At 26.9% G+C, this 57,671-nt stretch carries 50 protein-coding genes, 3 tRNA genes and 1 pseudogene (2 of these 54 cut by a window edge); 24 read left to right on the top strand and 30 right to left on the bottom strand.

Features of this window, described 5'->3' with window-relative positions:
• The 8 genes from miaA to h2es_RS02610 form a co-directional block, all read left to right on the top strand.
• Positions 1–827, top strand: the 3' portion of a protein-coding gene (gene miaA, locus h2es_RS02645; protein ID WP_154511162.1) for a tRNA (adenosine(37)-N6)-dimethylallyltransferase MiaA. It extends 61 nt beyond the left edge of the window; the window shows 827 of its 888 coding nt (coding positions 62–888); its start codon lies beyond the left edge, outside the window; the stop codon is at positions 825–827.
• Positions 828–924: 97 nt separating this feature from the next.
• A complete protein-coding gene (locus tag h2es_RS02640) occupies positions 925–1,719 on the top strand; it encodes an ABC transporter substrate-binding protein (protein WP_154511160.1) in 795 nt (264 codons plus the stop codon).
• A gap of 11 nt (positions 1,720–1,730) precedes the next feature.
• On the top strand, positions 1,731–2,843 hold the full coding sequence (gene ychF, locus h2es_RS02635; RefSeq protein ID WP_154511157.1) for a redox-regulated ATPase YchF: 1,113 nt from the start codon (positions 1,731–1,733) through the stop codon (positions 2,841–2,843).
• Between the two features lie 14 nt (positions 2,844–2,857).
• Positions 2,858–4,189 (top strand): phosphoglucosamine mutase, encoded by a 1,332-nt coding sequence (gene glmM / locus h2es_RS02630; protein WP_154511155.1) that lies wholly within the window; start codon positions 2,858–2,860, stop codon positions 4,187–4,189.
• Between the two features lie 3 nt (positions 4,190–4,192).
• On the top strand, positions 4,193–5,695 hold the full coding sequence (murJ, locus tag h2es_RS02625; RefSeq protein WP_154511153.1) for a murein biosynthesis integral membrane protein MurJ: 1,503 nt from the start codon (positions 4,193–4,195) through the stop codon (positions 5,693–5,695).
• Positions 5,696–5,826: 131 nt separating this feature from the next.
• Positions 5,827–5,902: transfer RNA gene (locus tag h2es_RS02620), tRNA-Glu, on the top strand.
• Positions 5,903–5,925: 23 nt separating this feature from the next.
• Positions 5,926–6,001 (top strand) — tRNA-Phe (locus h2es_RS02615).
• A 672-nt stretch (positions 6,002–6,673) separates the two neighbouring features.
• Entirely contained in the window at positions 6,674–7,324 is a 651-nt protein-coding gene (locus h2es_RS02610; RefSeq protein WP_126045133.1) for a queuosine precursor transporter, read from the top strand.
• 24 nt (positions 7,325–7,348) lie between these two features.
• Here the strand turns inward: h2es_RS02610 and h2es_RS02605 are convergent, their stop codons facing one another.
• Entirely contained in the window at positions 7,349–7,681 is a 333-nt protein-coding gene (locus h2es_RS02605; RefSeq protein WP_154511151.1) for a 4a-hydroxytetrahydrobiopterin dehydratase, read from the bottom strand.
• A 407-nt stretch (positions 7,682–8,088) separates the two neighbouring features.
• A complete protein-coding gene (locus tag h2es_RS02600; RefSeq protein WP_154511149.1) occupies positions 8,089–9,540 on the bottom strand; it encodes a protein adenylyltransferase SelO in 1,452 nt (483 codons plus the stop codon).
• 384 nt (positions 9,541–9,924) lie between these two features.
• Between h2es_RS02600 and h2es_RS02595 the strand changes: the two genes are divergently transcribed.
• The 4 genes from h2es_RS02595 to h2es_RS02580 all read left to right on the top strand — a co-directional run bounded on the left by h2es_RS02595 (position 9,925) and on the right by h2es_RS02580 (position 15,408).
• Positions 9,925–10,227, top strand: coding sequence for a hypothetical protein (locus h2es_RS02595; RefSeq protein ID WP_154511147.1), 303 nt, complete (start codon positions 9,925–9,927; stop codon positions 10,225–10,227).
• 41 nt (positions 10,228–10,268) lie between these two features.
• A complete protein-coding gene (gene grxC / locus h2es_RS02590; protein WP_154511145.1) occupies positions 10,269–10,511 on the top strand; it encodes a glutaredoxin 3 in 243 nt (80 codons plus the stop codon).
• A 317-nt stretch (positions 10,512–10,828) separates the two neighbouring features.
• Positions 10,829–13,978, top strand: coding sequence for an isoleucine--tRNA ligase (gene ileS / locus h2es_RS02585; RefSeq protein WP_154511143.1), 3,150 nt, complete (start codon positions 10,829–10,831; stop codon positions 13,976–13,978).
• A 26-nt stretch (positions 13,979–14,004) separates the two neighbouring features.
• A complete protein-coding gene (locus h2es_RS02580; protein ID WP_154511141.1) occupies positions 14,005–15,408 on the top strand; it encodes a DASS family sodium-coupled anion symporter in 1,404 nt (467 codons plus the stop codon).
• A 307-nt stretch (positions 15,409–15,715) separates the two neighbouring features.
• On the opposite strand, the gene h2es_RS02575 is transcribed toward h2es_RS02580, so the two are convergent.
• The 6 genes from h2es_RS02575 to h2es_RS02550 form a co-directional block, all read right to left on the bottom strand.
• Entirely contained in the window at positions 15,716–18,736 is a 3,021-nt protein-coding gene (locus h2es_RS02575) for a hypothetical protein (RefSeq protein WP_154511139.1), read from the bottom strand.
• Positions 18,729–19,997: a pentapeptide repeat-containing protein gene (locus h2es_RS02570; RefSeq protein ID WP_154511137.1), complete on the bottom strand. Its 1,269-nt coding sequence runs from the start codon at positions 19,995–19,997 to the stop codon at positions 18,729–18,731. Before h2es_RS02570 ends, h2es_RS02575 begins: the two co-directional genes overlap by 8 nt.
• Positions 19,954–20,958 carry an aspartate-semialdehyde dehydrogenase gene (locus h2es_RS02565; RefSeq protein WP_154511135.1) on the bottom strand — a complete coding sequence of 335 codons (1,005 nt, stop codon included), beginning with the start codon at positions 20,956–20,958 and terminating at the stop codon, positions 19,954–19,956. The genes h2es_RS02570 and h2es_RS02565 overlap by 44 nt, the downstream gene beginning before the upstream one ends.
• Positions 20,959–21,021: 63 nt before the next feature.
• Positions 21,022–22,746 carry a hypothetical protein gene (locus tag h2es_RS02560; protein WP_154511133.1) on the bottom strand — a complete coding sequence of 575 codons (1,725 nt, stop codon included), beginning with the start codon at positions 22,744–22,746 and terminating at the stop codon, positions 21,022–21,024.
• 263 nt (positions 22,747–23,009) lie between these two features.
• Entirely contained in the window at positions 23,010–24,404 is a 1,395-nt protein-coding gene (gltX, locus tag h2es_RS02555; RefSeq protein WP_154511131.1) for a glutamate--tRNA ligase, read from the bottom strand.
• The gene (locus h2es_RS02550) at positions 24,388–25,002 is read right to left on the bottom strand and encodes a LolA family protein (protein ID WP_126044562.1); all 615 of its coding nucleotides are present in this window, start codon (positions 25,000–25,002) and stop codon (positions 24,388–24,390) included. The genes gltX and h2es_RS02550 overlap by 17 nt, the downstream gene beginning before the upstream one ends.
• Positions 25,003–25,111: 109 nt before the next feature.
• Between h2es_RS02550 and h2es_RS02545 the strand changes: the two genes are divergently transcribed.
• Together h2es_RS02545 and lptC are read left to right on the top strand one after the other, a co-directional pair.
• Positions 25,112–26,071, top strand: a complete 960-nt coding sequence (locus h2es_RS02545) for a KpsF/GutQ family sugar-phosphate isomerase (protein ID WP_126044561.1) — start codon at positions 25,112–25,114, stop codon at positions 26,069–26,071.
• A 41-nt stretch (positions 26,072–26,112) separates the two neighbouring features.
• Complete coding sequence (gene lptC, locus h2es_RS02540) at positions 26,113–26,634, top strand: LPS export ABC transporter periplasmic protein LptC (RefSeq protein WP_154511129.1); 522 nt, start codon at positions 26,113–26,115, stop codon at positions 26,632–26,634.
• Between the two features lie 23 nt (positions 26,635–26,657).
• Here lptC and h2es_RS02535 read toward each other — a convergent pair whose 3' ends face one another.
• A complete protein-coding gene (locus h2es_RS02535; protein WP_154511127.1) occupies positions 26,658–27,770 on the bottom strand; it encodes a mechanosensitive ion channel family protein in 1,113 nt (370 codons plus the stop codon).
• Positions 27,771–27,924: 154 nt separating this feature from the next.
• Between h2es_RS02535 and glmS the strand changes: the two genes are divergently transcribed.
• Positions 27,925–29,733: a glutamine--fructose-6-phosphate transaminase (isomerizing) gene (gene glmS, locus h2es_RS02530; protein WP_154511125.1), complete on the top strand. Its 1,809-nt coding sequence runs from the start codon at positions 27,925–27,927 to the stop codon at positions 29,731–29,733.
• A gap of 372 nt (positions 29,734–30,105) precedes the next feature.
• Here glmS and h2es_RS02525 read toward each other — a convergent pair whose 3' ends face one another.
• Entirely contained in the window at positions 30,106–31,338 is a 1,233-nt protein-coding gene (locus tag h2es_RS02525) for a flagellin N-terminal helical domain-containing protein (RefSeq protein WP_154511123.1), read from the bottom strand.
• A 479-nt stretch (positions 31,339–31,817) separates the two neighbouring features.
• Here h2es_RS02525 and mutS point away from each other — a divergent pair, with 479 nt between their 5' ends.
• Positions 31,818–34,418, top strand: coding sequence for a DNA mismatch repair protein MutS (gene mutS, locus h2es_RS02520; protein WP_154511121.1), 2,601 nt, complete (start codon positions 31,818–31,820; stop codon positions 34,416–34,418).
• A gap of 346 nt (positions 34,419–34,764) precedes the next feature.
• On the opposite strand, the gene h2es_RS02515 is transcribed toward mutS, so the two are convergent.
• The 5 genes from h2es_RS02515 to topA form a co-directional block, all read right to left on the bottom strand.
• Positions 34,765–35,418, bottom strand: a complete 654-nt coding sequence (locus tag h2es_RS02515) for an MJ0042-type zinc finger domain-containing protein (RefSeq protein ID WP_154511119.1) — start codon at positions 35,416–35,418, stop codon at positions 34,765–34,767.
• A 2-nt stretch (positions 35,419–35,420) separates the two neighbouring features.
• Positions 35,421–36,875, bottom strand: coding sequence for an Asp-tRNA(Asn)/Glu-tRNA(Gln) amidotransferase subunit GatB (gatB, locus tag h2es_RS02510; protein ID WP_154511117.1), 1,455 nt, complete (start codon positions 36,873–36,875; stop codon positions 35,421–35,423).
• 269 nt (positions 36,876–37,144) lie between these two features.
• Positions 37,145–38,275 (bottom strand): patatin-like phospholipase family protein, encoded by a 1,131-nt coding sequence (locus h2es_RS02505; RefSeq protein ID WP_154511115.1) that lies wholly within the window; start codon positions 38,273–38,275, stop codon positions 37,145–37,147.
• Positions 38,276–38,329: 54 nt separating this feature from the next.
• Positions 38,330–38,842: a gamma carbonic anhydrase family protein gene (locus tag h2es_RS02500; protein ID WP_154511113.1), complete on the bottom strand. Its 513-nt coding sequence runs from the start codon at positions 38,840–38,842 to the stop codon at positions 38,330–38,332.
• Positions 38,842–41,163 carry a type I DNA topoisomerase gene (gene topA, locus h2es_RS02495; RefSeq protein WP_154511111.1) on the bottom strand — a complete coding sequence of 774 codons (2,322 nt, stop codon included), beginning with the start codon at positions 41,161–41,163 and terminating at the stop codon, positions 38,842–38,844. Before topA ends, h2es_RS02500 begins: the two co-directional genes overlap by 1 nt.
• 193 nt (positions 41,164–41,356) lie before the next feature.
• Here topA and h2es_RS02490 point away from each other — a divergent pair, with 193 nt between their 5' ends.
• Positions 41,357–42,316, top strand: coding sequence for a tyrosine recombinase (locus h2es_RS02490; RefSeq protein ID WP_154511109.1), 960 nt, complete (start codon positions 41,357–41,359; stop codon positions 42,314–42,316).
• A 29-nt stretch (positions 42,317–42,345) separates the two neighbouring features.
• Here h2es_RS02490 and h2es_RS02485 read toward each other — a convergent pair whose 3' ends face one another.
• The 5 genes and pseudogenes from h2es_RS02485 to h2es_RS02470 all read right to left on the bottom strand — a co-directional run bounded on the left by h2es_RS02485 (position 42,346) and on the right by h2es_RS02470 (position 46,840).
• Positions 42,346–43,791 (bottom strand): NAD(P)H-hydrate epimerase, encoded by a 1,446-nt coding sequence (locus tag h2es_RS02485; RefSeq protein ID WP_154511107.1) that lies wholly within the window; start codon positions 43,789–43,791, stop codon positions 42,346–42,348.
• Between the two features lie 19 nt (positions 43,792–43,810).
• Positions 43,811–44,398: a phosphatidylglycerophosphatase A family protein gene (locus tag h2es_RS02480; protein ID WP_126044523.1), complete on the bottom strand. Its 588-nt coding sequence runs from the start codon at positions 44,396–44,398 to the stop codon at positions 43,811–43,813.
• A gap of 12 nt (positions 44,399–44,410) precedes the next feature.
• Positions 44,411–44,911: a 2-C-methyl-D-erythritol 2,4-cyclodiphosphate synthase gene (gene ispF, locus h2es_RS07675; protein WP_230204249.1), complete on the bottom strand. Its 501-nt coding sequence runs from the start codon at positions 44,909–44,911 to the stop codon at positions 44,411–44,413.
• 6 nt (positions 44,912–44,917) lie between these two features.
• A pseudogene (ispD, locus tag h2es_RS07670) lies at positions 44,918–45,562 on the bottom strand (2-C-methyl-D-erythritol 4-phosphate cytidylyltransferase); the annotation flags it as partial.
• Complete coding sequence (locus h2es_RS02470) at positions 45,563–46,840, bottom strand: MFS transporter (RefSeq protein WP_154511103.1); 1,278 nt, start codon at positions 46,838–46,840, stop codon at positions 45,563–45,565.
• A 121-nt stretch (positions 46,841–46,961) separates the two neighbouring features.
• Here h2es_RS02470 and h2es_RS02465 point away from each other — a divergent pair, with 121 nt between their 5' ends.
• Complete coding sequence (locus h2es_RS02465) at positions 46,962–48,083, top strand: hypothetical protein (protein ID WP_154511101.1); 1,122 nt, start codon at positions 46,962–46,964, stop codon at positions 48,081–48,083.
• A 36-nt stretch (positions 48,084–48,119) separates the two neighbouring features.
• On the opposite strand, the gene h2es_RS02460 is transcribed toward h2es_RS02465, so the two are convergent.
• From h2es_RS02460 to h2es_RS02445, 4 genes are all read right to left on the bottom strand, one after another.
• The gene (locus tag h2es_RS02460) at positions 48,120–48,881 is read right to left on the bottom strand and encodes an amidohydrolase family protein (RefSeq protein ID WP_154511099.1); all 762 of its coding nucleotides are present in this window, start codon (positions 48,879–48,881) and stop codon (positions 48,120–48,122) included.
• A 17-nt stretch (positions 48,882–48,898) separates the two neighbouring features.
• Positions 48,899–49,453, bottom strand: a complete 555-nt coding sequence (locus h2es_RS02455; protein ID WP_326845001.1) for an ATP-binding cassette domain-containing protein — start codon at positions 49,451–49,453, stop codon at positions 48,899–48,901.
• Positions 49,454–49,615: 162 nt separating this feature from the next.
• Positions 49,616–50,329 (bottom strand): ATP-binding cassette domain-containing protein, encoded by a 714-nt coding sequence (locus h2es_RS02450; RefSeq protein WP_154511095.1) that lies wholly within the window; start codon positions 50,327–50,329, stop codon positions 49,616–49,618.
• A gap of 297 nt (positions 50,330–50,626) precedes the next feature.
• Positions 50,627–50,716: transfer RNA gene (locus h2es_RS02445), tRNA-Ser, on the bottom strand.
• 116 nt (positions 50,717–50,832) lie between these two features.
• Between h2es_RS02445 and h2es_RS02440 the strand changes: the two genes are divergently transcribed.
• The 5 genes from h2es_RS02440 (at position 50,833) to h2es_RS02420 (ending at position 53,427) form a co-directional block, all read left to right on the top strand.
• Positions 50,833–51,771, top strand: a complete 939-nt coding sequence (locus h2es_RS02440; RefSeq protein ID WP_154511093.1) for a tyrosine-type recombinase/integrase — start codon at positions 50,833–50,835, stop codon at positions 51,769–51,771.
• 81 nt (positions 51,772–51,852) lie between these two features.
• A complete protein-coding gene (gene yajC, locus h2es_RS02435; protein WP_154511091.1) occupies positions 51,853–52,182 on the top strand; it encodes a preprotein translocase subunit YajC in 330 nt (109 codons plus the stop codon).
• 15 nt (positions 52,183–52,197) lie between these two features.
• Positions 52,198–52,524 (top strand): 2Fe-2S iron-sulfur cluster-binding protein, encoded by a 327-nt coding sequence (locus h2es_RS02430; protein ID WP_126045189.1) that lies wholly within the window; start codon positions 52,198–52,200, stop codon positions 52,522–52,524.
• 4 nt (positions 52,525–52,528) lie between these two features.
• Positions 52,529–52,900, top strand: coding sequence for an NADH-quinone oxidoreductase subunit A (gene ndhC, locus h2es_RS02425; RefSeq protein ID WP_154511089.1), 372 nt, complete (start codon positions 52,529–52,531; stop codon positions 52,898–52,900).
• Positions 52,897–53,427 (top strand): NuoB/complex I 20 kDa subunit family protein, encoded by a 531-nt coding sequence (locus h2es_RS02420; protein WP_154511508.1) that lies wholly within the window; start codon positions 52,897–52,899, stop codon positions 53,425–53,427. Before ndhC ends, h2es_RS02420 begins: the two co-directional genes overlap by 4 nt.
• A gap of 109 nt (positions 53,428–53,536) precedes the next feature.
• Here the strand turns inward: h2es_RS02420 and h2es_RS02415 are convergent, their stop codons facing one another.
• Both h2es_RS02415 and h2es_RS02410 read right to left on the bottom strand, forming a co-directional pair.
• Complete coding sequence (locus h2es_RS02415) at positions 53,537–53,926, bottom strand: hypothetical protein (protein WP_154511087.1); 390 nt, start codon at positions 53,924–53,926, stop codon at positions 53,537–53,539.
• A gap of 288 nt (positions 53,927–54,214) precedes the next feature.
• A complete protein-coding gene (locus tag h2es_RS02410) occupies positions 54,215–54,442 on the bottom strand; it encodes a hypothetical protein (protein WP_154511085.1) in 228 nt (75 codons plus the stop codon).
• Between the two features lie 522 nt (positions 54,443–54,964).
• Here h2es_RS02410 and h2es_RS02405 point away from each other — a divergent pair.
• Positions 54,965–55,234 (top strand): hypothetical protein, encoded by a 270-nt coding sequence (locus tag h2es_RS02405; protein ID WP_154511083.1) that lies wholly within the window; start codon positions 54,965–54,967, stop codon positions 55,232–55,234.
• A gap of 184 nt (positions 55,235–55,418) precedes the next feature.
• Here h2es_RS02405 and h2es_RS02400 read toward each other — a convergent pair whose 3' ends face one another.
• The 4 genes from h2es_RS02400 to rplM all read right to left on the bottom strand — a co-directional run.
• A complete protein-coding gene (locus h2es_RS02400) occupies positions 55,419–55,649 on the bottom strand; it encodes a hypothetical protein (protein ID WP_154511061.1) in 231 nt (76 codons plus the stop codon).
• Between the two features lie 34 nt (positions 55,650–55,683).
• The gene (locus tag h2es_RS02395) at positions 55,684–56,862 is read right to left on the bottom strand and encodes an MFS transporter (RefSeq protein ID WP_154511059.1); all 1,179 of its coding nucleotides are present in this window, start codon (positions 56,860–56,862) and stop codon (positions 55,684–55,686) included.
• A 112-nt stretch (positions 56,863–56,974) separates the two neighbouring features.
• Positions 56,975–57,514, bottom strand: coding sequence for a 30S ribosomal protein S9 (gene rpsI, locus h2es_RS02390; protein ID WP_126044820.1), 540 nt, complete (start codon positions 57,512–57,514; stop codon positions 56,975–56,977).
• 5 nt (positions 57,515–57,519) lie between these two features.
• On the bottom strand, positions 57,520–57,671 hold the 3' end of the coding sequence (rplM, locus tag h2es_RS02385) for a 50S ribosomal protein L13 (RefSeq protein WP_154511057.1). The gene runs 304 nt beyond the window's last position; the window shows 152 of its 456 coding nt (coding positions 305–456); its start codon lies beyond the right edge, outside the window; the stop codon is at positions 57,520–57,522.

Genomic DNA, 57,671 nt, shown 5'->3' with positions numbered 1-57,671 from the left:
AAAGTAAATTTGCAATTTCCTTAGCTAAAGATATAGGCGGAATAATTATAAATGCAGATTCACAGCAAATATATAATCAAATACCTATTTTAACATCGCAACCAAGTGAAGAAGAATTAAATTTAGCTAAACATAAGTTTTATGGAATTATAAATCCAAATAGAAAATTTTCTGTATTCGAATGGCTTGAAATTGTTGTTAAAGAGATTAATAGTTCTTTAGCTCAAGGATTAAATCCTATATTAGTAGGAGGAACAGGTTTGTACTTTTCTTGTTTAATTAATGGGATAGCAGATATACCTGAAGTAACTAAAAAAACAAAGACAGAAGTACTGTCATTAACTGAAGCAATGTCAAATTTTGAGTTGCATGAGCTGCTAAGTAATTATGATAAAAAATTGTCTGAAAGACTAAGTATTAATGATAGAGTAAGAATTTTAAGAGGGTTAGAAGTGTTTTTTGAAACAGGTATTTCTATTTTAGAGTGGCAAAAATCTAATAAATTATTTTTTGAAAAAGATAATTTTACTAATATATATATATGTCCAAATAGAGAAATATTATATAAAAATATCAATACTAGATTTTTAAGAATGCTTGATTGTGGTGTAGTAAATGAAGTTAAAACGCTAATAAAAACATATAAAATTGATGAATTACCAAAAATTATTGGCCTCTCAACTATACATCAATATAATTTGAATCAAATTTCTTATGATGAAATGATATTGAAAGTTCAAAGATTAACTAGGAATTATGCTAAAAGACAATATACTTGGTTTAATAATAAGTTTAAGCATAATAGTATTATAAAAGAGTATAATTAAATAATGATAGTTAATAAGAAAATTTTATAAGTTGTATTAAAAAAATTTTATAATATAATATAGGGGTAAAAGAATCAAAAAATGTTGAGTTATAAATATGTCTAATTCTTTTAAAACGACTCTTCTTAGTGTTTTAGCAGTTATAATAGTGCTTGCATTATTTTTTTTATTTAAAGCGAATGATGATGATATTAGTATCAATAATAACAATTTAGTCGTTGGTGTCAGTCCTGATTATCCACCATTTGAGTTTACTAAAGATGGTAAGATTGTAGGTTTTGATATAGATTTGATAAATGAGATTGCTAAAACAATGCATAAGGAGGTAAAAATTAGGGAAATGGAATTTTCCTCTTTAATTCCGTCATTGAATTCTGGAGAGGTTGATTTGATCATGTCTAGTATTTCAAGAAATTCTGATAGATCTGAGAATATTGATTTTTCAGAGCCATATTATGCAAGTGCTTTTGCTATAATTGCTAAAAATGACCAGGATTTTAGTTCTTTGGAAGATTTACCAAATGATGCTAAAGTAGGCGTTCAAACAGGTACTACTATGGAGAATTTTGTTAATAACTATAATGACTCAGTTGATAAATCTTTAAAAATTATATCATTGGGTTCTAATTTTATTTTAATAGAAAAACTTAAACTTGGTGAAATTGATGCTTTAATTGTGGAGGATGCTCAAGCTTCTAGTTTTGTGAAAAATATAGTAGGTTTAAAATCTAATGCTATTGAAGACAACGTATATATTGATGAAGAAGAATCTAGTTATGTCATTGGTTTAAAGAAAGGCTCTAGTCTTACTGAAAAGGTTAATCAAGCAATTGAAAATCTTAATAATAATGGGCAAATTGATTTGCTTTTAAAAAAGTGGCATTTAAGATAAGGATCTTGTAAATGGGATTTAAATGTGGAATTGTTGGTTTGCCTAATATTGGTAAATCAACTTTATTTAACGCTTTAACTAGTACTCAGAAGGCAAGTGCAGAGAATTATCCATTTTGTACTATTGAGCCAAATAATGGTATTGTTTCTGTTCCAGATAATAGGTTAGTAAATTTATCTAATATTGCTAATTCAAAAAAAATTATACCTACCCAAATAGAATTTGTTGATATAGCTGGTATTGTCAAAGGTGCAAGCAAAGGTGAAGGATTAGGAAATAAATTTTTATCTCATATTAGAAATGTAGATGCAATTGTTTATATGGTAAGATGTTTTGATAATAATGATATTACTCATGTTGAAGGTAATACAGATCCAATTAGAGATACTGAAATTATAGAAACGGAATTAATTTTAGCAGATATAGAAAGTTTAAATAAGCAATTCATCACTATAGAAAAAAAAGCTAAACAGGATAAAAATTTAGCTAAAAAAGTACTTTTAATAAATCAAATTCTTAAAGTACTTAATGTTGGAAAACCTGCTAAAAGCATTGTTAATGATTCTAATGAAGAGCTTATTAAGGAATTAAATTTATTAACTTCTAAGCCATTCTTTTATATATGTAATGTTGATGAAGAATCTGTACTCAAGGGAAATAAATTTTCTAAATTAATTGATGAAAAAGCTTTAAACCAGAATTCTGCAAGTATTAATATATCAGCAAAAATAGAAGAGGAAATTTCTAATCTTGATAATAAGCTTGAGCAAAAAGAATTTTTAAAGGAATTAGGGTTAGAGGAAAGTGGTTTAGATAAAGTTATTAAAACAGGATATGAGGTTCTTGGTCTTCAAACATATTTTACTGCTGGCCCTCAAGAAACAAGAGCATGGACTTTTAAAAAAGGTATATTAGCTCAAAAAGCTGCTGGAATAATTCATACAGATTTTGAAGTAGGTTTTATTTGTGCTGAAACAGTATCATATAATGATTATATTAAATATAGTGGAGAACAGGGAGCAAAGGAGTCTGGGAAATTAAGACAAGAAGGCAAAGACTATATTGTTAATGATGGTGATATAATTTTATTCAGATTTAATGTTTCAAGATCTAAAAATAAATAAATTAATATCTAAATATGAAATCAATCTTTGGAACAGATGGTATAAGAGGGACAGTAAATAGCTTTCCAGTAACTGCTGATATGGCATTGAAAATTGGTACAGCAATAGGTATCTCTATTGATGCAAAAAATGTAAGTAGAAGGGTTGTTATTGCGAAGGATACTAGGTTATCAGGATATATGATTGAGCCTGCTATTACTTCAGGCTTGATATCAACTGGAGCTGATGTCATCTTAGTTGGACCTATGCCTACTCCATCAGTCCCAATTTTAATAAAATCCCTTAGAGCTGATTTTGGAATAATGATAACAGCATCACATAATCCATATCATGACAATGGATTTAAGTTATTTAATAAAGATGGATATAAATTAGATTTGTTATCTAGAGAAAAAATTGAAAAAATAGTATTTAGTGAGAAATTAGTAGATGGACTAGCGGAACCTTCTAAATTGGGAAGAGCAAAGCGGTTGGATGATGCACCAGGTAGATATATAGAATTTGTTAAGAAAGCATTTCCTAAAAATTCTACACTATCAGGTATTAAGATTGTTTTAGATTGTGCTAATGGTAGTGCATATAATTTAGCTCCAACTATATTATGGGAGCTAGGTGCTGAAGTGATAAAATTATCCTGTGATCCTAATGGATTTAATATTAATGATAATTGTGGATCAATGCATCCTGAAAATTTATGTAAAAAAGTTGTAGAGACTAAATCAGATATTGGAATAGCGCTTGATGGTGATTCAGATAGAATTGTGATATGTGATGAAAATGGAAATATTATTCCTGGAGAGTATATAATTGCAATGATAGCCCAGTATTTAAAGATCAGTAATAAATTAAAGGGAGATGCTGTAGTTGTTACTAAAGTAACTAATTTAGCTTTAGAAGAATATTTGCAGAGTATTAAAGTAAAAACAATTTATTCAGAGGTCGGGGATATTAAGGTTCATGAATTAATGGTTAAGAATGGATTAAATTTTGGTGGAGAAGAATCCGGTCATATTATTTTTTCTGATTATTCTAATACTGGAGATGGTATTATATCAGCACTTCAAATATTAGCAATTATGATAAAGAATGGTAAAAAATTGAGTGATATAGCAAATATTTTTAAACTTAATCCCCAAATAAAATCTAATATTAAATTTAAAAATCAGAATCCGCTTAATAAGGAAGAGGTAAATAAAAGTATAAATAATATAATTAAGTATAATGCGAATTTAAAAATTGTTGTTAGAAAATCTGGTACTGAAAAATTAATTAGGATTCTTGTTGAAGGAAAAGATAAGTCAAAAATTAATAAGGTACATGATGAAATTATAAAATCCATCATTTAAAATATGATGAAATTTATTAAATCTACTTTAGTTGTTAGTGTTTGTACGTTCATTTCCAGAATATTTGGATATATCAGAGATATGGTCATTGCTGCAAAACTTGGCACTAGTTTATTAAATGACGCATTTGTTGCAGCCTTTAGATTGGCAAATATGTTTAGAAATATTTTTGCAGAAGGGGCTCTTAATTTAGTTTTTGTACCAGCATTTTCTAAAGAATTAAAAGATAAAGGAAGGATTAAGGCATTGGAATTTGCCTCAAAAGTTCATTCATTATTAATACTTATTTTGTTATCGTTTTGTGTGCTAGTTATAATATTTATGCCGGAAATAATTTGGTATTCAACACCAGGCTTTAGAGATAATTTTGAAATATTTAATATAACAGTATTATTTGGACGAGTAACTTTTCCGTATTTATTTTGCATTTCAATGGCAGCTTTTTACGGTGGAATTTTAAATAGTTTTGAAAAATTTTTTCCATTTGCTTTTGCTCCAACGATATTAAATATTGTTATTATCTTTATACTCATTTTTTTAGATAATTTAGAAACAACGGCGCATAGTTTATCAATAGCTACGTTATTTGGTGGAGTGTTAGAATTACTTTGGATGGTATATTTTATTTTTAAAAATGGATATAAGTTAAGATTTTTTAAAATTGAATTTGATAATAAAATTATAAAGATTTTAAAAAATATTGTACCTGTTATTATTTCATCAGGAGTGACTCATGTAAATACATGGGTTAGTATGATTATACTTTCTTTCTTCCCAGGTGGTTTATCATATATATATTTTGCTGATAGAGTAGTGCAACTTCCACTTGCTTTAATTGGTACTGCGATTGGCACTGTTTTACTTCCAATGCTATCAAAAAAAATAAAATTAACTGATTTAGATGCAACTAATAATCTCCAAAATAATGCAATAAACTTAGTGATGATGTTTACAATACCTTCTGTATTTGGATTATTTTTTTTATCAGAAGAAATAATTGCAACATTGTTTGAAAGAGGTGAATTTTCAAATATAAGTACGATTAATACAGCGGGCACATTAAAAATTTTAATTTTAGGTTTGCCTGCATTTATCTTAATAAAGCTATTTCAAACAAAATTTTATGCTAAATTAAATACAAAAATACCAGTGATTATAGCTATCATTAGCATATTGAGTAATATTTTAATTAGTATTGCTTTGATGGATCATTTTCAGTATCTAGGTGTTGCTATAGCAAATGTTATAGCAGGATGGATACATATATTAATGCTAATGATTTTATCATATAAAATATTAAATTTTAGATTACAAAAATATATCTATAAAGAAGCTATTAAGTATTTATTGGCAGCTATTATTATGATTTTTGTAATTTGCATTTTTACAAATATTTTAGATTTGCATAATAAATTTTTATTATTATTTTTTGAAGTTATCATAGGTATAATAAGTTATTTTTCTTTTTGTTATTTTTTAAAAGTGCAGATAATTAGGAGAATTTAAGTAAAAATTTGGTGAGAGAATTAAATAAATTTATGCTTATATATATATATATGCATTAATAAATTATTTAGTAAATTTTAAAAAAACTATTTGAATTTATGAAGAATTATATATAATCTTCCGTACTTAGAGACCCCTTCGTCTAATGGTTTAGGACTCCACCCTTTCACGGTGGCAATACGGGTTCGAATCCCGTAGGGGTCGCCATTAAATCAAAGCTATCCTCATTAGCCCAGATAGCTCAGTCGGTAGAGCAAAGGACTGAAAATCCTTGTGTCGGTGGTTCGATTCCGCCTCTGGGCACCATCCTAAACAGTGCTGTAAATAGAAAGCAGGAATAGAAATATATTAGTAGCAAAGTAAATTTTAGATAATATAAATATTGCATGTTTTATATTTTACTTGTAATTGTGACCAAAATAAGTCAAATTTTTGTAATTTAACCCGAACTGCAGATAAGAACTGCTCTATAAAGAGCTAAAAAATGACCATACAGCAATGTTTAGTACAATTAGGAACAACGATATAGTCATTGCGAACGAACGAAGTGAGTGTGGCAATCCAGGAAAATTATCAATAAATGCAAAAACAACCCTGGATCACTACAGTCGAGACTTCGTCTCTCCCTCGTGATGACAAGATTTGGTATAAATTTCTTACTTCTTATCTGCAGTTCGGGTTAATTTAAATGCTTGATAAGCATAGTATATTTGGGGAGTATTTTGCTTTATTTATATTTATAATAACTTAGCAATTTACTTTCCGCATCTTCTCTGATATTTCTCACATCCTGCATGGGTTTGTAGTCATTCGTTGCCTCATATTACTTTTCTTATGATAACGAATCAAGCTTGTGGAGTTAAACAATTAAAAGATTAAAAATTCAAATGCTTTTTTGAGTTTGCAACAGTGCTATATTATGGCTACTATACTATAATATTATGAGTTTAAGTATTCAAAATATTAAGTTAATATTAAATGACTAAATCAGATAAACTCTACTTTGCATTAGGATGTATATTTTGTACTACCGTTGTTACTGGTAATTTAATATTTCAAAAATTTATTTCTATAAACATTCCATTTATTATCACTTTAGATATATCTGTAGGTGTACTACTTTACCCTGTAACTTTCCTAATTTCCGATCTCTTAACTGAATTTTATGGTAAACAAAAAGCTAAATTCGTCATTCAAATTACTGTTTTAACTAGTCTTATTGTTATGCTGCTTCTGTTTATTAGTATAAAACTACCAGCTGTTAGTTGGTCACCTTTATCCGACCCAGAGTTTAAAAAAACTTTTAATGTTTATGGTTTGGGTTCTTTAGCTTCTATTATTGCAATTTATATTGGTCAATTAACTGACATTATTATTTTTTCTTGGTTAAAATCTCTCACACATAGTAAACATCTATGGTTAAGAAATAATGTTAGTACTATTATTGCACAATTTATTGATACCTCTACTGTCTTAATCATTTTGTGTTTTTTTAATATTATAGACTGGCAATATTTCTATAGTGTTTTTATTAGTAGCTTAATTTTTAAGATTATTGCAGCACTACTCGATACTCCTTTTTGTTACCTCGGTCACTATTTAATCCATAAGCTTATAAATAAGAAATAATTATTAAAAATTTAACTTTTAACTTTATACCTTTGATATTGCCTCTATCTTTGCTGCAAGATAAAAATCACTTTTAGCTAAACCATTGATTTTATGTGTCCATATCTCAATTTTACAACTACCCCAAGATATATGTAAATCTGGATGATGACCTTCTTTTTCTGAAATTTCAGCAATTTTATTAGCAAACTCCATGGATTCTATAAAATTTTGAAACTTATATACCTTATTTAGGTGCTCTTCTGCATTTACCTTCCAACCATTGCCTAGACTATTTAAATACTTATCTACTTCTTTTTTTTCCATTGGCGGTATACCTCCTGAACATGGTATGCACTTTTTTGAAGCTAATGTCATTTGCTTATTACTAATACTATTATTTCTTCATTTTATTCCTTAGCATATTAAAATTCTACCTTTATCTAGTAGGTAGTTTAATATTCCTCATCAATTTCTTTAGCCAATAATTTAAAAAATCAAGTCTTTTTCATCAATAAATCTTTTAATCTTTACTCACTAGATTCTTCTATCTAAAACTTACTCACTCCTCAGTATATTTTTATCTTTCCATTATTACACTGAGTAGATTGCATTGAATACAAAATATTTATTAAAAACAAGTAAGATATTATTTTTATAATGTTTTCTATACTTATTTCTATGAAGCTGTATAAAAACTTCGTTTATTATTATAATTTTGAGATTAAGAAATGCATCTTACAGCCCGCAAAATTTACTCAGTTTTTTTAGTTGCTGTGATTCCTTTATGTTCCACAAAATGTGTTAACTATTCTCTCGTCACCTTTCACAGGGGTATAGTATTTCTCATATTCTTTTTTTTCAATAACAGGACTTCTTATAGCTTCTAGAAATTCTTTCAATATTCTATAATCTTGGTTATGCACCGATTCTTTAATGATATTTGCAACAATATGGTTTCTAGGAATTAAAATTGGATTAACTTTATTCATGTTACTTGTAATCTTCTTAAAATCTATTTTTTGTTCTAATAATCTTTGCATCCATTTTTTATGCCAATAATACTCGGTATTATTTTTCCCCTTGTCACCAGTCCATTGAAATAATTTTTTACTTAGATTTCTAAATCCATTGGTAAAATCAACTTTATCTTTTTCTAAGATTTTCAAATAATCAATTACTAGCGTCCTATCTCTTTCTTTACTTGCAACACATGAAATACCTAATTTGTTTGCCATTTTTGTGTAATATACATCATCAAATATACTCAAAAATTGACTTAGCTCTTCCTCTACTATTTTAATAGCTTTTTTGATATCACTATTAATGAAATGTAAAATAGTTTCAGCAAATTTTGTGATATTCCATAAAAGAATGTTCCTTTGATTGCCAAAGCTATATCTACCATTTTTATCTATAAAACTAAAAACTTTATTGCTTTCGTATTCATCCATAAAAGCACAGGGGCCATAGTCTAGAGTTTGACCACAAATAGATGTATTGTCTGTATTCATCACTCCGTGAATAAAGCCAATAGACATCCATGATGTAACTAATTCTATCTGTACTTTTATTACTGATCTTAATAAATGAAGATATCTATTACATTGATGATGATATTTAGGAAAATGTCTCTTTATTGTGTAGTCTGCTAAAATTTTCAGATTTTTTATATCACCTCGTGATGCAAAATATTCAAAAGTTCCAACTCTAATGTGACTTTTGGCAACTCTAGTTATAACACTTGCTGGCGTTAAATTATCTCTTTGAATCAACTCACTTGATTTAACTATTGCTAATGATCTTGTAGTAGGAATTTGTAAAAAATACATTGCTTCACTAACAATATATTCTCTAATAGCTGCATCTAACGGACATTTGCCATCTCCATTTCTAGAAAAGAAAGTTCTTCCTGAGCCTTTTAATTGTATATCAAATAAGTCATTATTTTTATCTTTGATTTCTCCTAGCAAAATTGCTCTACCATCCCCAAGTCTTGGTATAAAATAACCAAATTGATGCCCTGCATAAGCAAGAGAGATAGGCTTACTGTTATATAATAATTTATTGCCAGCAAAAATATTGCTGAGGTCTGGTGAATTATAATCTATTCCTAAATTTAGTTCTCTTGCTAATTCTTGATTGAATATTAACAGTTCAGGATTTTTAATCTTATCAGGAATTTGTTTTTTATAAAATGCCTCGCCTAAGTTATAATATGAGTTAATAATTTTCATTAAATAAAATTTCTAGCTTTATATAATTTTATAAATACTCATGCATTGATAAAAAGAAAGTAAAAGACAATAATCATAGAGGGTTTTTTAGCAAAAACTGAAAAAGAGTTCAATTTTAATGATTAAAAACACAATTATCATTGCATCAGTCTAATTTATATATCTTGCATTATTTGATTTTATTATAACAGTATTTACAACTGCTTTATATAATAATTTCGACTTTTTCAACAGCATCAACCCTTTTTCTAGGCTATTATCTGAGTAACATAGGTGTCCCTAAAAAACTGTGCATTGATTAAGGATAAAATCTGATATTTTTTAATGCACTAGTAGTTAAACAATGTTAAATTATTAATAATAAATTGATAATTTGGGTAAATTATGAACGAATGCAAAACTAATACTTCTTACAACACTAATGAGCAAGCATCTCACAGTAAAAAAAGTAGTGCTTGTGATATGATTAGAAATATGGAAAAACTTGCAAATCATGCTTGGGAAGAATTATTTAAGGAAAAAGTAAAAAAATATTATGAAGAAATGATAGGGACTCAAATGGATGAAAATGCTAAAATAGTTGCTGAACAAGCGATATCTATCTGGAATAATAAAATGGCTGCTAGAGAGTCAAAAAGAGAATATGAGTATAAGTTGTTTGCTGCTATGAAAAAAAGTTCATCTTGATTATAAAAAATAAATTAAAAATAAATAAGAACCAAATTATTATGATTACAATTTATACTAAAAATAACTGCCCATATTGCATACGGGCTAAAGATTTGCTAAACAAAAGAAAGCTAGAATATAAAGAGATTAATATTAGTGAAAATCCTGAGTTATTGGAAGAGATGCTTGAGAAATCACAAGGAATGAAAACAATGCCACAGATATTTATTGATGAAAAGCATATAGGCGGTTGTGATGATTTATATAAGTATGATGAAGATGTTGGATTTGATATGAAGTAAGCGTCGCAAATTGAGAAGGGGGGTAATGATACAAAAGCAAAATTAAAGCTCACCATAACTTAAAACTCAGCATAGTTTATAATCGTAATTTAATTTTTCTTAATTTGCCTCAATAATATTATTAATAAATTTAACTCTAGAATTCTCAGTTTGATCATCTGTAATTCGTTCTCTTTTTAGTGCGTTAACTGATATGAGATATTTGAAATGTTTTTTCTTGAAATCGGTTTCTGTGATTTAAAATTTATAACTAGTAATTGCTTATTGGTGGATTTTTAGATATAACATCTTCAAATCATTATATTAAAAAGCTTAGTATGTCAGCAAATTTAACGAAAACTATCAAATTGGATAGTGATGATTTTAGTAAGATAGAGATAAGTGTTTTAAAGAAGTGGAAAGAGGAAAACACTTTCCAAAATAGTTTAAAGGGTGATCGAGAATTCATTTTTTATGATGGTCCTCCTTTTGCTAATGGATTGCCACATTATGGTCATTTGCTTACAGGTTTTATCAAAGATTTATTTGCTAGATATCAAACTATGCGAGGGAAAAAAGTTGATAGACGCTTTGGTTGGGATTGTCACGGTCTTCCTGCAGAGATGTATACAGAAAAAAAACTAAAGATATCTGGAAAAGTAGCAATAGAAGAATATGGAATTGAAAAATTTAATAATTACTGCAAGGAATCAGTTTTAAAATATACTAATGACTGGCAAGAATATGTTACTAGACAAGCTCGCTGGGTTGATTTTGAAAATGATTATAAAACTATGGATATAAATTACATGGAAAGTGTAATTTGGGCATTTAAAGAGTTGCATAGTAAGGATTTGATATATCAATCTATGAGAGTGATGCCATATTCATGGGCATGTGAAACGCCTGTTTCAGATTTTGAAACAAGGATAGATAATTCTTATAGAGAGAAACATAGTAAAGCTGTAACTCTTGGTTTTAAGCTTTCAGAAGAAAATGAAATTATTGAAGGCTATAAAGAAATCCATCTTGCTATTTGGACTACAACTCCTTGGACTTTGCCATCTAATTTAGCAGTTGCTGTAGGTGAAAATATTGATTATGTAGCAGTTGAAAAAGATGGAGTTGCAATTATTATTGCTAAAAAATTATTATCTAAATATGAAAGAGAGCTAGGGAATTATATAGTAAAAAAAATAAAAGGTAAGGATTTAATAGGGCTGAAATATAAACCACCGTTTGATTATTTTAAAAAACATGAAAATGCTTTTAAGATACTTCATGCAGATTTTGTAACAACTGATGATGGTACTGGAATAGTGCATATTGCACCTGGTTTTGGTGAAGATGATCAGGTATTATGTGAGAAAAATAATATAGAATTGGTATGCCCAGTTGATAGTGCAGGGAAATTTACGCATCCAGTTAAAGAGTATATTGGCACCCAAGTTTTTAAAACAAATGAAGATATTATAATTAGGCTGAAAAAGCAAAACTTATGGATTAAAACTGAACAATATATTCATAATTATCCACATTGTTGGAGAACTGATACTCCTTTGATTTATAAAGCAGTACCTTCTTGGTATGTAAAAGTTACTGCTATTAAAGAAAAAATGATAAAAAATAATGAGCAAATCAATTGGATACCTGGTCATATTAAATCTGGGTTGTTTGGTAAATGGTTAGAAAATGCAAGAGATTGGTCTATTTCTAGAAATAGGTTTTGGGGCTGCCCTATTCCGGTTTGGCAAAGTGATGATCCAAAATACCCACATGTTGAAGTATATGGTTCTATAAAAGAAATTGAAGAAGCATTTGGCACTAAAGTAAAAGATTTGCATAGGCCATATATTGATTCTCTTACTAAACCAAATCCAAAAGATCCAACAGGAAAATCAAAGTTAAGGCGTGTGCCGGAGATTTTAGATTGCTGGTTTGAAAGTGGTTCAATGCCATATGCTCAAGTTCATTATCCGTTTGAAAATAAAGACTGGTTTGAAAATCATTTTCCAGCTGATTTTATAGTAGAATATTTAGCACAGACAAGAGGATGGTTTTATACGCTAATTGTACTTTCTACAGCACTATTTGATAAGCCACCTTTTTTAAATTGTATTTGTCATGGAGTTATTCTTGGTGATGGAGGTCAAAAATTGTCTAAGCGTCTCAGAAATTATCCTGATCCTAAGGAAGTATTTAAACAATATGGTGCAGATGCTATGCGCTGGTTTATGATGTCTTCACCTGTAATGAGAGGGCAGGAATTAGTGATTAATAAGGATGCTGATGGTATTAAAGAAGCTGTAAAATCTGCTTTAAAACCACTATGGAATGCTTTCAACTTTTTTTCTATTTATGCTAAAGCTGATAAAATAAAAGCAGAGTTAAATTTTGATTCAGCAAATATTTTAGATAAATATATTATTTCTAAACTAGTAGATATAACAGAGATAATAAAATCATCTTTAGATAAATATGATACTGTTTCTGCTACTAAATCTGCTGAAGAATTTTTAGAAGTTTTGAATAATTGGTATATTAGACGTTCTAGGGAAAGATTTTGGCGTCACCAAAAAGATCAAGATAAGACACAGGCATATAATACATTATTTTCAGTTTTACATATTTTTACTAGAGCTATTGCTCCAATGTTACCAATGCTTACTGAGGCAATTTTTTCAAACTTGTATCAATCATCATCTAGTATTCATTTGGAAAAATTCCCAAATTTAGATACTTGTCCATATAATAAGACACTTATTCATAACATGGAAAAAATACGTGATGCATGTACTACAGCTTTAAGAATCAGAAATGATCAAAAAATTAGAATTAGGCAGCCTCTTGAAAAAGTAACTTTTATTGGGGTAGCAGATGATAATTTTTCTGAAGATTTAAAGCAACTTGTTTTAAATGAGATAAATGTTAAAAATTGGGTTAATTTAGGGAAGGAAGAAATATTTAAATATGCTGATTACAAAATAAAAATTAATTTTCCAGTGCTTGCTAAAAGGCTACCAGAAAAAATTAAAGATATAGTTAATGCGAATAAATTAGGGAAGTGGAAGATTATTAATGATAAGGTTGAGATTGTAGATGAGATATTAAATAGAGATGAATTTGATATAAAATTAGAAGCAAAAACTCAATATAAAAATAACATCAGCTCACTTTCAACCAATGATTCATTAGTATTGTTAGATTTAGATGTTAACAAGGAATTAGAGCTTGAAGGTATAGCTAGAGATATTGTTAGAGTGATTCAACAAACAAGAAAAGATATAGATTTAAAAATTACAGATAAGATTAATTTAGAGATTTCAACTGATGAAGAAATTATTAATAGAAGTATTGAGAAGTGGTCTAAATATATAAAAGAACAAACTTTGGCAGATGAAATTAGATATAAAATTACTACACCTAATGCTCAAAAAAGTTATTTTATTGAGTCTGGGAAGTTTAATCTAAATATTATAAAAAATTGATGCTTTTATTTTAATACTTAAGAAATATGATTTATATTTTTAAAAAAATTCCAAAAGTTATTTTATTGCTTATTTTTCTTTCGGCAATTTTATGGAATTTTCAACCGATTGGTTTATCTAAAGAAGGCTGGCATTTGTTAGTTATATTTATATCTACTATAATAAGTATTATTGCTGCTCCATTACCTTTAGGGGCACTTGCAATTTTAAGTCTAGCAGCGACAGTTATAACTGGTACGTTAAGTACTAAAGAAGCATTGAGTGGATTTAATTCAAATATCTCTTGGTTAGTATTATTAGCATTATTTGTATCTGAAAGTATATCTAAATCAGGATTAGGCAAAAGAATAGCATATTTTTTAATTTGTAAATCTAAAAATAGCCTAATAGGTTTATCTTATACATTAATTATTTGTGAATTGATATTATCTCCAGCAATTCCAAGTATAGTTGCTAGGGGAGGTGGTATAATTTATCCAATACTTACGTCTGTAATTGAAGTTCTTAATAAGAATGGAAAAAAAGAAAATATAAATTTATACCTTATCCAAGCTTGTTTTCATTCTACAGTAATTACAAGTGCAATAACACTAACTGCTATGGCTGCAAATCCATTAATTGTAAGTATTGCTGGTACATTTGGTATTAATATAACATGGAGCACATGGTTTATAGCTGCTATAATTCCTGGTTTACTAAATTTAACAATTATGCCGGTATTTTTATACTATATATTAAAACCAGAAAATATAGATGTGAATGAAGTTAAAGCATTTGCTAAAAAACAACTAAAATTACTTAAAAATTTTACAAAAGAGGAATTGTTAATTACTTTTACTCTAATAGGTCTAATTACTTTTTGGATACTAGGTGATTTTTTAAATATAAGTGCTACTAAGACAATATTAATTGGGTTCTCTGTATTATTATTAACACGTGTTATTCCATGGGATGATGTTATAACAAATAAAAAAGCATGGGGTGTTTTTATATGGTTTAGTACCCTATTAATGCTTTCAGATTTTTTAGTAAAGTTTGATACTGTTTATTGGATTAATGAAGAAATAAAATATCTTATTCATGATATAGATAAAACTCTAATTATACCATTGTCACTTTTGTTATTTTTTTATTTACATTACTTTTTTGTAAGCACAACTGCTTATGTTTCAACATTATTTGCGCCGTTTTTAATTATTTTGTTGAATTTTGATTTACCAGCAAATATGTCAGTAATGGTTTTATCAACACTTGCAATAATATCTGGTGGCTTAACTCACTATACAATTGGTACAGCACCGGGTTATTTTTCGATAAGTGGAATTAAAGTAAGTAAATGGTGTAAACTTGGTCTTTATGTAGCTACAGTGAATCTATTAATTTGGTTCATAGGTTATTTAATTTGGTGGAAAGTAATTGGCTGGTATTAACCCGAGCTGCAGATAAGAATTGCTCTATAAAGAGCTAGAATGTTACTATACAACAATATTTAGCACAGTTAGAAACAACGATATAGTCATTGCGAGGATGCTATAAGCATCCGTGGCAATCCAGTAAAGCATCAACAAATATAAATGCAATAATAGTTATGGATCACCACAGTCGAGCTAAAGCTCTCCTTCGTGATGACTGTTGAGAGATACACCTCTTCATGATTATAAGATTTGCTATAAATTTCTTATTTCTTATCTGCAGTTCGGGTTGGTATTAGGTTTTTTACAAAAATATTGCTGTTTTTTAATTTACTTTATGCTTTGGTTTAGATATAGGTCGTTTAAAGATATTTCTTAAAAATCCAGGAGTAAGTGTAGAGAGATAATTAGCTTTAACTTTTATATCTTTATCTATATATCCATTCATATCAAACAATGTGCTTAAAATTGCACCTTCATTTTTAGGTCCAGAAAAAAGATTTAAAAAAGGTATTTTATTAAATATAGTATTAAAAATATTTTGAGGGACAATTATACCTTTTGAATTTAAGTACTTAGTTTTTAAATCAATATTACCACTTAATTTTAGTGCTAGTAGCTTTGATTCAGCTATGCAATCATTAAATTCTAAATATTTATCATTGTATTCTATAGGACATTTTAAATTATAAAATTTTATTCCTTTATTTTTTATAATACTTTGTAATGTTGAAAATGGAGTTGTTAAAGTAAGTAAATTCAATAATGCAGGTATTTTAGTAACATAAAATTGATTTAATGCTATAAAACCTTTGAAATCTTTGTGTGTCTCAAAAATTCCTTTAATTTCTAAGTCACCATCAGTTATATTGTTTGTTATATCAAGGGCTTTAAAAATTGTGCCTGCATCAGAAGTAATAACTGATAACACTGGGAAATTATAATATATTCTTATAATATGATTTTGATCAGTCAATGCTGATAGATTTATGCTTTTGCTTCTTTGATTATTAATTGAAACAGTAACATTATGGAGATTAATATTATTTCTTAATAATATATTATCTAACTTAGCATTAAAAGTAAAAAAGCCACTTGTGCTTAAACTATTAGTGCTTAATTGTTCTATTAAAACCTTGGGATTAAAATCACTAAAATCTGCTTGAATTCCATTTAACTCTATTTTGTTTATATTCTCTACCTTATCATAATTTAAAGTTATACCTTGAACTTTATTTTGTAATACGTTGCATTGAAATTTTACTAATTCATTAATTTTATTATTGATAATTCCAGAGCCTGAAAAATGCTTATTAGGAATTTTAAATTCAAATTTTGAAATTTTTGTTTCATCATCCCAGTGATTAATAAATTTAATATTTAATTTTCCAGGTAATTTTTGTTTTTTTACTATACTTAATTGGCTAATATTTACTGAAGTATTGAATAAATTAGCCCAAAATTCAGAAACAATATTTTTATTATTAGCTTTTATTATGCCTTTTACATTGATTCTATCAGAAAAAAATTCAGAAAATGGGAATTTAATTTTATGAAAATATTGTAACTTATCATTTATATCTATTTCAATTTTATATTGTCGCTTATTTGTAATAGAAAGATTTGCGTTGATAAATAGATTAAGCAATTCATTGATTTTAGCCTTTCCTTTTATTAGTAAATTATCATTTAACAATTCAGCTTCTAATTCACCATTAGTAAGCTTATAATTATGATAAATATTATCTATAACAACATTAGATAATTTAGACTTGAGGTTAAATTTTAAATCCTCAAAATCAGGTGTTTTATAAAGAGGTACTATGAAATTGATTATAGTATCTGCCTGTCCATTTATATCTCGTAATTTTTGGAATTTATAATGTGCGTATCCTAAATTTAACTGATCTTTGATAGTGCTGTTGATATTAGCATCAAATTTCATTTCTAAATTTTCTTGATTAAGATCTTCAAGTTTAGCTGTGATTTTTTTTATATAGTTATTTAAAATTTTACCATTTTCACCTGTAATTACTAAATTGGTTGGTGAAAATTTAACTTCTAAATTCTTAATGTGTAAATTAGGTGTATTCTTTAGATATTTTATATTTACATTATTTAGAAATATTGAAGTAACTATTGGTTTCTTATCTACCTTATTAAGATCACTAGATAGTTGTATTTTAGTTATTTTACCACCTTTTAAGTGTTCTGAGAGCCATAGATGTACTTCAGGTAATAAATTATTTGACCATGTATCTAGAACTTTACTTGCTAGCAAGTTTGGAATATCTACATTCGTAAATAATTTTTGATTTTTATAGTTAATAGTACCTTTTGTAAATTTTATATCATTCACATTAGCGTTTAAATCAGAAATATTAATTTGATTGAAGTTATTTAAAATTTCTCCTTTGAATCTTAAATTCTTAATATTGAGATCTTTTGTAAAAAATTCATCATTTTTTACATGACAAATTTTATTTTGTTGAAAATTGAAATTTATTTTTTCTATAAAATTTAAATATGAGAGATTCATACTGAAATGCAACTGGAATCTAGGGTTAATTTTTGTTTTTCCAATATTTATTAATGTAGTATTTTCTATTGTATCATTAGAAAAAATAGAGCCACTAATATCTAAAGTCTTATTAGAAATAATTTTAATAATAATATTTAAATTTAATTTTAATTCATCTGTTTCTATTGAAGAGGTGATTAAAATGTTATCAATATTGTTGGATGTAGTAAATTTTAAATCTAAGATTTTTAAATTTATTTGATAATCATTTCCATTATAGTCATTTAAATCTAATACAAAATTTTCATTAATAAAATTTGATGTATGTTCAATATTTTTATATTTTTTAATTAAATTGATAAAATTTACTAAAGGAATTTTATCTTGGTTATTTGGTATATTTTTTTTGGAAGAATTATATTTAAATCCAGAGTTTTTATTATCTATAATAATGCCTTTAAAAATGTAATTTGATTTATTCAGTAATAAATTCAAAATATCTAACTTTAATTTTAATATAGGTGCTGTGAAAAAACCTTTGTTTTGATAATTTAATTCTAGATTATTAAGATTAAGCGTAATTGAAAAATCTTTCCAATTAAGGTAAACACCAGTATCAATTTTACTGATCTTTATTCCAGGAAATTTTAACTCAATTCTATTTTTTACTAAATGATCTACATAGCTAAAATGTTTGGGTCCTGAAAAACTAATGTATGCTATAAAGATTGTGGATGTTATTAATAAGGCAATTAAAAAGTACTTTAAAAAATATAGCAATTTTATAGTATAGTATTTGGCTATTAATTTTTTAGAATCATTCATTAACTAAAATATCTTTTATAAGATTATTCTTTAGAGTAAAATTACCTGCTTTTGCCATTCTAAAATTACTTTTTGATAAATTACTATCATTTATCGTTAAATTTGTTAATTTACTTTTAGAAAAATTAACTTTATACAAATAAGAATTGTGGATTGCTGAGTTATTTATAATTGCTTGATATAATGTGGAGTTTTTTAAGTTACTAGATAGTATATAGCTGTTTGATATTTCCGCTCTTCTGAAATTAGAACTGTCTAAATTGCATAACCTTACTATAAATTCCGAAGCATTACAGTCTTGAAATAAAGCATAATCCATTTTGCTTTTATTAATAATAATTTTTGATAAATTTGCTTCACTAAAATTTGCTGCCTTTGCAGTCATTTTATTAAAGTTTGCATTAGATATAATGCAATTTTGAAAATTTGCTGCAAATATATGGCTATTTTCGAAAGTAACTTTATCAAAATTACTATTGCTCCAATCTATTGCAGCAAGACTACTGTTTTCTATAGTAAGATTGTTGAAACGACTGTAACAGAAAAAATTTAAATTCCAAAATAGATTAAGCGCATGTACATTGCTAAATAATGTATAGTTAAATTTAGTTTTGACTATTTTGGTATTGTTGAAGTTACAGTTATCAAAATGAGAATTAGAAAAATTTGATGAAAATATTTTAGTATTTAATAATTTTGTTGATAAAAATTTTGCATTTTTTGCATATATATTACTTAATTTACTATTTGATAAATCAGAATTAGAAAAATTTGACCTGCTTAAGTCAGAATCAATAAATATTGTATTATTTAATAATGCATTATTGAAGTTAGCTTCTTCTAAAAATGTATTTACAAATGTGCAATCTGTTAAATTTGAATCTGAAAAATCTGCTTTATATAGAATAGTATTAGAAAAATCTAGCCCAGATAAATCTAATCCACTAAAATTATTTCCAAAATGTTCAACTAAATTAATAGGTTGGCCTGAATTTTGAGATAATTTTAAAAAACTTTCAATTTGTGGTTTAGAAAGATTAGATTTATTAGATTTTATTGCTTGCGTTAAATTCTGTTTAGAAGTGTTTTGCATAAGTTTAAACTTTCTTAAGACTGATTCAACTGTATCAGGGTCTTTAGCTTTTTCATCAGCAAAAGATAAGTTAATAAATAAAAATAAAATTAAGCTCAAAAAATTCTTATTTAAAAAATTCATATTAAATATAATTTTCAATATATTTTTCAGCAATTTGCACTGCATTGAGTGCAGCTCCTTTCTTTAAATTATCAGATACTATCCACAAATTTAAAATGTTATTTGTAGTATCTTGTCTAATTCTTGATACTAAAACTTCATTTTTTCCCATGCAATCTATAGGCGTAAAGAAATCGTATTTACTTGTTTTATTTGTAATCACTCCTTTTGACTTATTTAATAAACTATATGCTTGAGATACTGAAAGGTTTTTGGAAAACTCAACGTTAGCTGATATACTATGTCCAACAAAAACAGGCACTCTGACGCATGTAGCAGTTACATCTATGTCGTTAGATAATATTTTTTTAGTTTCATTTATTACCTTTATCTCTTCTTTAGAATATCCGTTTTCTGTAATATCATCAATTTTAGGAATTAGATTAAATGCTATTTTTTCTCTTTGATTGCTTTCTGAAAAAGCATTAACTAATTTATTTTTTGTTTGTGAATATAAACCATCCATTGCTTTTTTTCCAGCACCAGAAACAGATTGATATGTTGATATTACTATTCTTTGGACGTTTGCGAAATCATGTAGATTTTTTAATGTAACTACAAGAGGAATAGCAACACAGTTTGGATTTGCTACAATTTTTGTTTTTGTAGCTAATTTTAGAGAATCTAAATTTACTTCTGGTACTATTAATGGTACTTCTTTATTCATTCTAAAATGTGATGATAAATCTACAACCAATTTTACCTTAGTACTTACTTTTTGAATATATTCTTTTGATACATCTACATTAGTTGCAAAAAAAGCAAAATCAATATATTTAAAATCAAAACCTGATAATGGTTTGGTTTTTAATTTTTTATTTCCAAAACTAACCTCTTTTCCAATAGATTTTTCAGAAGCAATGGCATGTATCTCTTTAATATTTATTATTTGAGATTTTGTTAAAATATTTAGAATTTCTCTGCCAACATTGCCTGTAGCACCAATAACAGCTATATTATATTTCATATGTCGAAAAACAAATAGGTTTTAAAGTCATATTATAATAACTCAAATTGAAAGCAAAGAAATTTAAATTTTGTTAAATAAAAGTTTTATTAGAACTTTATTATTTGTCTTTTTAACTTTAAGAATTCCATTATGGATTTTTATTATAAATTTTGCAAACAATAATCCTTTACTAGAAAGCAGAATATCATTTATTATTGTTGTTTTTGGAAAATCAATTCTCAATACAGCCTTATCAAGTTCATCTAGGTTTAAATTTCCTTCTAATGTAATAGCTACTTTTTTTAATTTTAAATCATCTTGTGTATTTATAGTAACAAAATTAACATCACAAGTTTCATAAAATTTACTAATCAATTCAATCAACATTGTTTTGATTAAGTTAGAATTTCCTAAAATTTTGAGATCAGATATAAAACAGTTTTTTAAGAATTTACAATGAATTTTATGATTTTTTAAATCTTTGTTAAAATCTTGAAATAATGATTTTATAGGTAATTGAGATGATTTTTGATAGATATTAACATTATTATAGTTCTTATATAGTGATTTTTTATATTCGATTTTTATAACTTGATGATACAAATTTTTTAAATCTTTTACTTCTACAACATTTGGTTTGCAATATTCTAGTAATTTTTTAGATGTATTAACTATATTATATATATTGCTGCTAATATTTTGAGATAGTACAGGTATTAAGTTAGATATTATTTTTAACTCATTAGTTAACTCTTTATCAGATTCTATAAGGTAATTCAGATCTTTAATTTTTTCTAAAAACTCATTAATATTTAAGTTATGATCACTAGTATAATAATCAAATAGCTTTTCTTGTTTTCTAATTTTTAAATGTAATGCATATAATATTATAGAAGTAAATAACGTGATAACTAATACTAATATAATAACTAAAAATAAATATAAGTTATTTTTTACGATTGAGAAAAAGCTATAAAATATAAATTTACTAGGTTCAAAAAGAAATATTAAATCTTTATAATTAACGTTATATGAATTAGTTGAGTTATTATTTATAATTTTATTTATTTGGTTAGATTCTTTATTATAATTATTATTGTGGCAGTCAATTTGATGTTGTTGATTAGTTAATTCTATTGCATTGTTTACAAATAGTAGATTACATTTTTCATCAAATACAAAAATATTTCCTGGATAATTAATGAAATTATTAAGATGATCCTTATTTAAATGAACTAAGAACATGCCAGGAAAATCTTTGTTTTTATTTTTTATGCCAAATGCAATAGAGAAAATATAGTCATTTTTTAATAAAAATTTATTTGTATTATCAAAAATTATTTTCCAGCTATTGTTTTTTGCATTTTTCATTAAATCATCGTAATTATTAGAGTTTTGATTGTATTTTTCAATACCACTAAATCTATCTATTTTTATATTTGAATTATTATATAGGTATTGTATTAAAAGAGGATTATCGTTTTTAGTAGCAATATCTAAATGATTTGCATAATAATCAATATATTTAGAAAATACTGAATTAATTTTTTGTGGGCTTTTATAATTATTTTCAACAATAACCCTACCTAATATATTTAACAGAATTTCAATATTTTTTATTTTTTCTTGAAATTTTTTATTTGTTTTATAAATCTCTGAAATCTCTATTTTACTTGTATAATCATTTTTTTCGTTAAGATAAAAATTCATTAAAAATAAAATTAATATCAATAATATAACACTTAATATTAGTAAAATAATTTTTGTAATATTGCTTAATCTTAAAGAATTAAACTCACTTATCATGATTTATTTTATCAATAATTTTATAGTCACCTAAAAAGTGCTAAAGATCGTTCTCTTCAATACTTTTTACATTTTTTATACTTTTCTTATGGTGATCTTTTTTAACACTAAAAGGATAAAGAATCAATCTAAAAGCCAAAAATATCAATAATGAGAATACTGCAATAATAAAAATTATTATTAATAAAAGTACTTTAAACAACTTGAGTTTACTAAATTTAAATCACTATAAATTTAATTATTAACTTAAACCTAAAAGAATTTCAATTATGATTTAAAGTATTAATAGTTTTAGTCATTCTATTGACAACTTCTTCTTTTGATAAAATTTCTAACGTTTGATATATAGGTGGTGAATTAAAAGTTCCTAATGCACCTGCTCTCAATGTTTTCATAATAATTGGTGATTTTATTTTTAATATTTTTGCTAAAGCTTGACATTCATTTTTAAGTGTTTCGGAACCCCAATTTTCAATTTTTTCAATAATCATCAATAATTTTTCTAAAATTTCTTTAGATTCTTTTAATGCTAATATTTTTTGAGATTGTTCATCTATAGGAGATGAATAAGAGATGAAAATATTTGCTAAATCTACTAAATTATTAATAGTTTGCCCTCTTGATTTAATTAGAGGAATTGATTTTTTTATTTTTTCTAAGGTATTGTTATTTAGTAATGTAGGATCAATTTTTTTAATTAATTTTTCATAAATAACGGTATCATTTAATGATTTGATGTAATGTTGATTTATAAAATTTAACTTATCAATATCAAATCTAGCAGGAGATCTGTTAATTTGATTTAAATCAAAATTTTCTAAAGCTTTTTGGATACTGATTATTTCTTCATCTCCTAAACTCCAACCTAATTTTAGTAGGTAATTGAAAATTGCTTCTGGTAAATAACCTAATTTATTATATTCATTAACATCTATTGCACCATCTCTTTTAGACATTTTATTACCATCGCTTCCATGAATCAAAGGAATATGAGCATAAATTGGTTTTTCCCAATTTAATGCATTTAGAATTTGTATTTGCCTAAAGGTATTAGTTAAATGATCATTTCCTCTTATTACATGTGATATTTGCATGTCATGGTCATCAATAACACATGATATATTATACGTGGGAGTGTTATCTGAGCGCATAATTACCATGTCATCAATTTCACAATTATTTACTTCTATTTTTCCTAACACTTTATCATTTAAAATTATAGCGCCTGTTAAAGGTGTTTTCAACCTTATAACCGGCTTTAAATTATTATTAATTCTATTAGAAGTGTTATCTCTCCATTTGCTTATAAATTTTTTTCCTGGGTTGTTTTGTTTGAAATTTTGAATTTCTTCTTGTGTAGCGTAACAATAATAGGCTTTCTGTTGTTTTAATAAATGATTAATAATTTCGATATGTTTATTTTTGTTTTCTGATTGAAACACTATTTCATCATCCCAATTTAAACCTAACCATTGCAAACCTGATTTTATTGAATCAACATATTCTACTTTTGAACGTTCTTTATCTGTATCTTCAATTCTTAGATAAAATTTTCCTTTATTTTTTCTTGCGAAAAGCCAGTTAAAGATTGCTGTCCTGATTCCACCTATATGGAGTTTTCCTGTAGGGCTTGGAGCAAATCTAGTTCTTATGTTCATGTGTATATGGTGCTGAGTAAAATTTAGGATGTTGAAAAGAGAAAAATCTACTATCAAACTTTTGATTATACTTTATATTTTTAAATTGCAAAGTATAATCTTCTGTATCATTATTTTTTATACGCACTTCCTTTAACTGTATGGGATCTTGCAAAAAAATCATGTTAATTTTTGTTATTTTGTCATCTATCTTTTTTTCAATATACATGTGAATGTTATTATTATTTAGACTAATAGTATTAACTCTATTATTTAGTTTAATATTCTTTTCAGAAAGTATCTTAAAAAAATAATTATCTTGTTTTATATAGGAAATTTCATCAAGTTCATGATTATGATACATTATGTTGCCTCCTCTTAAAATTATAGTTAATCTTTTTGGAGTAAGATAGTCAAATTTTAGCATACCTGGTTTAGATATGTATAATTTTCCAGTTGAAAACTTTTGATCTTTTGATAATGAATACTGATTAAATTCTGCAGATAAAGTTTCTATATTATTAAAATATTGTTCAACTTTATTTATCAAATTTAAGTTATTGGAATATGATAAGAAAGTTGACGTAAAATATATTATTAAAAATAAAGTTTTTTTCATTAAGTTTTTAAATTTACTTTGTTTATTAATTAGTACAAGTTAATTACAATATGCACAACTTATGTTAATATTGTTTTGAGTTTATTTAAATATCTTAAAAAATAATAGTATGCAAAAGGAATCTGAATTAATTTTTATTGGTAAGCAGATAATTGAAGATGAGATTAATGGGTTAATGGACTTAAAACAGTCAATTAATTCAGATTTTTATAATGTAATAAAAAAAATTATTAATAATAAAGGAAGATTGATTTTAAGTGGAATGGGTAAGAGTGGATATGTTGCTAGAAAAATTTCTTCCACTTTATCATCAACAGGGACGCCTTCATTTTTTATACATCCTGCGGAAGCTGGTCATGGTGATCTTGGGATGATTACTAAGCAAGATATTGTGGTTTTACTTTCAAATTCGGGTGATACTTATGAGTTAAATACGATTATTGATTATTGTAAAAGGTTTAATATTTTTATAGTTGGGGTAACTAGAAAGCATAATTCTGTTCTTAGTAAAATATCTGATTTGCCTATTATTTTACCTAATAGTAAAGAGGCATCTGATATAGATGCTCCATCAACTTCTGTAATAATGATGATTTCTTATTGGGATGCCATTGCAATTTCTTTGCAAAAAATTAGAAACTTTTCTAAAGAAGATTTTAAGATTTTACATCCTGGTGGTAAAATTGGTGCTAGATTATTAAAAGTATCAAAATTAATGCATAAAAATGAATCTATTCCAACAGTGGATATCAATAACTCTGGAATTGAGGTGATAATTGAGATGACAAAAAAAGGCTTTGGTTGTACTGGGGTATTAAATGAAAATAAAGAGTTAATCGGCATTGTTACAGATGGTGATTTGAGGAGGCATATTGATATGGATTTTAAAAATGTTTGTGCAAAAGATATTATGAGTGATAAGCCTTTTGTTGTTGAAAAAGATATTTTTGCATCACATGCACTATATGTTATGAACGAACGTAGTATTACTCAGATTTTTATTATAAAAGATAAAAAGCCAATTGGTATAATTCATATGCATGATTTAATAAGGGCAGGAATAGTATAGTGAAGCATAAAAAATTTGTAAAATTATGCCTTATAATTATCATGATAAGTATGATAGTATCTGTTATTGTCAATTATTATAATAATATATTGGAATCTGAAAATATATTTATTAATGAAGGTAAATCTACAAAGTTATTTAAATCAAAATATGAGACTTCAATCACAAATCCTGAATTTTTTTTTAGAGATAAGAATAATAGAGAAATAACTTTTAAGGCTAAAAGTGCCAATAAAGTAAATTATCTTATAAATTTGACATCAATATTAGGACATATTAAATTAAATCAAAATACAAATTTTGATTTTTTGGCTGATAATGCAGTTTTAAAAATGGATACAAAAAAAGTATTTTTAAATGGTAATATCAAAGCTAATAATAATGATAAATTTAAAATATTATCCAATAAAATATTAATTGATTATGATAATTATATAATTTCTTCTGATCAAGCAATAACTATAAATTATCATAATATGGAATTAAAAGCTTTTGGATTTAATTTTAATAATAATAATCGAATATTAAAATTTACTGAGGGGGTAAAGGTTAAGATAAAGTAGAAACAAGAATCTTTTAATTTGTTTTAAGGTTTATCGAGCAGTTTATTATCTTTTGCATTTACAGCTATTTCATTATTGTCAAGGTATACAGTTCGAGTAGGGAATGCCATTTCAGCCTTATTATTTTCAATTATTTCACTAATTTTTAGTAACACATCTTGTTTTACACCTTGATATTTAATCCAGTTGGTGGTTTTTGTAAATGTATATACCATAAAATCAATTGAAGACTGGTTAAATTGTGTAAGATTTACTATTATAGTTTGATCAGATGCAATTTCATCATGATTCATTAGCATATCTTTTACATTTTTTATTATTTGTTTTACTGAATGAATATCACAATATCTAATTCCAATAACTTCTTTAATTCTCCTATGTGACATTCTTGAAGCATTTTCAATTACTATAGAATTGAAAATAGAATTTGGTACATATAGTGGACGTTTATCAAAAGTTCTTATTTTTGTTAATCTCCAACTAATAGCTTCAACTGTTCCTTCAATATTTTTATCAGGAGATCGAACCCAATCACCAATTTCAAAAGGTTTATCTAAATAAACCAAAGTAGCTCCAAAAAAATTTGCAAGCAAATCTTTAGATGCAAAACCTAATATTATTCCACTAACACTACCAAGGGCTAGTAACCCGCTAATATTGATTCCAGAAGTTTCAACTGTGGTGAGTAATACAAAAATAACAACTAATATTTTTAATATTCTGCATAAGGTGCCAATTGGAATATTAGTTCTGTTTGCAAGGTCATTTGCTTTTTTTGAGTATAGTTCATATTCATGAACTATTTTAAATAAAAATACACCTAACAAAGCAATAAAAGCTATTTTTCTAGCTAATAAAACTGAATTTAAAATATCGAAATTTAAAAACTTATTAGTTAACACTACTATATAAGAGGCCGCTAATATCCAAATGAAAATTTTTAAAGGAGTTTTTATTGAATTAATAAGTGAACTATATAAGCTTTTAGTATGTTTACTTTTACTAAATTTACGATAAAATTTATTTATTAATTTACTTAGGATAAAAGCTACAACTAAAATTACTGCGATTTCTCCCAATATATACATGGTAGAATTGTTTTTTAGTAATAAATCAAATAACAAGGTGCTGGACATAATTCAAATTTTAATTTACACAGAGAATTATTTTATTTTTTTATAGTTAATATTATTTAGTAATATTATGCAATAATCATTTTATTGTAAATTCTAGTTATTAAAGTAATTTTTGTTAAGAATATAAATCAAAAAGTAAAGAAAATATATATATATGTGTGGAATTTTTTGTTTAAATAGTACGAAAAACATTGTAAGGAAAGTTATGAAAGGGTTACATTTTTTAGAGTACAGGGGATATGATGCAGCTGGAATTTCATTTATTGATGATGGTGACAATCTAAAAGTAGTTAAAGCTTTAGGTAAAGTTCTAAACTTAGAAAATAAAGCAAACGAACAGCCCAGTGATGGTAAAATTGCTGTTGGTCATACTAGATGGGCAACTCATGGAAAAGTGAATTTACAAAATACTCATCCAATTTCAAATAATAATATAGCTTTAGTGCATAATGGAATAATTGAAAATTATAAAGATATTAAGAATAAGTTAATAAAATTAAATTATAAATTTTATGGTGAAACTGATACTGAAGTAATATTAAATTTAATTCAATATTATATAGATTTAAAGCATAGTAATTTTGATGCTTTTAAAAAGGCAATTGATGATATTATTGGTAATTATGCAATAGCAGTTATATTCATTCAAGATCAAAATAATATTTACTGTGCTAAAAATGGTTCTCCACTAGCAATTGGGTTAGGTGAACATGAGAATTACATAGCATCAGATATTAATACCTTAGCTTATTTTATAGATAAAGTGGTAGTTTTACAAGATGGTGATATAGCTGTTATATCTAAAGAAAATTATGAGGTATTTGATGGAAATAGTAAGCAGAGGATTACAAGAAATGAAAAAATAGTCAAAAAAAAGCAAATAGATAATAATTTAGGAAAATTTCCAAATTATATGCTTAAAGAAATTAGTGAACAGCCTACTATATTAAAAAATATTTTACAAAGTATGGTTTCTAGAGAATATGTTGACAATTTAAGTTCTATAGATTGGATTAATGTTAGTAAAATTTCTATAATTGCATGTGGAAGCTCTTACAATGCAGGTATGGTGGCAAAATATTGGTTTGAGAGTTATGCTAAAATTCCAGTTGAAATTGATTTTGCCTCAGAATTTAGAGCTAGAAATGTAATTTATGATAAAAAAGGAGTTTATATTTTTATTTCACAGTCTGGAGAAACTTTAGATACACTATCTGCACTAAAGGAGGCAAAAAAGCAAAATGTCACAACAATTGGATTGATTAATAATTTGAACAGTTCAATTGCAAATTTATCTGATTATTTAATTCCTATTGAAGCTGGTGTAGAAACATCTGTTGCAGCTACTAAAAGCTTTATAGCTCAATTAATGAAATTGCTTAATTTAGTCTTAATGGCATCAAACCAGAAGAACCTTATTGCACAAAATTCGTATATGGAATTGTTAAATAATTTTAATTCTGAAATTGCTAAATTAGGTGATATTTTAAGTGTTAATAGAAAAATTATAGAGATTTCTAAAGCCATAACGCAAGCAAAAAACGTAATTTTTATTGGTAGAAGTCATATGTATCCTATTTGTTTAGAAGGGGCTTTAAAATTAAAAGAATTATCTTATTTGCCAGTTTTTGCAATTGCTGCAGGTGAGCTTAAACACGGCTCTATTGCACTTGTTGATGAATATTCATTAATTATAGGTCTTACGCCAAAAAACGATGTTTATAATAAAACTCTTTCAAGTATTGAGGAAGTAAAGGCTAGAGGAGCAAAAATTGTTTTACTTACTGATTCAAAAGATAATATAGATGTAGAATATTTATTTAATATGCCTAAGTGTTCTGATATTTTAGCTCCTTTATTTTATACTGTACCTTTGCAATTATTTGCGTATCAAACAGCATTAGGTTTGGGAAGAAATGTTGACAGACCAAGAAATTTAGCAAAATCAGTAACAGTTGAATAGATATTTTAATTACTAGATTGAATGTATTTACTATGTTCATTCGCAATGACGTTTTTATTTTTATCATCACGAAGGAGGTACTTTTTTTCAATTTAGTCATCACAAAGTTGCGTAGCAACCGTGGTGATCCAGAATTGTTGCCACATTTACGTTTTGTTAATTTATTATTGGATTGCGACACTCACTCCGTGCTTCTCGCAATGACAAATTGAGAAGATAAGTTCGTTCGCAATGATAAACAAGGGAAGGTGGATTGCCGCGAATGCCTAATCAGCATCCTCGCAATTGTAAAGGTTACACAAAAAAGAAGGGAAGGAATAAAAAAACTGCTCCTTAGTGAATACCAAAGAGCAGTAATGAAAAATAAATATACTATATAGCTGTAACTAATTGAAGCAAAGTATGTGGTGTTTGAATCAACTTAGCTTCTGCAGCAATCGCAGCTGTTAATTTAGCTTGTTCTTGAGAGAAGTCTTTAGTTAATTCTGTGAAATCAGCATCCATAAACTGAGCTCTTGCAGCATCTACGTTTTCAATCGCTGTTGAAATACTATCTGCAACCATCCTAAATCTAGATTGATAAGCACCAATTTTTGAATTGTAGTTAAACATAGTATCTAGTGCAACTCTGATTAACTCTTGCCCTTTTCTACCATCTTCTACAGTTTCAAGTTTTAATTTATCAATTCCAAGAGCTTTTGGAGAAACACTGTCAAAATCAATTGAAATTTGCTGATTTGCTTCAGCACCAACCTGGAACACCATAGGAGATTGTTTTTGCTGTTTGGAATCAAATATAAAGATCTTATTTCCATCCAATGTTACAGAACCATCATCTGCTAAAGTAATATCTTTATCTACTGTTTTTGTTGGATCAGTAGGATCTGTAGCTTTATAAGTTATCTTAGTAACTTTTGTAGCATCATCAACAGTAAATAAATCTACAGGAGTACTATCTAGTGTTGAAACCTTTCCGGCAGCTACACTGTATGCTTTATTACCACTTAAGTCATTAATTCCAGTACCTGCAGCATCTACATTTAACTTATAACGTTCACCTGCCTTTCCACTTGGATCATATGTTACAAACATTGCTGTATTTGTTCCATCCATAACAGCATTATTATACAAGCTATAATTCAGTTTGTTATCTTCATCGATTGGTGTGCTAACTTGTTTAGTTGAGCCATCAATTAGGTTTCTACCGTTAAAGTTAGTAGCTGTAGCAATACGTTCAACCTCAGCTTTTAATTGTTGAGTTTCAAGGTTAATCAATTTTCTATCAGAGTCAGTAGCACTTCCTGTTAATGCCATGATTGATAATTGATCAAGTCTTTTTAAAATGTTTACCACACCTTTAGCACCACCATATGCGATATTTAATACCACTGATGCTTGATGAGCACTTTTTAATGATTCTTTTTGTAATCCTAAATTTACTTCTAGTTTTGTACCGATTGCAAGACCTGCTGGATCTTCATAAGGGAATAATATACCTTGCCCAGAAGATAATTTATTTGCTATTGTAGAAGAATCTTCTAGAATTTTGCCGATGGCATCTTGTACACCAGCTGTTTGTGTATTAGTAATTGATGGTATAGACATTGTCTTTCTCCAATTTAGTTATTTAACGAGACTACTGTCAAATTAAACTTATCTAATAAGCAACGTAATACAAGATTGATAATAAAAAACCAAACTCCTTTTACATACTACTCACGATAAATTACGACTTCTGTCGTTATTCTTATAATAAAACGTTAGCATGCTAAAAAGTAATTGCAAGCTTTTATTTAGATTTAATAATTTTAATTTTTAGATTGTCAAGAGCATTAACATGCTCTCGCAATTACAATTTTTAATTTAGCCATCACGAGCCCATTTTGTACTTCTTTTTGTCATCACGAGGTTGCGTAGCAACCGTGGTGATCCAGGAATGTTTCCTCGTTTATGTTTGTTGAAGTATTTCTGGATTGCCGCACTCACTACGTTCGTTCGCAATGACAAGTAATGAATAAATTATTCTTTAAAAATATTTATTTATGATGTAAAAAATTCTTATCGAGTTTTTATAAAAATTGCTAATGAATAAACAAGAAGAAATATCTTTTAATAGTATTTCAAATTCTATTCTTACTCCTATGATGAAGCAATATTTAGGAATTAAATCAGCTCATAAAGACTATTTGCTTTTTTATAGATTAGGAGATTTTTATGAATTATTTTTTGAAGATGCACAAGTCGCGTCAAAAATTTTAGACATAGTGCTTACTAAAAGAGGAAAACAGAATGGTGATAACATACCAATGTGCGGTGTACCATATCATAGTGCAACTCATTACATTAATAGGCTACTTAAAAAGGGTTACAGCATTGCAATATGTGAACAACTAGAATCTCCTGAAGAAGCAAAAAAAAGGGGGTATAAATCTGTTGTAAGAAGAGAAGTTATGCAAATCATTACACCTGGTACATTAATGGAGGAAAAATTATTAGATTCGAAAAATACAAATTATCTTACATCAATTGCTGAGGAAAAAGGTAATTATTCTATTGCGTGGGTTGAGCTTACAACAGGAGATTTTTATGTTACTACTTGTAGCAAAAATCAGGTTGTAAATGAGATATCACGACTAAGTCCAAAAGAAGTTTTAGTATCATATAAACTTTCAAGTGATCCTATTTTTATGAATTATAAAAATATTATAACTGTTAGAAGCAATAATATATATGATCATAAAAATTGCCTGCAAAGAATAGTTCAATATTATAATGTCAATTCCATTAAAAGCCTTGGAGAATTTAGCAAAGAACAATTAGTTTCAGCAGGAGCATTGATAGAATATATTATTCATACTCAAAAAAATAATTTACCAAAGTTAAAAGTATTGCAAAAGCTAGAGAGAGAGTATTTTGTTGAAATAGATGCTTCTACTAGAATTAACCTTGAGCTTGATAAAAATTCTATAAATAAGGAATTTAATTTGTTAAATGTTATTGATAAAACAGTTACTTCAGCAGGAGCAAGATTACTAAAAACTAGATTAAATTCACCACTTAAAAATTCATCCGTAATCAATAAAAGGTTAGATTGTGTAAGCTTTTTTTATAATAAAACCGAACTTCGAACAAAAATTAGGGAATATTTAAAATTTTTTCCTGATGTTCAAAGATCATTATCTAAAATTTTTATTAATAAAGCAATACCAAGAGATTTAGATATCATAAAAAATGGCTTAAAAATTTCAACAATGATTAGTGAATTACTAAGAATAAATGGTGAAAATTTAATTGATGGAATAAATTCTCTAATTTCTCAAATATATGGTTATAATCAATTAGTTGATGAATTAGAGCAAGCTTTAATTCCATGTGATAATATTATAGAAAATCAAGCATTTATTAAAAAAGGCTATAATAAATATTTAGATGAGCTATATGATTTAAAGTATAATTCAAATCAAACAATTAATGAATTAAGGGATAAATATAGACACAAAACAGGTGTGCAAAATTTAAAAATAGCTAAAAACAATATTTTTGGATATTTTGTTGAAGTGACAAGTTTGAATTCAAGTAAATTAGATGAAAAATTATTTATTCATAAGCAGACTTTAGGAAATTCAGTAAGATTTTTTACAGATGAATTGAAGAATTTAGAAAATATTATTCTTAATTGTGATACTAAAATTACTAACTTGGAAAAGGAAATATTTTGTAAGCTTTGTGATAAAGTGAAGCATTATTTTGATGAGATCAATTTAGTTATTGATAGCATAGCAAATCTTGATTTTTATAGTGCTCTTAGTGAAATTGCTATTCAAAATAAATATATTAGACCTATAGTTGATGATAGCAATACATTTTTTATTGAAGAAGGTCGTCACCCTGTAGTGGAAAATTTTCAAAAAGAAAATTTTATTCCAAATTCTGCTAACATTACTGATGAAGAGAAGATATGGTTAATTACAGGGCCTAATATGGCTGGGAAAAGTACTTTTTTAAGACAGAATGCTTTAATTTGTATTCTTGCTCAAATTGGTAGCTACGTGCCTGCAAAAAGAGTGCATATAGGAGTTGTTGATAAAATATTTAGCAGAATTGGTGCTGCAGATAATATTGCAAAAGGTGAATCAACATTTATGGTAGAAATGACAGAAACAGCATACATTATAAATAATGTAACTGAAAAATCATTTGTTATTCTTGATGAAATTGGCAGAGGCACATCTACTCACGATGGCATATCTATTGCTTGGGCTGTGCTTGAATATTTATATAATCATATTAATTGTAGGGCATTATTTGCAACTCATTATCATGAGTTAACACAACTAAATAATAAGTTAGCTAGGATTGCAAATTATACTATGGAAGTAAAAGAATGGAATAAAGATATTATTTTTTTACATAAAATTATACCTGGTGTTGCAGATAGTTCGTATGGAATTCATGTTGCAGAATTAGCAGGTTTACCAAAAAAAGTTATTAACTCTGCAAAACAAATTTTAACTAATTTTGAAAAAAAAGAACCCGTTCAAGTCAAAGGTAATTATCAAGAAGATATAGTTTATAAAGAAAATGAGATTTTAAAAATTCTTAAAAATATAGATATAAATAATCTTACTCCTATTGAAGCTCAAAAAATATTATATGAACTGAAGAGCAAAGTTAATTTTAAATAATAACCCGAACTGCAGATAAGAAATAAGAAATTTATAGCAAATCTTGTAATCATGAAGAGTAATGTCTCTCAACAGTTATCACAAAGGAGAGATATTGTATCCTACCTCCCATAGTAATCACGAGGGAGAGCTTTAGCTCGACTGTGGTGATCCATAACTATTATCGCATTTATATTTGTTGATGCTTTACTGGATTGCCACGAGCACTTTGTGCACTCGCAATGACTATATCGTTGTTCCTAACTGTGCTAAATATTGCTGTATATTCTCATTCTAGCTCTTTATAGAGCAATTCTTATCTGCAGCTCAGGTTATAAATAGTTTAAAAACGTATATAGCTTTATTTCTAATGTTGATGTTTAAAATGTTTTAAATCATGATGATTGCCAATTTTAACAAAGACATAGTCTACTTCACTTATTTCCCTATCAGGGCATATCGTCATATTAAATTCAGATTTAGGTGAAATGTCTCTTCTTAAATTAGTAGAGATATTGAAGATACTTTTTCTTTTTTTATCATAACCAACAATTTTGATAACTTGTACAAATTTAACTTTATTTGACTTATTAATTATTTTTATTGGAATTTTATGTTTTACTTCACTGTTTTTATGCTCTTTATTTCCATATATTTCTTCGATTGGTTCTGAAACTTCAACTATAAGTCCATCAGTACTATGGTAATCAAATAATTTATATATTATTTCAAATAAATGATGTTGTTTTACTAAAAATTCTCTTTCAAAATAAAGAAAAAGTGATAATGAGGTTAAGATAATTATTAAACAAAAAATAATGTAACCCCTCTTTTTTATAACCTTTTTAGGTTTATTAATCTTAGAAAAATTATAAGTAGATTTAGGAGTTATTTGATTAGTTTCTGGTATATATAACCATTCATATTCGCATTTAGAACAACATACCATTCTTCCATTGCTACCTATGTCATATTTGTTAACTCTATATTTTGTATTGCAATTTTTACACTCAATAATCATGTTTAAATAGAATGTAATTTTTTAGTTAGTATTTCATTAACATTTTGTGGATTAGCTTTTCCTTTGCTTATCTTCATTACTTGGCCAACAAAAAAGCCAAATAGCTTTTCTTTTCCAGATTTAAATTCTTTTACTTTTTCAGGATTAGAGTTTAGAACTTCATCTATATATTTTTCAATTTCATCTGTTCCAGATATTTGCATTAAGTTATGTTTTTTTACAATTTCTTCCGGAGAATTATTATTTTCAAACATTATATCTAAAACATCTTTTGCAATTTTACCTGAAATTTTATTATCAGTAATTAACTGCAATAAAGTACAAAAATTTTCAGAAGTTATAGGCATTTTGTAGAATTCGATTCCCTTTTTATTTAATCTTCCAAAAAGCTCAGCACATATCCAATTTGCAGCAAGTTTAGGATCTACTTTCTTAGCTATTATTTCAAAAAATTCTGCAACTGCTTTATCCGCAGTAAGTACTTCTGCATCATATGTAGTTAAGTGAAAATTATTTATGTACCTTCTTTTCTTATCTTCAGGCAATTCTGGAAGATTATTTTTAATATTATTAATAAAGTCAGCAGAAATTTTAAGTGGTAATAAGTCTGGATCAGGAAAATATCTATAGTCATTAGCTTCTTCTTTTTTTCTCATAGATTTTGTCTGTCCTAAATTGACGTCAAACAATCTTGTTTCTTGCACAATATCTTGCTGTTCTTCAAGTAATTCAACTTGTCTATTTGCTTCATATAATATAGCTTTATTAATATACTTAAAAGAATTTAAATTTTTAATTTCTACTCTAGTTCCAAATTTATTATCTCCCTTTTTCCTAACTGAAACATTTGCATCACATCTCATTGAACCTTTTTCTAAATCACCGTCACAAACATCTATATATCTAAGTATATTACGTAACTTTTTCATAAATTGTTCAACTTCACTTGGTTCACTAAAATTCGGATCAGTTACTATTTCAATAAGTGGAACACCTACTCTGTTAAAATCAATAAAAGTTTCTATTGGGCTTTGATCATGTATACTTTTTCCAGCATCCTGTTCAATATGAATTCTATTAATTGTAATTGTTTTTTTTTCGCCATTATCTTTTGTTATTTGCATATTTCCATCGTAAACTATAGGATAAAAAAGTTGTGATATTTGGTAACCTTGTGGTGAATCTGGGTAAAAGTAATTTTTTCTATCAAATACTGAAAATTTATTTATTTTGGCATTAACTGCAAGTCCAGCTTTAATGGCAAGCTCTATACATTTTTTATTAGTTATTGGTAGCATGCCAGGCATTGCTGCATCTATATATGATACTTGTTCATTATTATCTTCACCAAATTTAGTTGAAGAATGAGAGAATAATTTGCTTTTTGAATTTAGTTGAGCATGAATTTCCAAGCCTATGACTAACTCCCATTTATTTGTTTTTCCTTGAATTATCATTCTTAATTTTTACTTAATATATGTGTATTTAGAAGTTCATAAATTTTGTATCATAAACTAAGGTTTTTTACTAGTATGCTTATAGCTATTTATAGAAAAATTTAAATGAAAATAAATTAGAAAAATAACTATGGCAATAAAATATATTTGTCATCACGAGATTATGTAATAGGCGCAGTGATTCAGTTATAGTTTTATAATTTTATTTTATAAAACTCAGAATTATTATAATTTTTCTGTGCTTTAATAATAAAATATTTTAGGCTCTGTTATAAATCTAATTTCATAATATCAATACATTCACTATATTCAGCAAGAACTTCTTCAGGGTTTTCACAGTAGAAATATGAATTATCATAAAGTTTTTCTAATTTTTTCATATCCTGCTTTTTATCTGCAATTTTATTAGCAAGTGCTGTAAAAAATTCTTTATTAATATCTATGTATTTTTTTGTACATGCCATTGTTTCATTAAAAGCTAACAAATCACCTTTGCTAGCTTTATCATATATTGCATGTTGGATATCAACAGGAATCATAAAATCCAATTTATAAAAATGAGTAATAAATGTTTTAATTAATTTATCAAGAGGTTGTTTTTGGATTTGTCCAGTAATTTTATATATATTATAAATGTTGTATAAGTATGAACTTTCATCAATGCTATTTAGAATTTTTTGTACGTTCCCTGTAGTTGTGCCAATTGAAACAATCAATGTATCTTCTTTAGAAGACTTTTTGTTCATTTCCATAATATATGGTATCCCTATAAGAAGAGGAGAATTTGCAATTAAAGCACCATCAAAATCTTTGTATACTTCATCTTTTAATTCTGTTTTTTTAGAGTCAAAAAGTCCAGGATAAGAAATACTTGCTTCAACAGCATCCTTTAGGTAAAAATCTTTATTGGGATCTGATTGTGCATCATAAGTGCTCCATATGTGAGGATTACCTGTTTTTGCATTTGTTGATGTAATAACAACAGGAATGGTGGTTTGACTTAATTTAGTATCACCACACATTTTATGAATAAAATCTACATCTTTTCTAGTTAAAATATGATTTTTGATATTTAAGATAAGTGATATTTTATCACCTAAGCTAATATTTGAGTTAATATTATGTAAATCTTCATCAAAAATTTTGATACAATCTTTTATTGAGTGTTTTGGCTTATTAGGATTTTTTTCAGATGGAATAACTAAGCACGATGCTATTAAAGAACCTGAAGAAACAGCAATAATAGTATTAAAGTATTCAATAAATTCTTTATTTGGGTTAAGCTTTTTTAATTCACTTTCAAGCTTTATTGCTATAATTAAAGATACAAAGCCTTTTTGAGTGCCGCCACTTATTGATAAAACTTTAAAATTTTGCTTTTCATTTTTACTCCAAAACATATAAACTACCTATAAACAATTCGCTACCTATGGTAGTATTTTGTATGATAAAAATCAATTTATATATTCTTTAGCTAAGTTTACATACCTTTTTTTGGATATTGTAATATAATTAATTTCTTCTTTTTTTAGTAATCTCATGAGCTTTGCTGGTATACCAGCCCATAACTCATTTTCTTTAATTGTTTTATTATTTGTGACTAAAGCTCCTGCTGCAACCATAGAGTAAGATTTTACTGCAGCGTAATCCATTATTGTTGAGTTCATTCCAATAAATGAGTTATCATAAATTTTGCAAGCGTGAATTAATGCTTTGTGACCAATAGTGACTCCGCTTCCTATAATTGTAGGTCCATTATTAGTTCCAACGTGTATTATAGTGCCATCTTGTATATTAGTTTCGTCTCCAATTCTAATATAATTAACATCTCCTCTAATAACACAATTAAACCATATACTGGATTTACTTCCAATCTCTACATCTCCTATAACAACAGCATTTTGTGCAATAAAAGCATCTTTTGCAATTTTAGGAATTTTGTTTTTATATGGAAGAATGATGGCCATTATTTTTTTGCCCTCTTCTTGGATTGCTTAGGTTTATAATTATCAATTAAATCCACAGCTTCTAATAATTCTAAGTTAATTTTATCTATATTTTTAAGGGCGTAAAATTTCTTATTACACTCTAAGTATGGTCCATATCTTCCAATTTTTACTAAGATATCTTCTTTGATAGTGGGGTGTTTACCTAAATCTTTAGGTAAATTAAGTAAAGAGCATGCAAATTCTAGATTGATATTATCAGGGGAAACTTTTGCAGGCAATGATGCTCTTTTTTTCTTGCCATCAACTTCTTTTTCTAGATAAAATCCATAAGGACCTTTTTTAAGTAAAATTTCTGATTGTGTTATTTCATCAACACCTATAACTTTTTCTTTTTCATTTTTATTTTCAGTATTTTCTTCTTGGAATAACGTTCTTTTATAACTGCATTCAGGATAATTGGAACATCCGATAAATGCTCCAAATTTACCTGTTTTTAAGCCTAATTCACCGTTCTTGCAATTAGTACATTTTCTTAATTTAGAAAGCTCATCTTTATCGGTGGTATTAAAAATATAATCTAATAATAGTTTTTCAACTTCATTAATTATATCAATATTTTTTATTTCTAGTACCTTGTCTGATGTATTTTTAAATAGTATCCAAAAATTAGAAAGTACTTCTTTCCATTTTTTTTTGCCATTTGCCACATCATCTAAATCATTTTCAAGATTTGCAGTGAAATCATAATCAATATATTTATCAAAGAATTTATTTAAAAAAGCATCAACTAATCTTCCTTTTGCCTCAGGTATAAATCTTTTTTGTAAAATTTTTGCATACTCCCTTTCTACTAAAATAGATATAATTTTAGGGTATGTAGAAGGTCTGCCAATTCCTAATTCCTCCATTTTTTTTACTAAGCTTGCTTCAGTATATCTTGGAGGAGGTTGTGTGAAATGTTGATTTGGAGTGATTTTATCAAGATTTAAAATATCGCCTTCTTGAAGTTTAGGAATATTATTTTTCTTTTCATTTTCTTCATTATCTATGCCCTCTTTGTATACTCTATAAAATCCATCGAAAACAATTGTAGAGCCTGTGGATTTAAATATATTTTTATTATTTTGAGATGATATTTCTATAGTAACTGATTCTAATTTTGCATTTGCCATTTGGCTTGCAATTGTTCTTTTCCAAATTAACTCATATAACCTATATTGATCATTATCTAAAAAATCTTTAAGATTAGTTGGGTTATTGCTAAAATTAGTTGGTCTAATTGCTTCATGAGCTTCTTGTGCATTTTTAGATTTAGATTTATAAAGTATAGGATTTTTTGGTAAATAATTTGAACCATAGTGACTTTTGATATGAGAAGTAATGTTTTTAATAGCTTCTTGAGAAATTGTGACGCTATCTGTTCTCATATAAGTAATCAGACCGTCTGTTTTGCTTTTTACTTGTATTCCTTCATATAATTTTTGAGCTATTATCATTGTTTTTTTAGCTGAAAAATTTAACTTTCTAGAGGCTTCTTGTATTAAAGTTGAAGTTATAAATGGCGCTGTTGGTTTTCTTATAATGTCCTTTTTCTTAATTGAAGAAACTTTATAGTTTAATGTTTTTATATTTTTTATTATATCTTTAGCTTTATTTTCTTTATTTATGCTAAATTTTTCTAATTTTTCCCCATTATAAGTGTGAAGCTGAGAGCTAAAGCTATCTTTATTATTTTTTGAAAATATACTATCTATAGTCCAATATTCTTGCTCTTTAAATTTATCTCTTTCATTTTCTCTTTCACATAGAAGTTTCAGTGCAACTGATTGAACTCTACCAGCAGATTTGCTACCAGGCAATTTTCTCCATAATACTGGTGATAAAGTAAATCCTACTAAATAATCTAAAGCTTGTCTTGCTTGTTGAGCATGTATTAAATCCTTATCTAATTCTCTTGGATTATTTATAGCATTGATTACAGCATTTTTAGTAATTTCATGAAAAGCAATACGTTTTACATTTACAGCATTATTTAATGATTTTTTACTTTTCATGGTCTCTAAAATATGCCATGAAATTGCTTCTCCTTCTCTATCAGGGTCAGTTGCAAGATAAATTATCTCTGCTTTTTTAAAATTATCAGCAAGATTTTTTATGGTATCTTTTGCTCTTATAATAGGTTTGTATGTGATTTTAAAATTATTTTCTGGTTCAACAGCATCTCTTACAGAAGGTAAGCTTCGTATATGACCATAAGATGAAATTACTTTAAAATCTTTACCTAGATATTTTTCTAAAGTTTTTGCTTTTGCAGGAGATTCAACTATAAGTAATTTCATTGTAGATAAAAATTAGTTAATTATATGTTAGTTTGCATATTTGTGAATAACATGCAATATTTATTGAGAAAGATAGCTGAGGATTTTAATATACAGGTGATTTCTTATTTTAACACATAAATAGTTAAATTTTTATAAATTGAAATTATTAATTAGTTGTTTTATTAGAAGTAATAGGCGCTTAAGGTTGGCAATGGATAGTAAAGATTATATAAATTATTACGTTGAATATTTTTTTGAGATGTTAATTGCAGAAAGGGATGCAACTCAAAATACTATATTGTCTTATAGGAATGATATTAATGATTTACATAAATATCTAAAGAAAAACAACATAGGATTACTTAAAATAACTCAATCGACAATACAAAATTTTATTGTTAATTTGACTGAAAACAACTTAAATCCTAAAACTATAAGTAGAAAGATTTCAGCATATAAACAATTTTTTTTATTTTTAGTATCGGAAGGATATTTAAAAGAAAGCCCAATTTCTAATGTTATAATGCCTAAGAGAGCTGATTCAATACCTAAAGCTTTATCAAGTGATAATATTAGTAAAATTATAGAAATGATAAGTCAAGACAAAACAAAAGAAGGTATAAGAAATTATGCTTTACTTGAGATACTTTACTCAACAGGTATGAGGATATCAGAATTGGTATCTCTTGAAATGAAGTCTTTAGAAAGTTTTTCTAAAGAATCTGATACAAATCTATTAATTATTAAAGGTAAGGGGAAGAAAGAGAGGGCTGTAATATTAAATTATATGGCATGTAAAGCACTAAAAAAATATCTCAAAATTAGGAAGCAATTCTTATTATCAAGTGTGAAATCTAATTGGGTTTTTCCTTCAATTTCCAAAGATAATAAAATTGTACATATCTCAAGGCAAAGGTTTGGACAAGTACTTAAAGAGATTGCACTGAAGTGTAATATTGATCCATCTATTATTTCTCCACATAAAATTAGGCATTCATTTGCAACTCATATGTTAGACAATGGTGCTAATTTAAGAATTGTGCAAGAATTATTAGGTCACTCAGATATATCATCTACACAAATATACACTAAAGTATCTGGCACTAAAGCAAAAAAATTATTACTTGATAAGCATCCTCTTGGAGCTAAGGTTAATACAAAGGATGAATAGTTATTGAGTTTAAAAAGAAAGTAGACGGGTTAGATTTTTCTAGAAGTATTTCTAAATTGAAGAAGTAAATTTGGTATAGTTTGTGGTATTTCTTCTGCAACTAGTCCATACCCAATTTTCCAAGCTGCTTCATTTAATGTCCAAACTGCAATTGATGCTGCAAAATATGAATTAAGACCTTGGCTCATTAATCCTGCGCAAATTCCCGCTAAAACATCTCCTGTGCCAGCTGTTGAAAGATATGGGCAACCATTTTCTTGTAGCAAGATATCATCATTACATCCTATAACTGTATCAACCCCTTTTAACAAAACTTTGCAATTTGAAAGTTGAACAGCTAATTTTACTTTATTAATTTTTAATTCACTGCTTAAATTAAAAATTTTCTTAAATTCACCTTCATGAGGAGTAATCAAAACATCTTGATTTGAGGTGGTCAATTTTTTTAAAGATTTATAATTAATTATTGCACCTGCATCCAATACTATGGGTTTATTGTGCTTAAGTATATTTTCAACAATATTATGTGTTTCTGATGATGCAATTGTGCCAGGTCCGTATAAAATAGATGAAACCTTGTGTTTAATTATCAAATCATTTAATTGCTGTATATCTTTATATTTTATTATTACTATTCCAGCGTCTAATTTATTGTCAAATTGTACGTTATTTTTGATAAATAACTTTACAATTCCTGAACCTGATTTTCTTGCAGCTTGAGTTGATAAAATGCTAGCACCTAGCATTTCTCCTGCTATTACTCCTAAGCATCCTCTTGTATATTTATTATCTTCATATTGTGGGAATCTTAATTTATTTTTCCATATTTCTGGAGTATTTATTTTTATATAATTTTCAGTATTTTCTAAATTGTATAGACCAATATCTTTAACAATAACTTCTCCTGAATGTTTTAATCCTGGCATTAATAAGTGGCCTATTTTTTTAGTATGAAAAGTGATGGTTAAAGTCGCTTTTAATGCAGCACCTAGTATTTCTCCAGTATTTGCTGATATTCCAGTTGGAATATCAATAGATATACATTTTAAGTTTGAGTTATTTATTTTATGTATTAATTCCTTAAGTGTAACATCTATTTCTTTTGATAGGCCAATCCCATATATTGCATCAATAATTAAATCAGTTTCTTCTAAGTTTAAATTATTAATATCTATAATTTTTCCTTTGTATTTTTTTGCAAAATATTTAGCAGAGTTAGTTTTTGGTTCACCTAATTTTAATAATTTAACATCCCAAGAATTTTGATGAAGTAAATTAGCAACAACATATCCATCGCCACCATTATTTCCAAAGCCACAAATTACTAAAACTTTACAAAACTTAAATCTTTTAAATATTTCATCAAAAACCTTTTTTCCTGCTTTATGCATTAAGTCTAAAGATGTATCTTTATTACGTATAATAGGAGCCTCTATGGCGTGCATTTGATTACTATTTAAGGCAAATTTGTACATAATAAATATAATAAGATGATTAGATAAATAAACTTACTATTAAATTGATCACATAAATTGTAACCGATGCAAAAATTGCAGCTAAAATATCATCAAATATTACTCCAAATGTACCCTTGTATTTTCTATTAACGTAATCAATTATTAATGGCTTTTTAATATCAAAATACCTAAAAGGAATTAATGCAATTAAAAAAACTAGTGTACTGGTGGAAATATTTATAAAAAATGGAATTTTTTTAATTAAACTGTATATCCACTCAAGCGATATATATAATGTTAATAACTGCCCAATTACTTCATCTATTACTATATAACTATGATCATAAGTATTGGTAGTTTTCTGAAATTTCTTTATAGCAAATGAGCCTATAATACAAAAAGTTATAATTGCTAAAAGTAATTTTGATTTAATATTGTTTAACGAATTAGAGTGCATTATTATAAAATAATATAGCGGATATACAGCTATCGACCCACAAGTTCCAGGAGCTGGAAGCTTTCCGACATAAAACCAGGTAGATATGATCGAATACCAAGAAAATGGAACTTTAAATTTTACTTTCTTAGCGTTTAAAATATGATCTAAGCTGTATCTTTTTTTCATAATTAAGTTATATTAATTAGTTACACAGCAAATAGCTTGAGCTGCAATGCCTTCTCGTGATCCTAAAAATCCCATTTTTTCTGTTGTAGTAGCTTTTACACTTACTTGATTGCTATTTATTTCTAGTATTTTAGCAATATTTTCACGCATTACTTGACTATAGGGCATAATTTTTGGTTTTTCACATATGATTGTTAAATCAATATTTAGTATTTTAACTCCAATTTGTTTTAGCTTTTTTTTAGTGTATTCTAAAAAATAACTTGAATCTATATTTTTATATTTATTATTGTTAGGTGGAAATAATTGCCCAATATTTCCAAGTGCCATAGAACCAAGTAAAGCTTCGGTGATTGCATGCAATCCTACATCGCCATCAGAATGAGCAATAATAGATTGATTATGTTTAACGTCTATACCACAAATTTTTATTGTATTGGTATCCTTTAGAGGTTTTGAAAATTTATGTACATCTAAACCAATGCCTGTACGATATACTTTTTTATTACTCATAATAAATTTACAAAATTCAAAATCATGTTTGTTTGTTATTTTTATGTTATTAATTTCTCCATCTATTTTACAGCTATCAATATTTTTTTCAAAACACAAGCTTATATCATCTGTATAATTAGTATTACTATTTTTATGCAAATCTAAAATTAACCTATATTTAAATCCTTGTGGCGTTTGTGTTCTATATAAAAAATTTCTATCAATTATTTTTATATTATTTTTAATATCAAACTGTTTTATTGTATCTGTTAATTTAATTCCAATATCTACAGCTTGATAATTATCTAATTTTAAAATAATTTCTTCAATTAGTTTTTTTGAAATTAGTGGTCTTGCAGCATCGTGAATTAGAACATTTTCAGGATTGATTTTCTCAATTGCCTTTAAGCCTAAAAATACTGATTCTTTTCTTGTTTTGCCACCAATAACACAATCTAATAAATTAAGTTCTTTAGTTGCATTTTTATATAAATTTATGTGTTTTTTGTTAATGACAACTAATATGTTGTCTATTGATTTACATGATAAAAATGTTTCTATAGACCATCTTAATATGGGTTTATCGTTAATTAAACTATACTGTTTAGGAGTATGTTTACTAAACCTTAAAGATTCTCCTGCAGCAACAATTATAGCTATATTTTTCACTTATATTTTTGCAAAAAACTTTTTCTTGTACCAATATAAAAGATAAATACAAAAAATGGAAGGAATTGAAAGTAGTGATGAAAAAATAAAAAAATTTTGCCAACCAAAACTTTCTACAACAATTCCTGATGTAGGTGAAATTAATGACTTTGTTAGTCCAGAAAAAGAAATTAGTATTGCATAGTGAGTTGCTAAATGTTTTTTATCACATAATGAACTCATAAATGTAATAAGTATAATATTGCTAATTCCATAGCTAAGACTTTCTATTAGATTTATTAAACCTAGTAAAATTATACTATTTTTGATTTTTAAGAATATCAAAAATTGTAAATTAGTAATTGAAGCTAAAATTTCTGCAAATAATAAGTTATACTTTAATTGTGATTTAGCAATTAAAATACCCCCAATAAGTGTTCCTATTAGAGCCCCCACTATACCACATGACTTTGCAACGCTTGCAATTTGATTCTTTGAAAATCCTACATCCATTAAAAATGGGATAGATAAAGTATCTAGATATGCATCACTAACTTTATAAAAGGCAATAATTGTTAATATTAATCCAAATTTTGGTTTTAAGGCTAATTTTTTAAATGGGATTATAAAGTTATTAATAATCCATTCTTTATAATTAAGATGTACCATTTTTTGAAAATATGTGACCTTTTCATCAGAAAAATAAATTACAATAAGACATGGTAAAATAAAAAAGGCTAATATCATAAAAACATATTTCCAATCAATTATAGTTGATAAAAATAAAGCAAATATCCCAGAAATTATAAATCCAATTCTAAAGCCGTAAACTACAAAAGCATTACCAATTCCTGCTTTAATTTTTGAAAAAAGCTCTATTCTATATGCCTCCATAGCAATATCATATGTTGCCCCAATAAATCCTATGAAAATAAGATATACAACTAAAAAAGATATTGATTTAATATCTATATAACCAAAAAACCCTATAGTAAGCATTAAAAACACTTGCATTAACATTATCCAGCTTTTGCGCAATCCAAAATTTTTGGAAAACATTTTTATAGGATAACAATCAACTAAGGGAGACCATAAATATTTAAATGAGTAAGGTATCGTTTTGATTGATAAAAAACCTATTACTGTAAGAGATAAATTATTATCTTTAAAATATGTTGTCGTTGTTGTTACAAGAAATGCATATACAACTCCACTATTTAAACCTAAAGTTAGTGCTATTATTAATTTTTTTATAAGATTTATGTCAAAAACCTTATTAATATATTTTACTTTGCACACAACAAAAACCTATTATTGAGATATCATCTCATAAACTAAAAAATTTATATTTTCAATATAAATTAATACTTGCAACATTAATTATATTCAGTAAAATCATAGGTAAAATTGAGGTTGTGTTATGTCAATTCAGTGTCATGAAACTAATAATGAGAAAATAAATCATATAAAATCTTTAATTAGTAATAGTTCTCAATCAGATTATAGCCAAGCTTTTAGTCATTATTATAGCACATGTAGTAATGGACTGCTTCTAGGAGATATTTATGATATAATGATTTTTTCTGTTGATAAAAATACTGATATAACATGGGAATTTATAAATTACTACAAACCTGGATTTGATCAGATTTTTCAAATTATAGTAAGAAGTTTGGTTAACCAAAATTTTGAATTTGCAACAAGGGTAATCAATGCTAGTTATAATATAATGAGCGAACAAAATTACATTGAGCTTTCTGTATATTTTATACAAAATTTTAACTATGATGCATCAATTTCTTGGTTAGGTTATTCAGCAAATCGATTTACAAATATACTAGAACTGAATATTGCACAAGAAGTCAAAAAATATGTAAATTCTACGGAGGATTATCAACGATTTTCAGTAGAGGTTATGCAGAAGCTTGTTTCTTTTGGAAAGCAAGAACTACAAGAAGAATTAAGTAGAGATTTTAATTTTTTATCCAATTCATTATTATTAATAATTGTTTCTTTTGCAATTGAAGAGAAAAGAGATGAGATTTCTACATATATAACTGATTTCATAATTGCTTTTAATTCTCCCGAAGGAAAAACAGATAATCAAGAGAGCAATGTTCCTACTTTTATGATTAGCTTTCTTATCTCATCAAGTTTACACCATATGCATGAAGAATTTGCATTATATTTAGTTGATAAATTTAGCTTTTCTTGTGATGTAAAAACTCTAGACTTATTAAACTACATGCACGATAAAAAAGCTGATAATGTATTTAAAAAATTAACAAATAAATTATCCTCTACTTGTAATAATGAAGAGAAGTTAAAATTAATGTTACGTGATATTGATTTAAATGAAGCCAAGCCTTCTGAGGATGTAATCAGAAAATTGATAAGTGAGTTGAAACCTTCAATATCTGAAAAACAAAAAGAAAAAAATATGGAGTTTTCTAGTGAGAAAGTGAGTCCAGAATTTTTTGATGAGTTAAAAAGCGTACTTCTCAATACTACAAATAATAATGTAGAGAACTTTGAAATCTAGCAATATCTATTTAAAAAAGAAGAAATTAACATTATATCAAAGATATAAATTTTTACCGTTTGCGTAAATTATGTTATTTAATTCTTTTTCGTTAAAATTATTTATTAATAAAGTTAAATCAGATTGATTGAATTGTCTAGATGCGCGTGTTCCAGGCAAGTCTGTTCCAAAGATTAACGAATTAGAGTTTACATTATAAATTTTACGCATTATCGATGGTATTAATTTATAATTTAATTTAGAAAATCTTGTAGCTTTAATATATACTCCTTTTTCTGCTAATTTAAACAATAAATCTGTGTTGTTATCACGAAATAATCCCAGGTGATCAATAGTAACCTTAGGTAAAGATGTTAAAGTATCGTATAAATCTTTTATAGATGTTAAGTCTGCATATAATTCTATATGCCATTTTGTTAAGTCATATATACGCTTAGCAATGCTTATTATATTTTTAGTTGATGTATTATTACCTCGGTACAAATTGAAACGTGCTGCTCTGATTTGTTTTTTATGTAGGTATAGTATTGCTTGATCACTAATATCTAAGGGTAAATTAATGACACCAACATATTGTTTTCCCAAAATATTTAATGCTTCTACTATATAATCAGTGTTATATCCTTGAAATGATCCTGAAACAATTGCACCACCACAAAGCTCTAAGGGAAAATTAGATAACGATTTTTTATAGTCATTGGTAGTAAAGGCGTTTGGTATATATCCATTATTTGCAATTAAAGGATATTTATTATCTATAATATGAAAATGTGCATCAAAACATTTAAACTGTTTCATGATCTTTTTTTATAAAATTATTGTGCAATAACTTCACCACACTCAATTTTATATATATGATTAATGCCAACAGATTGCAAAAAATTTTCTTCGTGAGAAACAATTATCATACTACCTGGATACTTTCTTAAAACTTGGACTACATGCTCTTTAGTTTCAAGATCAAGGTTATTAGTAATTTCATCTAGCATTAAAAGTCTTGGGGATTTAGCTGCAATTAAGCTAAGTGAAAGCCTAGCTTTTTCACCCCCAGAAAGATTACATACTAAATTAGAAACTTCCTCATTATTGTGAAATAAAAAACTATTTAAATGTTTTCTTACATCTATTTCATGCCAATCGGGCCTAATTTTATGTACATGGTCTATCACTGAGTCTTGAGGATTTAAATTAGAATAGTGCTGATCTAGATAACCAATATGTTGGGTGTTTGGCAAATGCCAGTTGCCCGTTTTAAAAATATTATTTTTGCCAAATATTGCCCTGAGTAGTGTTGATTTTCCTGAGGCATTCCTTTCAATAATGCTAATCCTTTCATTGGCTGAAAGAGATAAACTTACATTTTTTAGTATTATTAACTCTTCTTTATAGCCTATATCAGCTCCACTTATGGATAATATATTACTACCAAAAACATAATTAGAACTCAGAGAGAATTTAGGTAAAATAACTTTAGGTAATCTAAGATCGGAAATTTGCTCTATTAGATGTTGCTTCTTTTTATCAATTGCAGCTTATTTCTTTCCATTAGTTTGTGAAGCTCTATTAGCTTTAGCGTTGCTTACAATAGTTGGCCATTTTCTTTGATCAATACTTTTTTGTCCCTTAATTTTACTTTTTGATGCACGTTTTTGTTCTTTCATTAACTTAATGTGTGTCTCTTTTTTTTCATGCTTTATCAGAAATAATTCTTTTTCGATTTTAGACCGTTTTTGCTTGATTTCGCGGATATAGTTATCATATGAACCAGAAAATATGTGAATTTTATTATTATCAATATGCCAAAATATATTTGTATATTGGCGTAAAAGTTCTATATCGTGACTAATTATAATAAGGGTGCCTTGATAATTTTGCAGCATGTGCATTAAGCTCTTACGATTAGCAAGATCTAAATTATTGGTTGGTTCATCTAACAATAAGAAATCTGGCGAAAGTGCTAACGCTTCTGATAATCGTTTATTTAACCTCTGACCACCACTTAAATCATTATAACTACTGATTATTTGTTCAACATATCCTATAGATAAGTGATCAGGGATAATAACTTGTCCATCAGATGGTTGAAGGTGCCCACGTAATATGTTAAGTAAACTAGATTTGCCACTACCATTACGACCGATAATAGCAATACGACTACCTTGATATATTTGAGTGGAAAAATTTTCGAAGCAGCTTTTATTAAAAAAAGAGAGGCTAACGTTTGTAAGGAGAATTGGTTTATGCATAATGTATCTCTAAAAATCCTAAGGGTTTTAAAAAAATCACAAATGTCTGTTAACACTTGAGTTTGTTTACCCATCTTTTTGGGCAGATTTAAGAGATATTATCCATGATGTTCTATGACTCCTAGATTGAAAACGTTACACTATTCATGAATACTATAGATATTTTTACAAAAAAGTCAAAATTCCCAAATAATTTAATACCCATTGCACAACTTGAAATTATCCAGCATATACATTTGTAATATGATTTGGCTATTTGTTAATAATTTGCCTGTAACTTGTTATATCAATGAAAATTGGCGGATGGAGTGGGATTCGAACCCACGGTACGCGTTAACGCACGCCGGTTTTCAAGACCGGTACCTTAAACCGCTCGGCCATCCATCCAATTAGCTTTTACCAGATTATTTAAATCTTATCAAGACTCTTTTAAAGACTATAAATTGCTTTTTAAAATTCATTAAATAAAATACAATGAAAAATAAGCTAGTAAGATAAATAAAATGAAAAGTATAAAAATAAATAAAGAGCTTCAGGGAATATTAAATAATTGGATTACCTATCTAGATAAAAATCTTAATTATTCCCAAAATACAATAAATGCATATATAACTGACATATATTATTTTTTACAATTTATTTTTAATCATTATCAGGAAACTATATCATTAAAGTTGTTAAATAAATTACAAGTTCATGATTTTAGGTCGTGGCTTGCCTATAGAAAAAAGAAAGATATATCTAGTATTTCAAATAATAGAACAATATCATCCTTAAAAAATTTTTATAAATTTTTAAGGGACCAATATAAAGCTGAAAATTATAATATTAATCAGATCAAAGTAGCTAAATTAAATAAGCCACTTCCAAAAGCATTACCAGTAAAATCTGCAATTGAAATTATGAATGCAATTGAAGAAATAAGTAAAATATCTTGGGTAGGGCAAAGAAATAAGTCTATAGCATATTTGCTTTATGGATGCGGAATGAGAATTAGTGAGGCTTTGAATTTGAAAATAAGTGATTTTTATGATGATTTTTCTAGAGTTGTTGTAACAGGCAAGGGTAATAAAGAGAGAGAATTACATTTGCTTAAGATTTTGCAAGATCAAATTAAAAATTATATTTCTTGTTGTCCCTATGAATTTAATTCTAATAGTTTTGTATTTTATGGAGAGAAAGGAGATAAGCTAAATCCAGATGTTTTTAGAAAAGTGATAAGAAAATTACGAATAAAATTATGCTTGCCAGGACATACATCTCCCCATTCATTGAGACATAGTTTTGCAACACATTTGCTGGCTAATTCAGAAGGAGATTTAAGAACAATTCAAGAATTATTAGGACATAAAAATTTATCAACTACTCAAAGATATACAAAAATTGATATGAATCATTTAGTTAAAAATTTTGTTAATTTTCACCCACGTGGTAAATCATAATAAATACTTTTTATAAATAGTTATTGAATAAATGGAGTTTATAATATAGAAATATTAAAAAATTAAATTTATTTGTATATTATGTTTATTATTGATGCTTTTGCTAATGCAGCAGGTGGTTCTTCTATAAAAGATATGTTTAGTGGTATGGCACCATTGTTATTGATTATAGTTATCTTTTATTTTTTAGTTATTCGTCCTCAGCAGAAAAAAATAAAAATGCATCAGGAGATGGTTAACAATTTAAAAAAAGGGGATAAAGTTGTTACATCAGGTGGTATATTAGCTACAGTTTCTAAGGTGGAATCTGATGAAGGAATTCTAGTCGTTGAAATAGCTTCCAATGTTAAAGTAAAAGTAAAAAGAGATACGGTATCTCAGGTCTTAAATACTAAGGATTCAAAAAAATAATTTATTTTTTATTATATGCCAAAAATAAAATTTATTTTTGATGATGGTACAATAAAAGAAGTTGAAGCCCCTAATGGTCTATCTGTTATGGAGATTGCACATCAAAATGATATTTATGAAATAGAAGGGGCTTGTGGAGGATCTCTATCATGTGCAACTTGTCATGTTATTGTAGAAAAAAAATTTTATGATATACTTGAAAGCATAAGTCCAAAAAAAGAAGATGAGGATGATATGCTTGACTTAGCATTTAATTTAACCAAGACTTCAAGATTAAGTTGTCAGATAATTATGAATGATAAGCTTGATGGGTTGACTGTAAAAATACCAACAGAAAAATAATATTATGGATATTAATAGTTATCTTCAAAATTATTTATCAATACTAATTTTTATAATTATTAGCGTTGGGCTAGCAGTAATTCTTATAATATTACCTTTTTTAGTTGCAAAGTTAAAGCCTGATAAAGAAAAGTTATCTACCTATGAATGTGGATTTGAAAATTTTGGAAATGCAAAGAAAAAATTTGATATTAGATTTTATTTGGTATCAATTCTTTTTATTATATTTGATTTAGAGATAGCTTTTTTATTTCCATGGGCCGTTATGTTAAAAGAAATTGGTTTAATTGGATTTTGGTCTATGATAGCCTTTATTGTAACATTAACAATAGGATTTATTTACGAATGGAAAAAAGGGGCTTTGGAGTGGGAATGACAGATGCTAATAACAAAGTAATTTTAAATTCTGAGCAAGATGAATTATTAAATTATGCGATAAAAGATGTTAATAATAGAGGATTTGTGACTGCCAAATTAAATGATTTAGTTAAATGGGCGAGAACAGGTTCTTTATGGCCTATGACATTTGGATTAGCATGTTGTGCTATAGAAATGATGCATACAGCTTCAAGTAGATATGATATGGATAGATTTGGAATGCTTTTTAGACCTAGTCCACGCCAATCAGATGTGATGATTGTTGCAGGTACCCTTACTAACAAAATGGCATCTGCTTTAAGGAAAGTTTATGATCAAATGCCTGAGCCAAGGTGGGTTCTTTCCATGGGAAGTTGTGCTAATGGAGGAGGGTATTATCATTATTCTTATTCTGTTGTGAGAGGTTGTGATAGAATTATTCCTGTAGACGTATATGTGCCAGGGTGTCCACCTACAGCGGAAGCACTGTTATATGGGTTATTACTGTTACAAAGAAAAATAAAAAGAACTACATCATTTACGTGATCAAATTTTAACATAGTTACTATTTATTTTTCCTCATAACCCGTCTTTTGACATAATCTTTCTCAAACCCTCTTCATTATCATATTCTAATAATCAGCATCAATATTTTTTATAATTCACCGTGATGGTGTGTTTCAGATTGGCTGCTGCTTAACTCAATTACAGCATATATAGCTTTATGCTCTTCAGTTGGATTAGGAATATTTCCACTAATATCACCTGTATTTGGTAGTATACCCTGATCTATGATTTCACCTTTTGCAATAATATGATCAAATTTATAAACATAATTACTATTACTACAACAAGTTCCAATTCCTTCACCATGTTGTCCCACAGAATATTTAGTAAAATTAAATTCCCCAAATTCTGCAAGACATTTGTTGATTTGAGCAGGGTTGCTAAGGTTTAAGCTATTATTGCCTATTTCATTCATATCTCCAGAAAAAATTACTGATAATTTACTTAAATCACTATTATCTGTTAATGTATTGACCATTTCTTTAAATTTTTCGATACCTTTCCATACATTACAGCTATCAGGATTATTGGGATCTGCGTGTGGAAAATGAACTGAAATAAAAAGCAGCTTTAATTCTGGATTCTCTACATTTTTAAAATAAGCAGCAACAAAAGGTCTAACATCACCATCACCATTATCTTTCCAAAAGCCAGCAATTGGATCTTTAATCAGTCCCCATGCTTTTTGATTAAAAGTTATTTGTGCAATATCAAATTCTTTTTTAACATTATTCCAATATGGATCTGGATTTGGTTGTAAAGTTTTTCATTCTTTATCACTATTTTGATTATTTAAATAGTAATCTAAAGTATTTTTGTCTTGCCCTGGTTCAACTTGCTGCATTGCAACAATATCTATTCCTTTGCTCTTTATGGCTTCTTTTATTACATCAACCTGTTTTTCTCTTCTTTCAGGCCTACTCCAAACACCTTTATCTCGTGAATCTCTAACATCACCTTTGACATTGTATTGTAAAATACCTACGTTTACCATGTTACCCCCATTAATAAGTTATGTTATTATTTCAAATAAGCATTATTTTATAATAAAATTAAATTCATTTTAAACTTTGCTTACTTTCATATTAAAAGCTTAAACATACATTTTTTTTACAATCAAGTAATCTATGTTTAAAGTAAAGTAAATTTATATTTTTACAAATTTTTCAATATTTAATTTCAAAAATCTAATACGAAGTGATATAAATGAGTTTGCAAGATCTTTAGAGGTGTTTTATATAACAAAATTATAAACTTGCGCAGAAAAATTATTTTTAATTCCAAAGATTTATGGTATTATTTACCTTGTAATATAGTTAAAATTTAAATAAAGGGTAGGATAATGAAGTTGTGTATATTACTATTATTTATGGTATTTCATTCGTCATATACACTAGCAGATACCGATAAAGATTCTGATTTTGCGAATAAGTAAACTTTAAAAGTTTATAATAAATGTGCTGCAAAGTATATAGAAGATGTTGAAAGCGGAATAACATCTAGAATGATAACAGGTATGTCTGAAACGACATTATGTATAAAAGAACACATTCTTTTTTTATTTAAAGAAATATTATTTAAAGGATATAAAAAGTCATATACGGAGTTAAAAAACGCACTTGAAAAAATTGAAGAAGGAACAGGTGATTTGTATTGGAAAATTTATAATGAACATAATGCATGTGATAATGGCAAATGTGGTAGTATGTTTTATCCAATGCATAACTTAGAGGTAGGGTTAGTTATGAAGCAAATCTTATATATTGTATATTGTCATATTATATGAGGATTATTATCATGATTGGCGAAAAATAACGAATTCATGATTTTGGCAATGAACTTTGTTGTATGAACACTTAATCTACCTATTTTTCTATTTTATAAATATAATTAAATATTTAGGGTATAAAGAGGTAAATCATATTAATTTATAATATTTATAAGAGTATAGAATTAAAGAAAGCATGTCTTTAACATATAGCAAAACAACAACAAAAGCCGAGGCTAATTACCAAAATTGTGCCAACAGTAAATCTTGTTCCTTTATTGCCATCTTCTCTATTGTTCCAGCATCTTTGTGGTGCTTTTGTTTGCTCTAGATTCACATGATTCTTAAAATATTTCGTTAATTTTGAATCTATTTTTAACATCTTAGCCTCAGTCAATAATTCAACTTTGCCAACATTTACTTTTCCTTTCAATATATGTGACAGAACCAAATTTTTGATTGTATCTTTAATACTTTTTTAAGGATAGAACGAATAATGATATAATTGCAGCAGAACTAGCGTAAATTTCCATTGGATAAATCGTACCATTATAAAAAACACTAACTAACTTAACTCCTATTGAACTTATAAACATTTCAAGAGTTATCATAATGGATGATGCACTGCCAGATAGTTTAGGGACAGCACCTACAATTTTATGAGTAGCATTTCCAAATATTCCAGATATACCTAGTAAATAGGGTATTTTAATTAATTGAATTCCAATAGCATTTAAAATTCCTAAATATTGAATGATAAAAAGCACTATACTGCTTAAAATAACTAAATATAATGAGAATTTTATAATTTCATTCACTTCAAAATGATCGACTAATTTATTGTTTATTACTCCTCCAATTGCAAATATTGACGCACCTAATGCCATAAGTAGTCCACAATTCTCAATGGTTGAATTATGTGTTTCAACAAATATTAATGGTAGTGTTGTTATATTAACAAAAGCAACTGAAACCATAATAACTTTTATGCTTAAAAATCTTATATAAACTGTATTTTTAAATAATGTTATATAATTGTTTATTATTATTTTTAAATTTACATTTGTTTTTAAATTTTGTAGAGTTTCTGGTAGAAAGAATAAACTATATATAAATAATAAAATTCCTGAATAAGCCATAAGCTGAAAACTTTTTCTCCAGCCTATTATATTGCCAACAAATCCTCCTAATGCTGGCGAAACTGCAACCATTATACCTATTATTATATGTAGTGTTATTATAGCTTTTTCAAATCTTTTGCCCTTATAAATATCATGTAATATAGCATTACCTATAGACCAAGCAACACCAGCTCCTAATCCTTGTATAAATCTAAGAATAAAAAGTAGATAAATTGAATTTATAAAAGATATGCTATAAGAGGCAATTGAGAAGCAAGCAATTCCAAATAGAACTAATTTTCTCCTACCTAAAGAATCTGATAATGTACCGTATATTATTGATGAAACTCCTATGCCAAAAACATTAACTGCAGCACTAAGCTGAATTAATGATTCGTTTGCTCTTAATTCTTGTCTAATACTTGAGAGTAATGGCAAATAAAAGAATATTGCAAGATCAAATACCGAGATTGCTGCAACAACAATAAAAAAAACATTATTTTTATTACTAAATGTAAAAGACATACTATTATATGAAAAAATAAATAGTTAAAAATTAAGACTTTAGAATTTGTAAATTGTTAATTTTATAAAATATATAAGGTTTAATTTTATAATTATAAAATCAAAGTATGGATTATCTTTTAGAAAATTGAAATTTCTTTCTAGCTTTAGGTTGTCCATATTTTTTTCTTTCAACTTTTCTACTATCTCTAGTTAAAAAGCCTCCACTTCTTAGAGTTTTATGAAATTCATCACTTATTTGATTTAATGCTTTGCTGATCCCATGTCTAATAGCACCTGCTTGGCCAGATAAACCGCTGCCTAAGACATTACATTCTATATCGTAAATTCCTTCTGCTTTAACAATTGCAAAAGGTTGGTTAATTATCATTCTATCAACAGGTCTTTGAAAATAATCAATTAAATTTTTACCATTAACAATAATTTTTCCTGATCCCTTACTAATCATCCAAACTTTTGCAATAGCAGTTTTTCTTTTGCCTGTAGCGTATATTTTTTTACCTTCTATTTTAGTAATAGCTTTAGTAGCAGTATGTTTTACATTAACTTCCTTTTTATTTTGAGCAGTAGTTTTGTTCTTAGATTCAACATTAGTTTTAGTTGAGCTTTTTGCTTTCCTAGTTTTTGTTATAGTTTCTTCTTTTTTATTCATAATAATTATTTAACTGGGTTAATTAAAACAGGTTTTTGTGCTTTATGAGGATGTTCGTTATCTCTATAAATATGTAGGCATTTTAATTGTTGTCTAGCAAGTGGGCTTTCTTTTGGTAACATTCTTTTAACAGCTAGAGTTAACATTCTTTCTGGAT

Source organism: Rickettsiales endosymbiont of Trichoplax sp. H2 (genome assembly GCF_009690945.1).
Classification (GTDB): domain Bacteria; phylum Pseudomonadota; class Alphaproteobacteria; order Rickettsiales; family Midichloriaceae; genus Aquirickettsia; species Aquirickettsia rohweri.
Note: the sequence above shows the minus strand (reverse complement) of the source record. Positions and strands in the feature narration are given on the sequence as shown.

What these genes read in the sequence shown, in the direction of transcription:
- h2es_RS02640 (WP_154511160.1), top strand. Translation starts at nt 925, where the DNA reads ATGTCTAATTCTTTTAAAACGACTCTTCTTAGTGTTTTAGCAGTTATA.
- ychF (WP_154511157.1), top strand. Translation starts at nt 1,731, where the DNA reads ATGGGATTTAAATGTGGAATTGTTGGTTTGCCTAATATTGGTAAATCA.
- glmM (WP_154511155.1), top strand. Translation starts at nt 2,858, where the DNA reads ATGAAATCAATCTTTGGAACAGATGGTATAAGAGGGACAGTAAATAGC.
- murJ (WP_154511153.1), top strand. Translation starts at nt 4,193, where the DNA reads ATGATGAAATTTATTAAATCTACTTTAGTTGTTAGTGTTTGTACGTTC.
- h2es_RS02610 (WP_126045133.1), top strand. Translation starts at nt 6,674, where the DNA reads ATGACTAAATCAGATAAACTCTACTTTGCATTAGGATGTATATTTTGT.
- h2es_RS02605 (WP_154511151.1), bottom strand. Translation starts at nt 7,681, where the DNA reads ATGACATTAGCTTCAAAAAAGTGCATACCATGTTCAGGAGGTATACCG.
- h2es_RS02600 (WP_154511149.1), bottom strand. Translation starts at nt 9,540, where the DNA reads ATGAAAATTATTAACTCATATTATAACTTAGGCGAGGCATTTTATAAA.
- h2es_RS02595 (WP_154511147.1), top strand. Translation starts at nt 9,925, where the DNA reads ATGAACGAATGCAAAACTAATACTTCTTACAACACTAATGAGCAAGCA.
- grxC (WP_154511145.1), top strand. Translation starts at nt 10,269, where the DNA reads ATGATTACAATTTATACTAAAAATAACTGCCCATATTGCATACGGGCT.
- ileS (WP_154511143.1), top strand. Translation starts at nt 10,829, where the DNA reads ATGTCAGCAAATTTAACGAAAACTATCAAATTGGATAGTGATGATTTT.
- h2es_RS02580 (WP_154511141.1), top strand. Translation starts at nt 14,005, where the DNA reads ATGATTTATATTTTTAAAAAAATTCCAAAAGTTATTTTATTGCTTATT.
- h2es_RS02575 (WP_154511139.1), bottom strand. Translation starts at nt 18,736, where the DNA reads ATGAATGATTCTAAAAAATTAATAGCCAAATACTATACTATAAAATTG.
- h2es_RS02570 (WP_154511137.1), bottom strand. Translation starts at nt 19,997, where the DNA reads ATGCAGTGCAAATTGCTGAAAAATATATTGAAAATTATATTTAATATG.
- h2es_RS02565 (WP_154511135.1), bottom strand. Translation starts at nt 20,958, where the DNA reads ATGAAATATAATATAGCTGTTATTGGTGCTACAGGCAATGTTGGCAGA.
- h2es_RS02560 (WP_154511133.1), bottom strand. Translation starts at nt 22,746, where the DNA reads ATGATAAGTGAGTTTAATTCTTTAAGATTAAGCAATATTACAAAAATT.
- gltX (WP_154511131.1), bottom strand. Translation starts at nt 24,404, where the DNA reads ATGAACATAAGAACTAGATTTGCTCCAAGCCCTACAGGAAAACTCCAT.
- h2es_RS02550 (WP_126044562.1), bottom strand. Translation starts at nt 25,002, where the DNA reads ATGAAAAAAACTTTATTTTTAATAATATATTTTACGTCAACTTTCTTA.
- h2es_RS02545 (WP_126044561.1), top strand. Translation starts at nt 25,112, where the DNA reads ATGCAAAAGGAATCTGAATTAATTTTTATTGGTAAGCAGATAATTGAA.
- lptC (WP_154511129.1), top strand. Translation starts at nt 26,113, where the DNA reads ATGATAAGTATGATAGTATCTGTTATTGTCAATTATTATAATAATATA.
- h2es_RS02535 (WP_154511127.1), bottom strand. Translation starts at nt 27,770, where the DNA reads ATGTCCAGCACCTTGTTATTTGATTTATTACTAAAAAACAATTCTACC.
- glmS (WP_154511125.1), top strand. Translation starts at nt 27,925, where the DNA reads ATGTGTGGAATTTTTTGTTTAAATAGTACGAAAAACATTGTAAGGAAA.
- h2es_RS02525 (WP_154511123.1), bottom strand. Translation starts at nt 31,338, where the DNA reads ATGTCTATACCATCAATTACTAATACACAAACAGCTGGTGTACAAGAT.
- mutS (WP_154511121.1), top strand. Translation starts at nt 31,818, where the DNA reads ATGAATAAACAAGAAGAAATATCTTTTAATAGTATTTCAAATTCTATT.
- h2es_RS02515 (WP_154511119.1), bottom strand. Translation starts at nt 35,418, where the DNA reads ATGATTATTGAGTGTAAAAATTGCAATACAAAATATAGAGTTAACAAA.
- gatB (WP_154511117.1), bottom strand. Translation starts at nt 36,875, where the DNA reads ATGATAATTCAAGGAAAAACAAATAAATGGGAGTTAGTCATAGGCTTG.
- h2es_RS02505 (WP_154511115.1), bottom strand. Translation starts at nt 38,275, where the DNA reads ATGTTTTGGAGTAAAAATGAAAAGCAAAATTTTAAAGTTTTATCAATA.
- h2es_RS02500 (WP_154511113.1), bottom strand. Translation starts at nt 38,842, where the DNA reads ATGGCCATCATTCTTCCATATAAAAACAAAATTCCTAAAATTGCAAAA.
- topA (WP_154511111.1), bottom strand. Translation starts at nt 41,163, where the DNA reads ATGAAATTACTTATAGTTGAATCTCCTGCAAAAGCAAAAACTTTAGAA.
- h2es_RS02490 (WP_154511109.1), top strand. Translation starts at nt 41,357, where the DNA reads ATGGATAGTAAAGATTATATAAATTATTACGTTGAATATTTTTTTGAG.
- h2es_RS02485 (WP_154511107.1), bottom strand. Translation starts at nt 43,791, where the DNA reads ATGTACAAATTTGCCTTAAATAGTAATCAAATGCACGCCATAGAGGCT.
- h2es_RS02480 (WP_126044523.1), bottom strand. Translation starts at nt 44,398, where the DNA reads ATGAAAAAAAGATACAGCTTAGATCATATTTTAAACGCTAAGAAAGTA.
- ispF (WP_230204249.1), bottom strand. Translation starts at nt 44,911, where the DNA reads ATGAGTAATAAAAAAGTATATCGTACAGGCATTGGTTTAGATGTACAT.
- h2es_RS02465 (WP_154511101.1), top strand. Translation starts at nt 46,962, where the DNA reads ATGTCAATTCAGTGTCATGAAACTAATAATGAGAAAATAAATCATATA.
- h2es_RS02460 (WP_154511099.1), bottom strand. Translation starts at nt 48,881, where the DNA reads ATGAAACAGTTTAAATGTTTTGATGCACATTTTCATATTATAGATAAT.
- h2es_RS02450 (WP_154511095.1), bottom strand. Translation starts at nt 50,329, where the DNA reads ATGCATAAACCAATTCTCCTTACAAACGTTAGCCTCTCTTTTTTTAAT.
- h2es_RS02440 (WP_154511093.1), top strand. Translation starts at nt 50,833, where the DNA reads ATGAAAAGTATAAAAATAAATAAAGAGCTTCAGGGAATATTAAATAAT.
- yajC (WP_154511091.1), top strand. Translation starts at nt 51,853, where the DNA reads ATGTTTATTATTGATGCTTTTGCTAATGCAGCAGGTGGTTCTTCTATA.
- h2es_RS02430 (WP_126045189.1), top strand. Translation starts at nt 52,198, where the DNA reads ATGCCAAAAATAAAATTTATTTTTGATGATGGTACAATAAAAGAAGTT.
- ndhC (WP_154511089.1), top strand. Translation starts at nt 52,529, where the DNA reads ATGGATATTAATAGTTATCTTCAAAATTATTTATCAATACTAATTTTT.
- h2es_RS02420 (WP_154511508.1), top strand. Translation starts at nt 52,897, where the DNA reads ATGACAGATGCTAATAACAAAGTAATTTTAAATTCTGAGCAAGATGAA.
- h2es_RS02415 (WP_154511087.1), bottom strand. Translation starts at nt 53,926, where the DNA reads ATGGTCAATACATTAACAGATAATAGTGATTTAAGTAAATTATCAGTA.
- h2es_RS02410 (WP_154511085.1), bottom strand. Translation starts at nt 54,442, where the DNA reads ATGGTAAACGTAGGTATTTTACAATACAATGTCAAAGGTGATGTTAGA.
- h2es_RS02405 (WP_154511083.1), top strand. Translation starts at nt 54,965, where the DNA reads ATGTCTGAAACGACATTATGTATAAAAGAACACATTCTTTTTTTATTT.
- h2es_RS02395 (WP_154511059.1), bottom strand. Translation starts at nt 56,862, where the DNA reads ATGTCTTTTACATTTAGTAATAAAAATAATGTTTTTTTTATTGTTGTT.
- rpsI (WP_126044820.1), bottom strand. Translation starts at nt 57,514, where the DNA reads ATGAATAAAAAAGAAGAAACTATAACAAAAACTAGGAAAGCAAAAAGC.